The sequence below is a fragment of the Bradyrhizobium sp. AT1 genome, assembly GCF_001590795.1.
Taxonomy (GTDB): Bacteria; Pseudomonadota; Alphaproteobacteria; order Rhizobiales; family Xanthobacteraceae; genus Bradyrhizobium.
The window spans coordinates 6,199,598-6,256,609 of the sequence record NZ_JXDL01000001.1 but is presented as its reverse complement, the minus strand read 5'-3'; the positions used below and the strand labels follow the sequence as shown (position 1 = coordinate 6,256,609).

Annotated in this window: 54 protein-coding genes (1 of these 54 running past the window's edge); 22 read left to right on the top strand and 32 right to left on the bottom strand. The window is 64.1% G+C overall.

Annotation, left to right across the window (positions count from 1 at the left end; genetic code table 11):
- On the bottom strand, positions 1–223 hold the beginning of the coding sequence (locus SE92_RS28985; protein ID WP_063201209.1) for an ABC transporter permease. It extends 692 nt beyond the left edge of the window; the window shows 223 of its 915 coding nt (coding positions 1–223); it begins with the start codon at positions 221–223; its stop codon lies beyond the left edge, outside the window.
- A complete protein-coding gene (locus tag SE92_RS28980; protein WP_063201207.1) occupies positions 220–1,392 on the bottom strand; it encodes an ABC transporter ATP-binding protein in 1,173 nt (390 codons plus the stop codon). The genes SE92_RS28985 and SE92_RS28980 overlap by 4 nt, the downstream gene beginning before the upstream one ends.
- 47 nt (positions 1,393–1,439) lie before the next feature.
- On the opposite strand from SE92_RS28980, the gene SE92_RS28975 reads away from it, so the two are divergent.
- Positions 1,440–1,745 carry a hypothetical protein gene (locus tag SE92_RS28975; protein ID WP_349510043.1) on the top strand — a complete coding sequence of 102 codons (306 nt, stop codon included), beginning with the start codon at positions 1,440–1,442 and terminating at the stop codon, positions 1,743–1,745.
- Positions 1,742–2,044: a type II toxin-antitoxin system RelE/ParE family toxin gene (locus tag SE92_RS28970; protein ID WP_063201205.1), complete on the top strand. Its 303-nt coding sequence runs from the start codon at positions 1,742–1,744 to the stop codon at positions 2,042–2,044. The genes SE92_RS28975 and SE92_RS28970 overlap by 4 nt, the downstream gene beginning before the upstream one ends.
- On the opposite strand, the gene SE92_RS28965 is transcribed toward SE92_RS28970, so the two are convergent.
- On the bottom strand, positions 2,041–3,501 hold the full coding sequence (locus tag SE92_RS28965) for a glycerol-3-phosphate dehydrogenase (protein ID WP_063201201.1): 1,461 nt from the start codon (positions 3,499–3,501) through the stop codon (positions 2,041–2,043). The genes SE92_RS28970 and SE92_RS28965 overlap by 4 nt on opposite strands.
- A gap of 138 nt (positions 3,502–3,639) precedes the next feature.
- A complete protein-coding gene (locus SE92_RS28960; RefSeq protein WP_063201200.1) occupies positions 3,640–6,324 on the bottom strand; it encodes a sensor domain-containing protein in 2,685 nt (894 codons plus the stop codon).
- Between the two features lie 202 nt (positions 6,325–6,526).
- Between SE92_RS28960 and SE92_RS28955 the strand changes: the two genes are divergently transcribed.
- Positions 6,527–7,630, top strand: a complete 1,104-nt coding sequence (locus SE92_RS28955; RefSeq protein ID WP_063201197.1) for an NAD(P)/FAD-dependent oxidoreductase — start codon at positions 6,527–6,529, stop codon at positions 7,628–7,630.
- A 109-nt stretch (positions 7,631–7,739) separates the two neighbouring features.
- On the opposite strand, the gene SE92_RS28950 is transcribed toward SE92_RS28955, so the two are convergent.
- The gene (locus SE92_RS28950) at positions 7,740–7,919 is read right to left on the bottom strand and encodes a YdcH family protein (protein WP_026201910.1); all 180 of its coding nucleotides are present in this window, start codon (positions 7,917–7,919) and stop codon (positions 7,740–7,742) included.
- 330 nt (positions 7,920–8,249) lie between these two features.
- On the opposite strand from SE92_RS28950, the gene SE92_RS28945 reads away from it, so the two are divergent.
- The 3 genes from SE92_RS28945 (at position 8,250) to SE92_RS28935 (ending at position 9,061) form a co-directional block, all read left to right on the top strand.
- Positions 8,250–8,456 carry a YdcH family protein gene (locus tag SE92_RS28945; protein WP_008546179.1) on the top strand — a complete coding sequence of 69 codons (207 nt, stop codon included), beginning with the start codon at positions 8,250–8,252 and terminating at the stop codon, positions 8,454–8,456.
- Between the two features lie 111 nt (positions 8,457–8,567).
- A complete protein-coding gene (locus tag SE92_RS28940) occupies positions 8,568–8,786 on the top strand; it encodes a hypothetical protein (RefSeq protein WP_063201194.1) in 219 nt (72 codons plus the stop codon).
- Between the two features lie 23 nt (positions 8,787–8,809).
- Entirely contained in the window at positions 8,810–9,061 is a 252-nt protein-coding gene (locus SE92_RS28935; protein WP_063201191.1) for a hypothetical protein, read from the top strand.
- On the opposite strand, the gene SE92_RS28930 is transcribed toward SE92_RS28935, so the two are convergent.
- Entirely contained in the window at positions 9,058–9,783 is a 726-nt protein-coding gene (locus SE92_RS28930; protein WP_084251903.1) for a GGDEF domain-containing protein, read from the bottom strand. The two genes, SE92_RS28935 and SE92_RS28930, sit on opposite strands and share 4 nt — an antisense overlap.
- 141 nt (positions 9,784–9,924) lie before the next feature.
- Here SE92_RS28930 and purE point away from each other — a divergent pair, with 141 nt between their 5' ends.
- Together purE and SE92_RS28920 are read left to right on the top strand one after the other, a co-directional pair.
- A complete protein-coding gene (purE, locus tag SE92_RS28925) occupies positions 9,925–10,413 on the top strand; it encodes a 5-(carboxyamino)imidazole ribonucleotide mutase (protein WP_063201186.1) in 489 nt (162 codons plus the stop codon).
- Positions 10,410–11,516 carry a 5-(carboxyamino)imidazole ribonucleotide synthase gene (locus SE92_RS28920; protein WP_063201183.1) on the top strand — a complete coding sequence of 369 codons (1,107 nt, stop codon included), beginning with the start codon at positions 10,410–10,412 and terminating at the stop codon, positions 11,514–11,516. Before purE ends, SE92_RS28920 begins: the two co-directional genes overlap by 4 nt.
- A gap of 95 nt (positions 11,517–11,611) precedes the next feature.
- Here SE92_RS28920 and aqpZ read toward each other — a convergent pair whose 3' ends face one another.
- Complete coding sequence (gene aqpZ / locus SE92_RS28915) at positions 11,612–12,334, bottom strand: aquaporin Z (RefSeq protein ID WP_063201180.1); 723 nt, start codon at positions 12,332–12,334, stop codon at positions 11,612–11,614.
- Between the two features lie 260 nt (positions 12,335–12,594).
- Here aqpZ and rpsU point away from each other — a divergent pair, with 260 nt between their 5' ends.
- Positions 12,595–12,891 carry a 30S ribosomal protein S21 gene (gene rpsU / locus SE92_RS28910; protein ID WP_014492442.1) on the top strand — a complete coding sequence of 99 codons (297 nt, stop codon included), beginning with the start codon at positions 12,595–12,597 and terminating at the stop codon, positions 12,889–12,891.
- A 229-nt stretch (positions 12,892–13,120) separates the two neighbouring features.
- Entirely contained in the window at positions 13,121–13,771 is a 651-nt protein-coding gene (locus SE92_RS28905; RefSeq protein ID WP_063201177.1) for a tetratricopeptide repeat protein, read from the top strand.
- A gap of 15 nt (positions 13,772–13,786) precedes the next feature.
- Here the strand turns inward: SE92_RS28905 and SE92_RS28900 are convergent, their stop codons facing one another.
- The 13 genes from SE92_RS28900 to SE92_RS28845 all read right to left on the bottom strand — a co-directional run bounded on the left by SE92_RS28900 (position 13,787) and on the right by SE92_RS28845 (position 24,643).
- Positions 13,787–14,731 carry a hypothetical protein gene (locus tag SE92_RS28900; protein ID WP_063201174.1) on the bottom strand — a complete coding sequence of 315 codons (945 nt, stop codon included), beginning with the start codon at positions 14,729–14,731 and terminating at the stop codon, positions 13,787–13,789.
- 92 nt (positions 14,732–14,823) lie between these two features.
- Positions 14,824–15,108, bottom strand: a complete 285-nt coding sequence (locus tag SE92_RS28895; RefSeq protein WP_063201171.1) for a cupin domain-containing protein — start codon at positions 15,106–15,108, stop codon at positions 14,824–14,826.
- 21 nt (positions 15,109–15,129) lie between these two features.
- Complete coding sequence (locus tag SE92_RS28890) at positions 15,130–16,227, bottom strand: calcium:cation antiporter (RefSeq protein ID WP_063201168.1); 1,098 nt, start codon at positions 16,225–16,227, stop codon at positions 15,130–15,132.
- 50 nt (positions 16,228–16,277) lie between these two features.
- Positions 16,278–17,612, bottom strand: a complete 1,335-nt coding sequence (locus SE92_RS28885; protein ID WP_063201165.1) for a sodium:proton antiporter — start codon at positions 17,610–17,612, stop codon at positions 16,278–16,280.
- Positions 17,613–17,709: 97 nt separating this feature from the next.
- The gene (locus SE92_RS28880) at positions 17,710–18,507 is read right to left on the bottom strand and encodes an alpha/beta hydrolase (RefSeq protein ID WP_063203820.1); all 798 of its coding nucleotides are present in this window, start codon (positions 18,505–18,507) and stop codon (positions 17,710–17,712) included.
- 27 nt (positions 18,508–18,534) lie between these two features.
- Positions 18,535–18,705 (bottom strand): hypothetical protein, encoded by a 171-nt coding sequence (locus SE92_RS36840; protein ID WP_198172813.1) that lies wholly within the window; start codon positions 18,703–18,705, stop codon positions 18,535–18,537.
- 18 nt (positions 18,706–18,723) lie between these two features.
- Entirely contained in the window at positions 18,724–20,121 is a 1,398-nt protein-coding gene (locus SE92_RS28875) for an NAD(P)(+) transhydrogenase (Re/Si-specific) subunit beta (RefSeq protein WP_063201163.1), read from the bottom strand.
- 42 nt (positions 20,122–20,163) lie between these two features.
- Positions 20,164–20,481: a proton-translocating transhydrogenase family protein gene (locus SE92_RS28870; RefSeq protein ID WP_018453812.1), complete on the bottom strand. Its 318-nt coding sequence runs from the start codon at positions 20,479–20,481 to the stop codon at positions 20,164–20,166.
- 12 nt (positions 20,482–20,493) lie between these two features.
- Positions 20,494–21,621, bottom strand: a complete 1,128-nt coding sequence (locus SE92_RS28865; RefSeq protein ID WP_063201160.1) for a Re/Si-specific NAD(P)(+) transhydrogenase subunit alpha — start codon at positions 21,619–21,621, stop codon at positions 20,494–20,496.
- Positions 21,622–21,760: 139 nt separating this feature from the next.
- The gene (locus SE92_RS28860; RefSeq protein WP_035998674.1) at positions 21,761–21,913 is read right to left on the bottom strand and encodes an aa3-type cytochrome c oxidase subunit IV; all 153 of its coding nucleotides are present in this window, start codon (positions 21,911–21,913) and stop codon (positions 21,761–21,763) included.
- A 97-nt stretch (positions 21,914–22,010) separates the two neighbouring features.
- A complete protein-coding gene (locus SE92_RS28855) occupies positions 22,011–22,406 on the bottom strand; it encodes a type II toxin-antitoxin system death-on-curing family toxin (RefSeq protein ID WP_084251901.1) in 396 nt (131 codons plus the stop codon).
- A 12-nt stretch (positions 22,407–22,418) separates the two neighbouring features.
- Positions 22,419–22,643 (bottom strand): AbrB/MazE/SpoVT family DNA-binding domain-containing protein, encoded by a 225-nt coding sequence (locus SE92_RS28850; protein ID WP_063203818.1) that lies wholly within the window; start codon positions 22,641–22,643, stop codon positions 22,419–22,421.
- A 65-nt stretch (positions 22,644–22,708) separates the two neighbouring features.
- Positions 22,709–24,643: a M3 family oligoendopeptidase gene (locus SE92_RS28845; protein WP_063201157.1), complete on the bottom strand. Its 1,935-nt coding sequence runs from the start codon at positions 24,641–24,643 to the stop codon at positions 22,709–22,711.
- Between the two features lie 127 nt (positions 24,644–24,770).
- On the opposite strand from SE92_RS28845, the gene SE92_RS28840 reads away from it, so the two are divergent.
- The 3 genes from SE92_RS28840 (at position 24,771) to mepK (ending at position 30,723) form a co-directional block, all read left to right on the top strand.
- Entirely contained in the window at positions 24,771–26,267 is a 1,497-nt protein-coding gene (locus SE92_RS28840) for a sigma-54-dependent transcriptional regulator (RefSeq protein WP_063201154.1), read from the top strand.
- Positions 26,268–26,614: 347 nt separating this feature from the next.
- Entirely contained in the window at positions 26,615–28,840 is a 2,226-nt protein-coding gene (locus SE92_RS28835) for a L,D-transpeptidase family protein (RefSeq protein WP_063201151.1), read from the top strand.
- 257 nt (positions 28,841–29,097) lie between these two features.
- A complete protein-coding gene (gene mepK, locus SE92_RS28830) occupies positions 29,098–30,723 on the top strand; it encodes a peptidoglycan L,D-endopeptidase MepK (RefSeq protein ID WP_063201148.1) in 1,626 nt (541 codons plus the stop codon).
- A 31-nt stretch (positions 30,724–30,754) separates the two neighbouring features.
- Here mepK and SE92_RS28825 read toward each other — a convergent pair whose 3' ends face one another.
- From SE92_RS28825 to SE92_RS28815, 3 genes are all read right to left on the bottom strand, one after another.
- On the bottom strand, positions 30,755–31,180 hold the full coding sequence (locus SE92_RS28825; protein WP_063201145.1) for a DUF1801 domain-containing protein: 426 nt from the start codon (positions 31,178–31,180) through the stop codon (positions 30,755–30,757).
- A gap of 98 nt (positions 31,181–31,278) precedes the next feature.
- Positions 31,279–31,551, bottom strand: a complete 273-nt coding sequence (locus tag SE92_RS28820; RefSeq protein ID WP_063201143.1) for a DUF2312 domain-containing protein — start codon at positions 31,549–31,551, stop codon at positions 31,279–31,281.
- A 190-nt stretch (positions 31,552–31,741) separates the two neighbouring features.
- Positions 31,742–32,053 carry a DUF1244 domain-containing protein gene (locus SE92_RS28815; RefSeq protein ID WP_063201140.1) on the bottom strand — a complete coding sequence of 104 codons (312 nt, stop codon included), beginning with the start codon at positions 32,051–32,053 and terminating at the stop codon, positions 31,742–31,744.
- A gap of 186 nt (positions 32,054–32,239) precedes the next feature.
- On the opposite strand from SE92_RS28815, the gene SE92_RS28810 reads away from it, so the two are divergent.
- Together SE92_RS28810 and pyk are read left to right on the top strand one after the other, a co-directional pair.
- Entirely contained in the window at positions 32,240–32,836 is a 597-nt protein-coding gene (locus SE92_RS28810; RefSeq protein WP_063201137.1) for a DUF1036 domain-containing protein, read from the top strand.
- Entirely contained in the window at positions 32,833–34,269 is a 1,437-nt protein-coding gene (gene pyk, locus SE92_RS28805; protein WP_063201134.1) for a pyruvate kinase, read from the top strand. Before SE92_RS28810 ends, pyk begins: the two co-directional genes overlap by 4 nt.
- A gap of 150 nt (positions 34,270–34,419) precedes the next feature.
- On the opposite strand, the gene SE92_RS28800 is transcribed toward pyk, so the two are convergent.
- From SE92_RS28800 to SE92_RS28790, 3 genes are all read right to left on the bottom strand, one after another.
- Positions 34,420–35,100: a TetR/AcrR family transcriptional regulator gene (locus tag SE92_RS28800; protein WP_063203817.1), complete on the bottom strand. Its 681-nt coding sequence runs from the start codon at positions 35,098–35,100 to the stop codon at positions 34,420–34,422.
- A gap of 221 nt (positions 35,101–35,321) precedes the next feature.
- Positions 35,322–36,383 (bottom strand): M23 family metallopeptidase, encoded by a 1,062-nt coding sequence (locus tag SE92_RS28795; protein ID WP_198172811.1) that lies wholly within the window; start codon positions 36,381–36,383, stop codon positions 35,322–35,324.
- A gap of 90 nt (positions 36,384–36,473) precedes the next feature.
- On the bottom strand, positions 36,474–36,770 hold the full coding sequence (locus tag SE92_RS28790) for a hypothetical protein (protein WP_157095722.1): 297 nt from the start codon (positions 36,768–36,770) through the stop codon (positions 36,474–36,476).
- Positions 36,771–37,494: 724 nt separating this feature from the next.
- Here SE92_RS28790 and SE92_RS28785 point away from each other — a divergent pair.
- From SE92_RS28785 to SE92_RS28775, 3 genes are all read left to right on the top strand, one after another.
- Positions 37,495–38,229 carry a hypothetical protein gene (locus SE92_RS28785; protein WP_063201129.1) on the top strand — a complete coding sequence of 245 codons (735 nt, stop codon included), beginning with the start codon at positions 37,495–37,497 and terminating at the stop codon, positions 38,227–38,229.
- Between the two features lie 136 nt (positions 38,230–38,365).
- The gene (locus SE92_RS36165; protein ID WP_198172809.1) at positions 38,366–44,917 is read left to right on the top strand and encodes a cadherin domain-containing protein; all 6,552 of its coding nucleotides are present in this window, start codon (positions 38,366–38,368) and stop codon (positions 44,915–44,917) included.
- 221 nt (positions 44,918–45,138) lie between these two features.
- Complete coding sequence (locus tag SE92_RS28775) at positions 45,139–46,143, top strand: phosphatase PAP2 family protein (protein ID WP_245324738.1); 1,005 nt, start codon at positions 45,139–45,141, stop codon at positions 46,141–46,143.
- An 85-nt stretch (positions 46,144–46,228) separates the two neighbouring features.
- On the opposite strand, the gene SE92_RS28770 is transcribed toward SE92_RS28775, so the two are convergent.
- Positions 46,229–46,393 carry a Flp family type IVb pilin gene (locus tag SE92_RS28770; protein WP_063201121.1) on the bottom strand — a complete coding sequence of 55 codons (165 nt, stop codon included), beginning with the start codon at positions 46,391–46,393 and terminating at the stop codon, positions 46,229–46,231.
- Between the two features lie 301 nt (positions 46,394–46,694).
- Here SE92_RS28770 and SE92_RS28765 point away from each other — a divergent pair, with 301 nt between their 5' ends.
- The 3 genes from SE92_RS28765 (at position 46,695) to SE92_RS28755 (ending at position 50,022) form a co-directional block, all read left to right on the top strand.
- On the top strand, positions 46,695–48,185 hold the full coding sequence (locus SE92_RS28765) for a hypothetical protein (protein ID WP_063201119.1): 1,491 nt from the start codon (positions 46,695–46,697) through the stop codon (positions 48,183–48,185).
- A gap of 149 nt (positions 48,186–48,334) precedes the next feature.
- Positions 48,335–49,330, top strand: coding sequence for a glycosyltransferase family 2 protein (locus SE92_RS28760; RefSeq protein WP_063201116.1), 996 nt, complete (start codon positions 48,335–48,337; stop codon positions 49,328–49,330).
- 8 nt (positions 49,331–49,338) lie between these two features.
- Positions 49,339–50,022, top strand: coding sequence for a class I SAM-dependent methyltransferase (locus SE92_RS28755; protein ID WP_063201113.1), 684 nt, complete (start codon positions 49,339–49,341; stop codon positions 50,020–50,022).
- A 1-nt stretch (position 50,023) separates the two neighbouring features.
- Here the strand turns inward: SE92_RS28755 and SE92_RS28750 are convergent, their stop codons facing one another.
- A complete protein-coding gene (locus SE92_RS28750; RefSeq protein WP_063201109.1) occupies positions 50,024–51,469 on the bottom strand; it encodes a hypothetical protein in 1,446 nt (481 codons plus the stop codon).
- A gap of 245 nt (positions 51,470–51,714) precedes the next feature.
- Between SE92_RS28750 and SE92_RS28745 the strand changes: the two genes are divergently transcribed.
- The gene (locus tag SE92_RS28745; RefSeq protein WP_063201107.1) at positions 51,715–52,548 is read left to right on the top strand and encodes an alpha/beta fold hydrolase; all 834 of its coding nucleotides are present in this window, start codon (positions 51,715–51,717) and stop codon (positions 52,546–52,548) included.
- A 194-nt stretch (positions 52,549–52,742) separates the two neighbouring features.
- Here the strand turns inward: SE92_RS28745 and SE92_RS28740 are convergent, their stop codons facing one another.
- The 4 genes from SE92_RS28740 to ybgF form a co-directional block, all read right to left on the bottom strand.
- On the bottom strand, positions 52,743–53,135 hold the full coding sequence (locus SE92_RS28740) for a DUF3052 domain-containing protein (protein WP_245324737.1): 393 nt from the start codon (positions 53,133–53,135) through the stop codon (positions 52,743–52,745).
- 39 nt (positions 53,136–53,174) lie between these two features.
- Positions 53,175–55,100: an ATP-dependent zinc metalloprotease FtsH gene (gene ftsH, locus SE92_RS28735; protein WP_063201102.1), complete on the bottom strand. Its 1,926-nt coding sequence runs from the start codon at positions 55,098–55,100 to the stop codon at positions 53,175–53,177.
- Positions 55,101–55,377: 277 nt separating this feature from the next.
- Entirely contained in the window at positions 55,378–56,436 is a 1,059-nt protein-coding gene (gene tilS / locus SE92_RS28730; protein WP_063201099.1) for a tRNA lysidine(34) synthetase TilS, read from the bottom strand.
- 76 nt (positions 56,437–56,512) lie between these two features.
- On the bottom strand, positions 56,513–57,012 hold a 500-nt coding region (gene ybgF / locus SE92_RS28725), incomplete at its 5' end, for a tol-pal system protein YbgF (protein WP_063921231.1).

Genomic DNA, 57,012 nt, shown 5'->3' with positions numbered 1-57,012 from the left:
GCCTGAAATTGTCGATCGACAAGGCGGCAAGGGCCGTCTTCAGCGCGTCCCATCCCGCCGTCAGGTCGAACACGGGTTCGTATGGCGGCTGCGCGATCGCCGTCTGCGACAGGCTGATCTTCAGCACGAAGGCGAACGGCACCAGGAAGAACAGCACCATCCAGACATAGGGCGCGATGGCGGAAAACCGCGCGGGACGCGCGAAGATGCGGCGGGCGCTCATGATGGCAGCACCACGCAATCGTCCGGAGAGAACCAGGCGACGACATGCTGGTTCAGGCTGTAGGCATCGACGTCGATACGCGCGCTGTTGACGACGGAGGCCTGCACCATCCCACCGGTGTCGAGCTTCACCTTGTAGGTGGTGGTGCCGCCGAGATAGCAGATGTCGGCGATCACGCCGTCGAGAACGTTGATCGCGGTTTCACGGCCGGCCTCGCTCACCGGGCCCCGGCGCGACAGCTTGATCTTCTCGGGCCGAACCGCGATCGAGAACTTTCCAGCACCGAGCGGCTCGCGCGGCTCAGCGACCACCAGCGGTCCCGCATCACGGGTGCCGACGACCAGACGATGCCCGTCGCGCAATTTTGACTCGCCGTCGAACAGATTGATGTCGCCGACGAATTCCGCGATCCAGCGCGACCGCGGCGCCTCGTAGAGCTCGCGCGGCGCAGCGACCTGGGCAAGCTTGCCTGATTTCATCACGCCGATCCGGCTCGCCATCGTCATCGCCTCTTCCTGGTCGTGGGTGACGATGATGAAGGTCGTGCCGAGCCTGCGCTGCAGCTCCATCAGCTCGGCCTGGGTGCTTTCGCGCAGTTTCTTGTCGAGCGCCGCAAGCGGCTCGTCGAGCAGCAGGAGCTGCGGCCGCCGCGCCAGGGCACGCGCGAGCGCAACGCGCTGGCGCTGGCCGCCGGAGAGCTGATCGGGCTTGCGCTTCTCCAGCCCTTCGAGCTTCACCAGCGCGACCATCTCGGCTACTCGCGTGGCGATGTCGGCACGCGCCATGCCGGCGCGCTTAAGGCCGAAGGCGATGTTGTCGCGCACCGACAGATGCGGAAACAGCGCGTAGTTCTGAAACATCATGTTGATGGGACGCTCGTGCGGCAGCGCCTGCGCGATGTCTCTGCCGCCGAGCAGAATGCGCCCTTCGTCCGGCGCCTCGAAACCGGCGAGCATGCGCAGCAGCGTGGTCTTGCCGCAGCCGCTCGGCCCGAGCAGCGCGAAGAACTCGCCGGCCTTGATGTCGAGCGACACGCCGTCCACGGCCCGAAACGTCCCGAAGGTCTTGGCGACGCCCTCTATGCGCAGCAGCGGCTGACCCGCGGCGGGAAGCACGTCTCCCGCGGCCGCGTCGGCCGCGCCATCCGTTCTGAGCCACTCGTCCGTCATGTTCCCTGCCACCCCGATTCCGGCGCACGCTAGCCGCCGATCGGGCTTTGCTCAACCATGTCGCGCTGGCTCGTTCCAAATTGGCCTTCATGCCGGACACCAAAAAGCGTATGCTGACAGGCATGACCAAGTTGCTGGACCAGGCCCTGGAGATCGCACGCAGTCTGCCGGCGGACGCGCAGGACGATATTGCCCGAATCGTCCTGCAACTCGCCGGCGCGGAAGCATCTGCTCCCGTCATCCTCTCGGAGGATGAGAGGTCGGCGATTGCCGCATCCAAGGAGGCGTCCAAGCGAGGCGAATTCGCAACCGAAGCTCAAGTCCGCGCGACCTGGGCCAAGCACGGCCTGTGAAACTCCGCTATACGCTCCCGGCCCTCGCCGACCTCGATTCTATCCTGACCTACGTTGCCGAAGCGTCGCCTCGGGGAGCGGCGCGCGTCCAGCAGCGCATTCAGCACGTGATTGATCTGTTGCTGACGCATCCCGAAATCGGCCTGCGAACCGATGATCCGGACATTCGTAGGCTGACCACGACGCCCTACCCATTTCTCGTCTTCTACGAGATTGGGAACGAGGAGATCATCATCCATGCCATCCGTCATGGAGCTCGCGATCCCGGCGGGATGCCCGGCTCGCACGGCTCGATCTAGTTCACGCCCGCCATGAACGCCGCCAGCGCGTCACGGTCGGCCGCCGGCATGGTCAAGCCGAGCTTGGAGCGGCGCCACAGGATGTCTTCCGGAAAGCGCGCCCATTCGCGGGTCATGAGATAGCGCACCTCGGCGCCGGTGAGCTCGGGACCGAAAGCTGGGCCGAGCTCCTCACGGGTCTTGGCCTCGCCCAGCACGGCCGGCAGGCGCGAGCCATAGGCGGCAACCAGGCGCTGGGCCTGCGCTTCGGAGAGAAAACGCCAGCGGTCGCGTGCAAGATCGACTTCGGTGTCGAAGCGATCCCAGGCGAAATCTCCACCCGGCAGCGCCGCGCCCGCGGTCCAGCGCGGCGACATCGGATAGAACGGCGTCAGCTTCGTCACCGCCCGCTCCGCGCGCAGACGCGAGGTGGTGACGTCGCCACCGAACATCGTGATCAGCGGCGCCTTGCGCCGGCGCGCATGGAACAAGGTCGTGCCGTCACCTCGCCGTGCGGCCGTCGGCGTCAAATTGACGCCGGAGACCGTGCGGACCACGTCCGTCGGAGCGACACGCTCGCGGAAATAGCGGCTGGCCGCCTCGCAGAGATAGCTGACGTCGGCCCCTCGCATCGCCACGATGGCGGGATCGCCGGTGAAGTCATGCGTGACCGTGCCGATCAGCGTGAATTCCCGCTCGAAAGGGGAGGCGAAGATCAGGCGTCCGTCATTGTTCTGGAAGACATAGACGTTGTCCGAATCGAACAGCCTGGGGACGATGATCTGGCTCATCTGCATCGCCGCCGCAGGGGACTGCGGCTGACGCAGCACCGTCTCCGCGACCATCGACGCCCACGCGCCAGTGGTGTTGGCCAGCGCCCTCGCCGTGATCGTGCGGCGATGGCCGCGATCGACCACCGCGAGCCGCCAGATGTCGGTTTGATCGGCAAGCACGCAGCGCGCACCGGTCCGGATCGCAGCGCCGCGTTCGGCGGCATCCAGTGCCGTGAGCACGACCAGACGGGAATCGTCGACGACGCAGTCCGAATATTCGAAGGCGGTGCCGAACGGGCGCTTCAGCGCGTTGCCGACCGGATGATGGGTGATATCGAGGGTCGCCGATGGTGGCAGGCCGCCCCGACTCGTGAGGGCGTCGTAGACATACAGACCGGCCCGCAACAGCCAGGGCGGACGCTCGTCGGAATGCGCGGGGATCACGAAGCGCATCGGCCGAACCAGATGCGGCGCGATCCGCAGCCAGACCCGGCGCTCGGCCAGCGCCCCGCGGACGCGCCGGAACCTGCGTCGCTCCAGCACCGACAAGTCGCCGTGGATCAGCCGCGGCGTCGCCGAGGACGCCGCACCACCGAGATCGCCCTGCTCCAAAAGGATGACCCGCAGACCGCGACCCGCCGCATCACGCGCGAGGCTGACACCGTTCAGGCCGCCACCGATGATCGCGAGGTCGTAATCCGCCATGAAGCCGTCGAGAAGGAGCGAAGCGCCCCTTCATCTCTAGAGCCATTTCCGTTCCGATGAAATCGGAACGGGGCTCTGGTTCATAGTCTTACGCGTTTTCCTGACGCGAAGTGGTGTCCGCTTCGCCCGAAAACGCTTCTAGCCGGTCTTGAGCGCAAGCTCGATGACCTCAGTGCGGCCGACGAGCCCGGCATATTTCCCGATCGGCAAGGGCTTGCCGAGCAGATAGCCCTGCACGCCGTCGCAGCCCTCCTTGGCCAGGAAGGCGAGTTGCTCGATCGTCTCGACGCCCTCGGCAATGATCGACATGTCGAGACCGTGGCCGAGATCGATGACGGCACGGACGATCGCGGCCGATTGCGGGTTGCGGCCGAGATTGATGATGAAGGCGCGGTCGATCTTGATCTTGTCGAACGGGAACGCCTGGAGATAGCTCAGCGAAGAGTAGCCGCTGCCGAAATCGTCCATGGAGATGCGCACGCCGAGCGCCTTGAGGCGGCGCAGCAGCGCAAGGCCCCGGTCGAAATCCTCGATCAGCACGCCCTCGGTAATTTCCAGCTCGAGCCGGCCGGGTGCAAGGCCGGTCTCGAGCAGGATCGAATGGACCAGGCCGACCACGTCGCCGTGCATGAACTGCGCCGGCGACAGATTGACCGCGACCTGGAGCTGCTTCGGCCAGGACGCCGCCTCGCGGCAGGCCTCGCGCAGGATCCACTCGCCCATCTCGACGATCAGGCCGCTCTCTTCGGCGATCGGGATGAATTCGGCCGGCGAGACCTGGCCGCGCACCGGATGCTGCCAGCGCGCCAGCGCCTCGAAGCCGATGATCTCGCTCTCGGCGACGCTGTGGCCCGCGGCCCCCTGCGGCTGGAAGGCGAGCGAGAGCTCGCCGTTCTTGATCGCCATCGACAAATCCTGATGCAGCACGCGGCGATCGCGGATCTGCTGGTCCATCTCGGGCTGGTACAGGCTGATCGTGCCGCGGGACTTCTGCTTGGCGCGGAACAGCGCCGCGCCGGCATTGGCGAGCAGCGAGGCGCCATCGCTGCCATTGTGCGGGAAGATCGCCATGCCGGTGGTGGCGCCGGCGCGGACCGCCCGGCCGTCGATCTGGAATTCCCTCGCGACCGCTTCGCCAAGCTGCTGCGCCAGCGCAAGGCCCGCGTCCGGCTGCTTGCCGTCGATGATGAGGCCGAATTCGTCGCCGGACAGCCGCGCCACCACGCCACCGCGGGCGGAGTCCTGAAGCCGCTGGGCCACCTCGATCAGGAGCTTGTCGCCGAGCGCATGGCCAAAGACGTCGTTGACCTCCTTGAGGCCGTCGAGATCGACGCAGAGGACGGCGAACTCCTCGCCGGTGCCTTCGCAGGCCTCGATCATCTGGGTCAGAGCCTGCAGGAAGGCGGCCCGGTTCGGCAAATCGGTGAGGCCGTCGTGATAGGCCATGTGCGCCATGCGCGACTCGGTCTGCCGGCGATCGGTGACGTCCTCGTGGGTCTTGATCAGATATTGCGGCTCGCCGGCCTCGCCGAGCACCGTGGCGCGGCGGGTCAGAAACAGCCGCAGCCCGTCCTTGGTGGAGATCGGATGCTCCTCGGTGATCATCCCGCGTTTCTTGATCGCGGCCTCGTCGCGCGCGATGATCAGCTTGGCTTCCTTGGGATTGAAGATGTCGGACGCGGTCAGGCCCGTGGCCTCCTCGCGGCGGCGGTTGAGAATCGTCTCCGCGCTGCGATTGGCGAGCAGGTAGCGGCCGTCCTTGACCTGCTCGACGATCAGCGCCACCGGAATGTTGTCGACCACCAGTTCGAGGAACTTCTTGGCGCTCTCCAGCTCCTTCGACAGCGAGCGGCGGTCGGTGATGTCCTCGAACACCAGCATCAGGAATTCGGGCTTGTTGTTCTCGTTGCGGACCACGATCCGGACCGAGGCGACCATGCGCCGCTCGCCGCCGCGATCGACCTCGAATTCGTTGCGGAATTGGCCGTCCGTTGAATCCAGCGCCGCCCGGTCGGTCGCCTCGATGGTATCGGCCGAGGCGGCCCCGAACAGCTCGCGCGCATTCTTGCCGACGACGTGATCGCGCGAGAAGCCCCAGAACCGCTCATAGGCGCTGTTGGCGAAGATATAGCGGCCGTCCTCGATGTTCTTGGCGGCGACGCAGGCCGGCACGTTGTCCAGCACCGTTTCGAGGAACTGCTTGGTCGAGGCGAGTTGCCGCGACAGCCGGCGCTGCTCGCTGACGTCGAGATGCGTCGCCACCGAGCCGCCGTTCGGCAGCACGAAATATTTCACCAGGATGGCCCGTCCGTCCGGCAGCTCGGTGATCAGGCCGTTGGTGCTCGCCGCCTTGTCGTAGAACTCGTCGTCGGAAACGCCGAGCACCCCGCGCTTGCGGCGCAGCTCGAGCAGCTCATAGCCGTCCATGTTGGCCCAGATATCCGACCGGGTCAGGCCGTAGATCTCGAGATAGCGGTCGTTGCAGAAGATGATGCGGCGCTGCGCATCCGTCATCACCACGCCCTGGTTGAGATTGTTCATGGCGGAGGAGACGAAGGCGTTGCGCCGCAACTGCAAACGCCTGGTCCGGCGCAGCGACGAATGGATCCACAGCGCGATCGCGGCGAGGAACGCGCAAACGACGATGCCCGCGATCAGGACCTCCCAGACCACGTTGGGATCCAGCTGGCCGAGATAGCTCGGCGCGGCAAGACTGTCCGACAGCGCGAAGGCGCGCGCGGGCGCAACCGTGCCGGCCAGGCACACAACGGCCTGCACAGCAATCGGAAGCGTGCTGCCCTCGTGCCAGTTCTTCTCAGCCATCAGCCACCCGCGATTTCAACGTCGGATTGTCTGGCTTCACGGGTTTGGATCGGGTAAACGCCTGTACGCGCAACAGAAAAATGTGACGTGAAATACGGCAATTGCCCTGACATGATAAATTCTTCCTTAACGGAAAACGGCCCTGTGCCTCTCGTCCCAAGGCTGATGCCACCGGGGCTTCCAGCGGACATCCTGCACAACCATGGATAGGGTCGATTGCGTCGTCATCGGAGCCGGCGTGGTCGGGCTCGCGGTGGCCCGAAAGCTGGCGCAGGCCGGGCGCGAGGTCATCGTGATCGAGCAGGCCGAGGCGATCGGCACCATCACCTCCTCGCGCAACAGTGAGGTGATCCATGCCGGCATCTACTACCGCGCCGGGAGCTGGATGGCGCGCATGTGCGTCGACGGCAAGCACGCGCTCTACCGCTACTGTGCCGAGCGCGGCATCCCGCACAGGAATTGCGGCAAGCTGATCGTCGCGACGAACCCGAAAGAGACCGAGAAGCTGCAGTCGATCAAGGCGCATGCCGAAGCCAATGGCGTGCTCGACATGCAGCTGCTCGCGGGCGAGGCGGCACGCGCGCTCGAGCCGGCGCTCGCCTGCGACGCCGCGCTGCTGTCGCCGTCAACGGGGATCATCGACAGCCACGCCTATATGCTCTCGCTGCGCGGCGAAGCCGAGGCATCAGGCACGGCCTTCGCGTTTCACACCCCGCTGATCCGCGCCAAGACGGGAGGCGGCCTCATCGAGATCGAAGCCGGCGGCGAGGCGCCGATGACGCTGCAATGCAGCCTCCTCGTCAACGCCGCGGGGCTCTCGGCGACGGAAGTGGCGCGCAACATCGACGGCATGCCGCTGGACCGGATTCCGCCGGCCTATCTCGCCAAGGGCAATTACTTCAGCTGCAATGCCAAGGCGCCGTTCTCGCGCCTGATCTATCCGGTGCCTGAGCCCGGAGGGTTAGGCGTGCATCTGACGCTGGACATGGCAGGCCAAGCGCGCTTCGGCCCCGACGTCGAGTGGATCGAGACGATCAATTACGAAGTCGACCCGTCACGCGCCGAGCGCTTCTATCCGGCGATCCGCAAATACTGGCCGACACTGCCTGACGGCGCGCTGATGCCGAGCTATTCGGGAATCCGGCCGAAGATCGTACCGCCCGCAGTGGCGACGCAGGACTTCCTGATGCAGGGCCCGCGCGATCACGGCGTCGCAGGCCTGGTCAATCTGTTCGGCATCGAATCGCCGGGACTGACATCGTCGCTCGCGATCGCCGATCACGTCGTCGAGCTCGCAAACATCTAAACCGCGCAAACATCTTTGCGTGGTCCGCACCCAACAGCAGGGATGAGCGCATAGACTCTCATCCCTGCGTGATAGGGTGCGATCAACTCTACGCTGTTACGGGGGGTTACTAGTGGAGCGTGTCGCCGTGCCTCAGACGCTCGATCTGGTCCTTGACCATCAACTTCCGGCGCTTCAACTCAACAATTTGCAGGTCGTCTGTTGAAAGGTGCACGAGAGCTTCGTGCAATTCGTTTTCGAGAAGTTTGTGCTTCCGCTCCAATTCAACGAGATGTGCCTGAATTGTCATTCGAAACCTCCTCGGTAGGGTTGAACCTCAGGATTCGATCCGGACAACGAAGTCTACATCACCGATTCGTTCTGTCGATGGGTATCCGTCGTCGCAGCTTCATTTTTGAAAATTCATATGTAACGAAGCGTGAGTAAAGGAACCGCGCGGGAAAAATCCATGATATCAATGCGCTTGCGCAGCGCCGCAGAGATCAGCGGAAATATCTCGCTGGAGATCGGCGAACGATGGTCGCAGATCGCTTGCGGTCATGCCGCGCAAGGACGATAATTTCCACAGGGCATCCACAGCCCAGAGTCTCACGCCTATCGGTTTTCGGCCACCGCAGACATGACCAATGAAGACGAGCGTGAGCTCGAAGCCGAGCTCACCCGGTTGCAGCAGGAACACCGAGATCTCGATGCGGCGATCGATGCACTGCATCAATCGCCCGCCCCCGACCTATTGCGGTTGCAGCGGTTGAAGAAGCGCAAGCTGTTGTTGCGCGACCGCATCGCCTTCATCGAAGATCAGATCACCCCCGACATCATCGCCTGATCCGAGCCGGCGTTTCGCCGCGCTCATGAATCCGCTTGACTCCAAAAGAACAAAATAGGAACATTCGAGCATCCCAGGAAACGCTCAAGACCATTGGCAAGGACAACGCAGATGTCGGCAACTGCCCTTCTCGACAACAGCCATTATGAACAGGCCTGCGATCAGGCGATCGCGATGTGCGACGGCAATCTGCGCAGCACCATCAAGGCGCTGATCATGGCCAACGAATATCTGGAAGCCGAGCTGGAGGAATTGCAGGCGGCGATTTCCGCCGGCTGCATTCCGGACATTTCGCGCAGCAGGGTGCGGAGCAAGAGCAGCGCCGCCTGAACCGTCAGCCATCGGAGCCGACCATGCCCGACGTCACCTATTACGTTGCATTGCCCTTCCTGACCGACGAGGACGGATCGCCGGTCGCAGGTGCAGCCGAGGAATGCCAGACATCGACTGCCGCCCTGCGTCGTGCGGAAATGCTCGCGCACGGCGCCGGCCACATCGGCGCTGTCGCGTTCAGCCGCAGCGGCGATCCCCTGACCGGCGAGTTCGGAGACGCGAAATTGCTGCGGAAATTTGGCAACGTACCGCCGGACCTCAGCGCGCTTTAGCTGCTGACCAGCCTGATCCGCGGCTCGTGCCGCCGGTGCGCCTTGCGTACATACATGGCGGCGTCCGCCTCCTCCAAGGCGCGGCCGGCGTCGGACTGCGCCCCCAGCAGCGCGACGCCTGCGGAGGCGCCCGCGGTCACGTGCTGGCCGCGAAAGACAAAGGACAATTCGTCGACCGCCTGCTCAAAGGCAGCCGCCTTCGCCTTGGCGTCGGTCTCGCTGAGATTCCAGAGCAACAGCGCGAACTCGTCGCCGCCGAGCCGGCCGACCACATCGGAGGCACGAACCTGCCGCGTCAGCGTGGCGGCAATCGCCTTGAGCACCTCGTCGCCGGCTCCGTGACCGAACGAATCGTTGATCGGCTTCAACCGATCGACGTCGAGCACGATGAGCGCCCCACTGGCGCGGTAGCGCTTCATATAGGCGATGGCGCGCGCGAGCTCGCGCTCGAAGCCGCGCCGGTTGGGAATCTCGAGCAGGAAATCCGTGTCAGCCGCGGCCTCCAGTTCCGCGACCCGGCGCTGCGCCTGCTTGAGCTTTGTTCGCAGGTCCCGAATCGTCGTCCTGAAGGTCTCCTTGGCTCCATCATCGCCCGGCGCGCCGCGCCCCGGCGGCTTCGCTGAACGCCGGGTCGGTCGCTTGGAGTGGGCCTTGGATCGGCCGGCACTGGTCTTCCGGCCCTTTTTGGCCTTCGCAGCGCTTGCCCTTTTTAGTTTCTTCATGGGCATCCTGCTCAATGAAGGCTTGCGGGGATTCACCAAGACAGGATAGTGGATTCCCTTCTCCTTGCCACCGCCTTGCGAGCCGCCGGCCGGAACCGTTAATCTGGCCTATCCTTCTGTTTTTCGAGCACAATTAACGTCATGACCGCGCCGATCGCCATCATCATGGGAAGCCAGTCGGACTGGGACACGATGCGGCATGCCGCCGACACGCTTGCCGCGCTCGGCGTGGCCGCCGACACCCGCATCGTTTCGGCCCACCGCACCCCCGACCGGCTGTTTGCTTTCGCCAAGGGGGCCAAGGCCGCGGGCTACAAGGTCATCATCGCCGGCGCTGGCGGCGCTGCCCATCTGCCCGGCATGGCGGCGGCGCTGACGGAACTGCCGGTGTTCGGCGTTCCCGTCGAATCCAAGACGCTCAAGGGCCTCGATTCCCTGTATTCGATCGTCCAGATGCCCGCCGGCATTCCTGTCGGCACCCTCGCCATCGGCAAGGCCGGCGCGATCAACGCCGCACTGCTGGCAGCGTCAGTGCTGGCATTGTCCGACCCGGCCTTGTCCGATCGCCTCGCCGCCTGGCGCACAGCGCAGACCGAGGCCGTGGCCGAGCGTCCGGAGGACAAGGCGTGAGCGATGCAAAGCAGGTGAAGCTGAAGCCCGGCGACACCATCGGAATTCTCGGCGGCGGACAATTGGGGCGGATGCTGGCGATGGCCGCGGCACGGCTCGGCTTGCGCTGCCAGATATTCTCGCCCGATCCGGACTCGCCGGCCTTCGACGTCGTCTTGAATGCGACCTGCGCCGAATATGCCGATGTCGAAGCGCTCGAGCTGTTCGCGGGCGACGTCGACGTCATCACCTACGAATTCGAGAACGTACCCTCGGCCGCCGCAATGGTGCTGGACGCACGCCGCCCGGTGCTGCCCAACCGCAAGATCCTCGAGACCACCCAGGATCGTCTCGCCGAGAAGGATTTCGTCACCCGGCTCGGCATCGGCACCGCGGCCTATGCCGATGTCACCTCGGTCGCATCACTGCGCGAGGCCATCGTCAGGATCGGACTGCCGGCCGTGCTCAAGACCCGCCGCTTCGGCTATGACGGCAAGGGCCAGGCCATCATCCGCGAGGGCGACGACATCGCGAAAGTGTGGACGAGCCTCGCCACCAAATCCGCGATCCTGGAAGCCTTCGTGCCATATGAGCGCGAGATTTCCGTGGTCGCCGCGCGCTCGGCCACTGGCGAGGTCGAGTGTTTCGACGTCACCGAGAACGAGCACCGCGACCACATCCTGAAGATATCGCGCGCCCCCGCGCCGATCCCGGATTCGCTCGCCGAAGAGGCGCGCAGCATCGCCGGCAAGATCGCGAGCGCGCTCGACTATGTCGGCGTGCTCGCCGTCGAGATGTTCGTGCTGGCCAACGGCACCGGACCGAAGGTGCTGGTCAACGAGATCGCCCCGCGCGTGCACAATTCCGGGCACTGGACGCTCGACGGCGCCTCCGTCTCGCAGTTCGAGCAGCATATCCGCGCCATCGCCGGCTGGCCGCTCGGCAAGCCTGTGCGTCACGGTGAAATCGTCACCATGACCAATTTGATCGGCGACGAGATCAACGACTACGAAAAATGGCTGACCGTCCCCGGCGCCACGGTGCACATCTACGGCAAGGGCACGCCGCGCCCGGGCCGCAAGATGGGCCACGTCACCGAAGTCCGGCCGACGAAGGGCAAGTAGCGGGACCGCAGCGATTGCTGCGACCCCGCTGCGCGATGTTCTTTTGACGCGTTTTCCTGACGCGAAGCGGTATCTGCGTCGCTCGAAAACGCTGTCTACGCCGTCTTCGCGCCCGCGACGACGCCGGCCGGCTCCTCGCTGAGCCAGCGATAGATCACCCCGCCCAGCGCGCCCCCGATCAGCGGTGCGACCCAGAACAGCCACAGCTGTGCCGTCGCCCAGCCACCGACGAACAGCGCCGGGCCGGTGCTGCGCGCCGGGTTCACCGACGTGTTGGTGACGGGGATGCTGACCAGATGGATCATCACCAGCGCGAGCCCGATCGCGAGCGGTGCGAAGCCCGCGGGCGCACGGCCATGCGTGGCACCCATGATGATGAACAGGAACATCATGGTCATCACCACCTCGGTGAGGAAGCACACGATCATGCTGTACTGGCCCGGCGAATGCGCATCATAGCCGTTGGATGCGAAGCCTTTGCTGACGTCGAAGCCGGGAGCCCCGCTCGCGATGACATAGAGCAGCCCCGCGGCCACGATCGCGCCAGCTACCTGCGCGATCACATAGGGCAGGATCTGGCCGGCGGGAAAACGGCCGCCGGCAGCAAGCCCGACCGTGACCGCCGGGTTGAGATGGCAACCCGAGATATGGCCGATGGCATAGGCCATGGTGACGACGCTCAAGCCGAATGCGAGGGAAACGCCGACCAGGCCGATTCCGACCTGCGGAAAGCCGGCGGCGATCACCGCGCTCCCGCAACCTGCGAATGTGAGCCAAAATGTGCCGATGGCTTCGGCGGCGTATTTCTTGATGTCCATGTGTCGTCCCCTACTTTCAAAGTTTCCGGAACAAAGCTCCGGAAACGGCCCCACCCTTGGCGTCAAATCTCCCAAATCAGGGCCGCAGGGAGATATTTTGCCTCATTTAATGGCTGAACTTGGCCCGAATCCCCGCTTGACCGGTGGACATCCCCGGTTTTGTCTGATACATCCGCGCCCTCAAGGTTAAGGGCTTGCGCGTTTCGCCATCCCCTTCGTCTTACCAGAATTCAAATCCGATCCACCAAAGAGGATGCCGCGTGCAGGTTCTCGTTCGCGATAACAATGTCGATCAAGCCCTCAAGGCGCTGAAGAAGAAGATGCAGCGCGAGGGTATTTTCCGCGAGATGAAGCTCCGCGGTCACTACGAAAAGCCCTCCGAGAAGAAGGCCCGCGAAAAGGCCGAGGCCGTGCGCCGCGCGCGCAAGCTGGCCCGCAAGAAGCTGCAGCGCGAAGGCCTGCTGCCGATGAAGCCGAAGCCGGTGTTCGGCGCCGGTCCAGGCGGCGATCGTGGCGGTCGTAGCGGCCCGGGCGCAGGTCCGCGCGGACCGCGCTGATCGACCGACAGCATTTAGCAAGACTTCAGTTTCCGATGACGCGGGCCCCTGGCCCGCGTTATTGTTTATGAGCGGTGCCTTTCCGGGACGGGCACTACCGATGCGGCGTCAAAGCGCGATGAGACTAGGACAAATTATCATCGCGCTTTGTTTTGTTGTTTGAGCATGATCTCTTCGGAAAACCGCTTCACACTTTGCCGGATCATGCTCTAGCGCGAGCGAACCGTAGATGGCCTCCCCTTTCCCCGAGCGCGGCTTGGCCCGGCGACGCCAGATCTGGCAGCGGCCGTTGACGCTGGCTTTGACGGGGATTGCGCTGTGCGGCTGCTCCTTCGACCTGGGATCGCTGATGCCGGAGAAGGACAAGCCTCAGGAAGCACCCAAGGCGGCCGCACCCGCTGAGAGCGCAGTGAGCGCCGGCAACGTCACCGAAGCTCAGGCCCACACCGCAAAAGCCCAATCCCTGGCGAAGTCCGGCGAGACCGCGGCAGCGCTCGACGAGTTCAATCGCGCGGTCGGGCTCGATCCCTATAATGCGCAGGCGCTCTATGGCCGCGCTCTGATCTATCAGGGCAATAACCAGCACGATTTCGCCATCGCCGATTTCAGCGCTGCGAGCGGCCTCAACCCGCAGAAGGTCGAGCCGCTGCTCGGCCGCGCCATCAGCTATCTCGCGCTCGGCAAGGTCAAGGAGGCCACAGCCGATCTGGATGAGGCCTCCGAGGCCGATCCGCACAACGCGCAGGTCTGGACCACGCGGGGACAGGCTTATGAACGGCTGGGCGACAAGGCCAAGGCGGCGGCGTCCTACACCAGGGCTGTCTCGCTTCGCCCACGCGACGACGCCGCGCGCAGCGGCCTCGCCCGCGTCGGCGGCTGACGGCAGCGAACGCTCTTAATCCGGGGTGGAGTTCTTCGGCAGGACCGAGTGGAACATCGACTTCATGCCCGACAGCATCTCGTCGGCGACATTGGTCTTCTTCGGCCGCGGCAAGGAGGCGCCGGCGTCGGCACGCAGATCGAGCGGCGGCGCGATCACCGGCACGGGAATGTCAGCCGGCGGCGTCATCCGATTCGGATCGTCGTTGCCGACCGAGGCCGTGTAGGGCGGATTGGCCGACGAGGAGCCAGCGTTGCCATAGGCCTCGGATGAGGGCGTCGACACCGTGATCGGCGGCGGCAGCGGACGGACCGTAGCCGGCTCCATACTGATGACGCGCGGGGCCTCCGGCGCGCGTGCGGCCTCCCGCATGGCGGGCTCTGCCGGCTTCTCGGCTGCCTTGGTCTCGGCCGGCCGCAACTCGGCAGGCTTGGTTTCGGAAGATTTCGCCTCAGCCGATTTGCCCTCAGGCGATTTTCGCAGGCGCTCGATCGCGGCACGCACGAGGTCGTTGGCGTCGGCGGCAGGAGCCGCCGCAGCCGACGCCGAATTGGCCTCGACCACCGGAGCAGCGGGAGCGGTGGCGGCCGGGGTTGAGGTCGGCGTAGACTTGGCAGCCGCCTTCTCACGCGCCGACGGCTTGCCCCGCGGACTGGCCTCGGCCGGGGTGACATCCGCGGCCTTGTGCTCGACGGACGGCTGGTCGGCAGGCTTTTCAGCCGCCGGCTTATCCGTCACATGCTTCTCGAGAATGCCTTTGGCCTTGACGCCGGGCGCCGGGAGATTGGCCACATCGGCCGGCTTGCCGTCCTTGCCGGCTTCGGCGGGAGCCACGACGGCCGAAGGGGCATCAGCCGCCGGCTTGGCGTTGATGTAGTGGTTAACGATGTACGCCCCGATGATCGTCGCGAGCACCGAGGGGAAAATATCCGTCGAGATTTTAGCGAGGTATTTCAGCATTCCGGCCACTCCCCGCGCGATCTGATGCGGGAACTTTGGGGCATTGTAAGGGATCAACTGCGACGGATCGATGGCAAGTGTTAAGGCCGGACTTACGGCTTCAGCTCGATCTCAAGGAACACGATCTCGGTTGAGGTTTCGTTAAGTACGTCATGTTGGACGCCGGCCTTGCGGAAATAGGATTTCCCGGCCGCAAGCTGCGCCTTGGAACGCTCGCCGGTGGGCGCCACGATGGTCATCTCCCCCGCGACGAAGGGAACAATGACGTAGTCCATGCCGTGGGTGTGATGCCCGGTGGCGGCGCCGGGCGGAAGGCGCCATTCCGTCACCCGAACCTCCTCATTATCGACTTGAACCTCGGACTTGGCAGCAAGCATCGGAACTCCCCCTATCGCACCTCAGGGCACGAAGACCATGAACACGTAGACCGCAAATACCACCATATGGACCAGTCCGAACAGGACATTGGTCCTGCCCGTGCCGAAGGTCAGCATGCTCAGGAAGAAGGTCAGGAGCAGGAGCACGCTGCCCTGAGCGTTGAGGCCGAGCTCGAGCTCCTTGTCGAGCGCGTAGGTGGCGACGCCGACGGCCGGGATGGTCAGCCCGATGGTCGCCAGCGACGAGCCCAGCGCGAGGTTGATGCTCTTTTGGAGATCGTTCTTGCGGGCCGCCGCGACGGCCGCGAGACCTTCCGGCATCAGGATCAGGAGCGCGACCAGGAGCCCGGCAAAGGCCGGCGGCGCGCCGATCTTGGCGGCGACGGCGTCGACCACCAGCGAGAACTTCTTGGCGAGCAGCACGACCGCCAGCAGGGCAACCAGCAGCAGCATGGCGCTGAGCGCCAGCATCCTGCCCGACAGATATGCCTCGCCGCTCTCCCCCTCCGCCCGCTCGTGAACGAAGTAATCCTTGTGCAGGACGGTCTGGGTGTAGAGGAACACGGAGTACAGGGCGAGCGTGACCACGTCGACGAAACCGAGCTGAGCCGTCGAATAGACCGGCCCCGGCGTGCTGGTCGTGTAGTTCGGCATGATCAGGGTGATGGTCGCGAGCGCGAACAGGACGCTGAGATAGACGTTGGCGCCGGAGAGCTGAAAGCCCTGCTCGCGATAGCGCAGGCCGCCGATGAAGATGCAGAGCCCGACGAGGCCGTTGCAGACGATCATGACCACGGCGAACACGGTGTCACGCGCCAGTGCCGGCGCAGGCTTGTCGCCCAGCATGATCGTGGTGATCAGCGCCACCTCGATGATGGTCACCGAGAGCGTCAGCACCAGCGTGCCATAGGGTTCGCCGACCCGCTCCGCGATCACTTCGGCATGATGAACCGCGGCGAACACCGCGCCGAACAGGATGACCAGGAGGACGATGGCGAAGACGAGCCCACTCGGCGACAGCGTGAACACGTAATCCGTCGCGCTGACGGCTGCGAACAACAGCACGGCCAGCGCCGGGAAGATCCAGGATGACCGGGGCATCGGATTTTGGGCGCTCATCCACCGGATCCAATCATGTCAGCCGAGCAGTAGCAAATCGGCTGGCAGATTCAATGCCAGCGCAGGATCGGCGCCACCGGCAGCAGCGTCAGCAGCAGGAACAGCGGGATCAGCACGGCGCCGGCCCGCAGGAAATAGCCGAAGAAGCTCGGCATCTCGATGCCGTTCTCGCTGGCAATGCTGCTCACCATGAAGTTCGGCGCGTTGCCGATATAGGTGAGCGCGCCCATGTAGACCGCGCCCATGGAGATCGAGGCGAGCGTGCCCGACAGCTGATGCATCAGCACTTGCGGGTCGCCGCCGGCGAGCTCGAAGAACAGCAGATAGGTCGGCGCATTGTCGAGGAACGCGGACATCAGGCCGGTGAACCAGAAATAGGCGACCTCGCGCGGCGCACCATCCGGCCCCGTCACCGCCGACAACAGCCAGGCGAAGGCGCCGTCATGGCCGGCATTGAGCATGGCAATGACCGGGATGATGGCGACGAAGATGCCCGCGAACAGCTTTGCGACCTCGCGGATCGGCTCCCAGGTGAAGCCGTTGGCCTGCCTGTGCTCGTCGGGCGTCAGCCACACCGACAGCGCCGCGATGGCCAGCAGCGCCAGATTGCGCGCGATATCCTCCAGTTCGAACTTCGTTCCGAGAACGTCGAAGGCAATGCCGGGCTTCCACATCGCCGAGGCCAGCAAGGTCGCGACGATGGCGGCTATCAGCACGAGATTGACGAGGCCGCGGATGCGGACGGGCTTGCCGGGGCCGGCGTCGTCGAGCAAAGGCTCGCTGCGGAAGCGCCAGACGTCGACGGCGACGAAGATGGCAAGCAGCAATCCGGCCACGACCGCGGTCTGCAGCCAGATGGTCCGGGTGGTCCAGAAGAAGTCGACGCCGTGCAGGAAACCGACGAACAATGGGGGATCGCCGAGCGGGCTCAACGCGCCGCCGACATTGGCAACCAGGATGATGAAGAAGACGATGACATGAGCGTTGTGGCGCCGCGGCCGGTTGGCCCGGATCAGCGGACGAATCAGGATCATCGCGGCACCCGTGGTGCCGACGATGCTCGCACCCAGTGTGCCGAGCGCGAGGATGCCGGCATTGATCGCCGGCGTGGCCTTGATGTCGCCGGTGATGAGGATGCCGCCCGCCACGACATAGAGCGAGAACAGCAGCACGATGAAGCCGAGATATTCAGCGAGCAGAGCATGCACGAGCGCCGCCAGCGTCGCCGCGCCTCCGGCAAAAATCACCAGCGAGACCAGCGCCGCCAGCGACCAGGCGGCGGCGATCTTGCCGTAATGGTGGTGCCAGATCTTCGGAAACAACAGCGGCCCGAGCGCGATCGACAGCAACAGACCGGCAAAGGGCAGCGCATAGGGCCAGCGCATCGCCGCACCGTGGAGCCCGGTGGCTGCCCATGCCTGCTGCGGCAACAAGATGAAGACGGCAAGGAGGAAGACGCCCCGGAGCCGCGTGACAGGTCGTTTAATATCCAATGAAGCGCCTTGCCGTTTCGACCGCACCGAAACTATCGAGATTGTCATGTCCGCCGCCCGCAAAACCAACGAACTGCTTCGGTTCATGCGCGAGCGCGAACAGACGCTCTCCGAACAGGATCGAAATGGCAAGATCATTGGTGCCATGCATCACGAGCAGCGGCACCGTGACGCGCGCGATCCGTTCGTCGGAGCGAAACTGGTCGCGCATGAGCAGGCGCACCGGCACGTAGCGGAAGGCCAATGCTGCAATATCGACCGTCGAGGTGTACGGCGCCTCCAGGATCAATTTGCCGATGGCGTGGTCGGAGGCAAGCGCGACCGCCACGCCCGTCCCGAGCGAAAATCCCCAGGCGACGATTCGGTCCGCCCCATAGCGCGCGCTGGTGAAAGCGTAGGCTGCGGCGGCGTCGCGCAACAGGCCCTGCTCGCTCGGCGCGCCGCTCGAGCCGGCATAGCCGCGATAGGACAGTGCGACGAGGCCGGCGCCATCGGCCGTCATGGCCTTGAAGCGGCTGACACGACCGGCAAGGAAATCGCCATTACCCGGAAAATACAGGATCACGGGACGACCGGGTTTCGCCGGCACGTGCCAGACAATGACCTTCTCGCCATCCGAGGTGGTCAGGACATGCTCCTCCGCCTCGGGACAATCCGCCGCATCGGGCGAGGTTCGCTCAATCGTCGGTATGGGAAACAGCATCTCGCGCTGCCGGACATACAGCAGGACGAGCCCGGCCAGATAGACGGCCACGAGCAGGATGACGGTCCATTTGGCGATAGCGATCATTGCACGGCCGGCCCCGGTTTCCACTCAGGGCTTGCGACGGCTCCGCAGCAATTTCATGACCTCGGGCCGGAGGCTCGCCGGGACGTCGCGGCAGCCGCACGCCGCCTTATGGGCGGCGTGCCATTTGATGCGCAGCTCGCGCGTCGCCTTCGGCGGCATGCGATGGGCGTGGTGCCATTCCTTGTTGATGGCCACGGTCTTTTTTTTCGCGCGCTACATCGCCTTGACGATGTTCTCGGTGACTTTCTTGGCGTCGCCGAGCAGCATCATGGTGTTGTCGCGATAAAACAGCGGATTGTCGATACCGGCATAACCTGATGCCAGCGAGCGCTTGATGAACATCACGGTGCCGGCCTTCCAGACCTGAAGCACGGGCATGCCGTAGATCGGCGAGGTCTTGTCCTCTTCGGCCGCCGGATTGGTGACGTCGTTGGCGCCGATCACGAAGGCGATGTCGGCCTGCGCGAATTCGGAGTTGATATCCTCGAGCTCGAACACCTCGTCATAGGGCACGTTGGCTTCGGCCAGCAGCACGTTCATGTGGCCGGGCATGCGCCCCGCCACCGGGTGAATGGCGTATTTCACCTCGACGCCTTCCTTCTTCAGGATGTCGCCCATTTCGCGCAGCGCGTGCTGAGCCTGTGCCACCGCCATGCCGTAGCCGGGCACGATGATGACCTTCTGCGCATTCTTCATGATGAAGGCCGCGTCATCCGCCGAGCCGAGCTTGGCCGGCTTCTGCTCGCCGGTGCCGCCGCCGGCCGCGGCAGTTTCGCCGCCGAAGCCGCCGAGGATGACCGAGATGAAGGACCGGTTCATCGCATGGCACATGATGTAGGACAGGATCGCGCCGGATGAGCCGACCAGAGCACCGGTGATGATCAGCGCGGAATTGCCGAGCGTGAAGCCGATGCCGGCCGCGGCCCAGCCGGAGTAGGAGTTCAGCATCGAGATCACGACCGGCATGTCGGCGCCGCCGATCGGGATGATCATGAGCACGCCGAGCGCCAGCGCGAGGATGGTGATCATCCAGAAGTCGAACGCGCTGCCGGACAGGACGAGACCGACGATGAAGAACACCAGCGCTAGCGCCAGCGCTATGTTGATGATGTGGCGGAACGGCAGGATGATCGGCGCGCCGCTCATGCGCGCGGACAGCTTCAGGAACGCGATCACGGAGCCGGTGAAGGTCAGAGCGCCGATGGCGACGCCGAGCGACATCTCGACCAGGCTCTGCGGATGGATGTTGCCGGGCGTGCCGATGTCGAAGGCTTCTGGCGCATAGAAGGCGCCAGCGGCGACCAGCACCGCGGCCATGCCGACCAGCGAGTGGAAGGCGGCGACCAGTTCAGGCATCGAGGTCATCGGCACGCGGCGCGCGATGACCGCGCCGACCGAGCCGCCAATCGCGATGCCGAGAAGGACCAGCACCCAGGCGAGACCATCGGCCGGCGGATGGCTTGCCAGCGTGGTGGCGACCGCGATCGCCATGCCGATCATGCCGAAGAAATTACCCTGGCGCGACGTCGCCGGGCTGGACAACCCGCGCAGCGACAGGATGAACAGCACACCCGCCACAAGATAAAGAACTGCTGCCAGATTGGCGTTCATCTCAGGTCCCCTTTGTCTTCGTCACCCCGAGGTGCACGCCGGTCACTTTACCTTCTTCTTGTACATCGCCAGCATGCGCTGGGTGACAAGGAAGCCGCCGAAGATGTTCACGCAGGCGAAGATCAGCGCGATGAAGCCGAAGCCACGCGCCCACCCTGAACCGCTCGAGATCATACCGACGCCGACCGCGAGCAGCGCGCCGACCACGATCACCGAGGAGATCGCGTTGGTCACGCTCATCAGCGGGGTATGCAGTGCCGGGGTCACCGACCACACCACGAAATAGCCGACGAAGACGGCGAGGACGAAGATCGACAGCCGGAAGACGAAGGGGTCGACGACCTGTGCAACATGCTCCATGGCGATCTCTCCTTACGCCTTCGGCTGGAAATTCGGGTGGATCACGGCGCCGTCTTTGGTGAGCGCAGTGGCCTTGACCAACTCGTCGTCCCAGTTCACGGCGAGCTTCTTCTCTTTCTTGTCGACCATGGTCTCGATGAAGGAGAACAAATTGCGCGCGTAGAGGCTGGAGGCCGAGGCCGCGACGCGCCCGGCGACGTTGGTGTAGCCGACAATCTTGATGCCATCGAGGTCGACGACCTCGCCCGGCTTCGCACCCTCGACATTGCCGCCGCGCTCGACGGCGAGATCGACCAGCACCGAGCCCGGCTTCATCGACTTGACCATCTCGGCACTGACCAGCTTCGGCGCGGGCCGGCCCGGAATCAGCGCGGTCGTGATCACGATGTCCTGCTTCTTGATATGCTCGGCGGTGAGCGCGGCCTGCTTGGCCTGATATTCCCTGGACATTTCCTTGGCGTAGCCGCCGGCGGTCTGGGCGTTCTTGAACTCCTCGTCCTCGACGGCGAGGAACTTGGCGCCGAGCGATTCGACCTGCTCCTTCGTGGCGGGACGCACGTCGGTCGCGGTCACGACGGCGCCGAGACGGCGCGCGGTCGCGATCGCCTGCAGGCCGGCAACGCCCACGCCCATCACGAACACCTTTGCGGCGGGCACGGTGCCGGCCGCCGTCATCATCATCGGGAAGGCGCGGCCGAAGGCCTCGGCGCCCTCGATCACGGCGCGATAGCCGGCAAGGTTCGCCTGCGAGGACAGCACGTCCATCACCTGCGCGCGCGTGATGCGCGGCATCAATTCCATCGCGAAAGCGGAGACGCCGGCATCGGCGATCGTCTTCAGCGCCGCCTCGTTGCCGTAGGGATCCATGATGGCGATCACGAGCGCGCCGCGCTTGTACTGCGACAGCTCCGACGCCTCGGGGCGCTTCACCTTGATGATGATGTCGGCATCTTTCAGCGCGTCAGCACTGACGGTGGCGCCTGCGGCGGTGAATTCGGAATCCGGCAGACCAGACTTGATGCCGGCGCCCGGCTCGACCGCGATCTCGGCGCCCAGCGCCTTGAATTTCTTCACCGTATCAGGCGAAGCAGCGACACGCGGCTCCGACGGATCGATTTCCTTGGCAACGGCGATCTTCATAGGCCCTCCGGCGACGCGGACAAAACGCGCACGCGAACTTAGCGTTACTCCCGCAACGTTTCGATACCGGTTTTGGAACCGGCTTGTATGCAAATTTTATGAGCAGCCGCCGGCGCTGGCGGATGCAGCCGTCGATGGATCAGGTCAGGAAGACCGCCATCAGGATGACGATGAGCGCGACCGAGACCGTGCCGTACTTCACCAGTTTGATGAAGCCCTCATAGGTCTGCTCGTGGGCAACGTAGTCGTTGCCGTCGGCGGTGGTGTACGCCACTTCGCTATGGTCAGCCATGGAATGTCCCCAGTCGAAAGTCGAATTCTTGGGCTGGGATACCCGAAACCTTCGAGCAGGGCAACGGCAGGCAAGCGCGGTTTTCCCGCAAATCGGCTCATTTGGAATCCCAATTATCCCGGATCCAGTGCGTCAGGCTCGCCTCGCTGACTTCGCCGGCGGCGAGCGAGAGGATGATGGTTGTCGCTTCCGCAGGATCGGGACTGAAGGCCACGCCGTTCTTGTGGAGGAAGACCATCATCGCCATGAAGGCGATGCGCTTGTTTCCATCGACGAATGCATGGTTTTTCGCGAGGCCAAATGCATAGGCGGCGGCGAGTTCATCGATCGGCGCCTGTTCGTACCGCCATTTGTTGATCGGCCGCTCCAGCGCCGAGCGCAACATCCCCTCGTCGCGCAATCCCGGCGCACCGCCGAAGCGGCGGAGTTGTCGACCGTGAATTGCGACGGCCTGCTCGAAGGTGATCCAGAGCGGCTCCTGCAGATCGCTCATGTGCTTACTAAGCTATTTTGCGAGCGTAGCGAGCGTGTCGCGATACTTGTCCATCAGTTCGTCGGCGATTTCCATCGTCCGCTCGAAATCCGGGTCATAGGGCAGCAACTGAAAACCACCGCCGGGTAATTCCACGATGTGCAATTGCTGTCCGCGCTTGAGATCGAGCCGCTGCATCAGTTCGCGCGGCAGCAGCAGACCATCGGAATTGCCGATTTTCTTGATCTCGATCTTCATGGGGTCCGGCTCCAGCGTGTTATACATCTGTATAACACCACCAAAGGTGCAGTTCAACGGATGTTTTACACGTGCCTCAGGTAGGCGCCCCCTCGGCCCATCGCCTCCAACTCGTCGATCATCCCGGCGATGACCGAAAGCCCGCCGTCCCAGAACTTGGGGTCCTTGGCATCGAGCCCGAATGGCCGCAGCAGCTCGGAATAATGCTTGGTGCCGCCGGCGGCGAGCATGTCGAGATAGCGCTCGGCAAAGCCTTCGGCCGCGTTCTCGTAGACCGCATAGAGCGAGTTCACGAGGCAATCGCCGAAGGCATAGGCGTAGACGTAGAACGGCGAGTGGATGAAGTGCGGGATGTACATCCAGTAGTTCTCGTAGCCTGCCTTGATCTCGATCGCCGGTCCGAGGCTCTCGCCCTGCACCGACAGCCAGATCTCACCGAGCCGCGTCGCGGTGAGCTCGCCGTTCTTGCGCTCGGTGTGGACCGCGCGCTCGAACGAATAGAACGCGATCTGCCGCACCACGGTGTTGATCATGTCCTCGACCTTGCCGGCCAGCAGCGCCTGGCGCTGCTTTGCGCTCTTGGTCTGCGCCAATAGCCGGCGGAAGGTCAGCATCTCCCCGAACACGCTCGCGGTCTCGGCCAGCGTCAGCGGCGTCGGCGCCATCAGCGCGCCGTTCTTGGCCGCCAGCACCTGGTGCACGCCATGGCCGAGTTCGTGGGCGAGCGTCATCACGTCGCGCGGCTTGCCCTGGTAGTTCATCAGCACATAGGGGTGCGCGGAGGGCGTCGTCGGATGCGAGAACGCGCCCGGCGCCTTGCCGGGCCGCACCGGCGCATCGATCCAGCGGTCGGTGAAGAACCGTTCGGCGATGTCGGCCATCTCAGGCGAGAAGCCGCGATAGGCGGTCAGCACCATGTTGCGTGCATCGGGCCAGCCGATGACGTCAGTCGCTGCAAACGGCAGCGGCGCATTGCGGTCCCAATAGGCCAGCCGCTTCTTGCCGAACCACTTCGCCTTCAACGCGTAATAGCGATGCGACAGCTTTGGGTAGGCGGCGCGCACGGAAGCCACCAGCGCATCCACCACCTCGCGCTCGACGCGGTTGTTCAGATGCCGGGAATCCGCGACGTCCTTGAAGCCGCGCCAACGGTCGGAGATGTCCTTGTCCTTGGCGAGCGTGTTGGTGATCAGCGCAAAGGTGCGCTCATTGGCCTTGAACGTCTTCGCCAGCGCTTCGGCTGCGCTCTTGCGCTTGGCGCCGTCGCGGTCCTGCAGCAGATTGAGCGTCGGTTCGATCGCGAGCTCCTTGGACCCGACCTTGAAGCGCAGGCTGGAGATGGTCTGGTCGAACAGCCGGTTGAAGGCAGAATAGCCGGTCTGCGCCTTTTCCAGGAAGAGCTGCTCGAGCTTGTCGTCGAGCTGATACGGCTTCTCCTTGCGCAGGTCTTCGATCCACGGCCGGTAGTATGCGAGCTCGGGCGCTTGCATCGCGCGGTTCAAAATATCGTCATCGACGCGGTTGAGCTCGAGCGCGAAGAACAACAGATGCGTGGACGCCCCCGTCAACCGCTCGGAGACATCGCCGTAAAACTTTGAAATCTTGGGGTCCACGCTGTCGCCGGCATGGACGAGACCGGCATAAGAGCCGAGGCGGCCGGCGAGATCGTCGATCGCCTCATAGCGTCGCACCGCCTCCGCGAGCCATTTTCCGCCATCTTCGTTTGCTGTCCCTGTCGCCAGCTTGCCCTTGTAGTCCGTCTCGAACGCGACACAGTCGGCATCCATCTTTTCGAGATCGCGCGCCACTTCCGGCGCATCGATCCCGGAATAGAGATCGGCCAGGTTCCACTCCGGAAGCCTGCCGGTCTTGCTCGCAGGCTTTGCGGAGGGTTTTGCCTTGGCGGATTTCTTGGCGACGGATTTGCTGGCGGCTGGCTTGCGGAGAGCAGACTTTTGGAGGGCAGACTTTTGCAGGGCAGATCTGGAGCGCGAATTCATTGTGTGGGAAACCTGTGTTCAACAATCGCGACGGCGGGCTGGGGCATCAAGGTTTAAGAGTGCGTTAATCGGCTTCGGCCAGAGTGCCCCGATTCGAGACAGATAGTAGTAGCGTGCGGGGAACACCATGGCTGCCAGTATTTTGATCGCCGACGACGATGCCGTAGCTCGCCGGCTGGTCGAGAACATGGTGCAGAAATGCGGCTATGAGACGGTCGTCGTGGATTCCGGCGACGCGGCGATCGCCGCCCTCACCGCGCCTGACGCACCGGCCATCGACGCCGTCATCCTCGATCTCGTGATGCCCGGCCTCGACGGTATGGGTGTGCTGGCGAAAATCCGCGAAGCCGGCCTCAGCGTCCCCGTGATCGTGCAGACCGCCCACGGCGGCATCGACAACGTGATCTCGGCGATGCGCGCCGGCGCGGCCGATTTCGTGGTCAAGCCTGTCGGAGTGGAACGGCTTCAGGTCTCGCTTCGCAATGCCCTCAACGCCTCCGCGCTGAAGGGCGAATTGCAGCGCATCCGGCACAGCCGCGAGGGCCGGCTGACCTTCTCCGACATCATCACCCGTTCCGAAGCGATGGCGGGCGTGATGCGCGCCGCGCAGAAGGCGGCGAACTCTTCCATTCCAGTGCTGATCGAGGGCGAGTCCGGCGTCGGCAAGGAGATGTTCGCGCGCGCCATCCATGGCAGCGGCGAGCGCAAGGCAAAGCCCTTCGTCGCCGTCAATTGCGGCGCGATCCCCGACAACCTCGTCGAGTCCATTCTGTTCGGTCACGAAAAGGGTGCTTTCACCGGCGCCACCGAACGGCACATGGGCAAGTTCGTCGAAGCCCATGGCGGCACGCTGTTTCTGGACGAGGTCAGCGAGCTGCCGTTGACCGCGCAGGTCAAGCTGTTGCGCGCGCTGCAGGAAGGCGCCGTCGAGGCGGTCGGCGGCCGCAAGCCCGTCAAGGTCGACGTCCGCATCGTCTCGGCAACCAATCGCCGGCTGCTGGAGCGGGTGAAACAGGGACACTTCCGGGAAGACCTGTTCTATCGCCTCCACGTACTGCCGCTGACGATCCCCTCGCTCCGGGCCCGGCGCGAGGACATCCCGCACCTGCTCCGGCATTTCCTGGCGCGCTTTGCCGCCGAGGAGAACCGCCAGATCACCGGCATCAGCGGCGAAGCCATGGCGCATCTCGCCCAGCTCGACTGGCCCGGCAACATCCGCCAGCTCGAGAACGCGGTCTACCGTGCCGTGGTGATGAGCGACGGCGACCAGCTCGGCCTCAATGATTTCCCCCTGCTCGCCTCGCAGCCGCATCACGCCACCGAGATTCCGACCGCGCCGCTGATGCTCGAGCCGGCGGCGACCCCCTCGATGGTATCGGGTAATGATATACCGATCGCGCCGCTCCCCGCCGCGGGAACTCTTCCCATGCTGACCCCGACCGGCGATGTGCGGCCTCTCGAGGACATGGAGAACGAGATCATCCGCTTCGCGATCTCGCACTATCGCGGCCAGATGTCCGAGGTGGCCCGCCGCCTCAAAATCGGCCGGTCCACCCTCTACCGCAAACTCGACGAGGCCGGGGTTCCCGGACATGGCGGGAAAAGCGGCGAGGAGACGCACTGAGCCTCATGCGAACGGAGGTTCGCGAGGCGCTGCGAGTTCGGCTGTAAGCCGTTCGCATGACGACAGAATTCGACTGTGGCTTGAACCGTGACTTGGAAGTGACAGACACAGGGAAAAGCGCGCGGGGCAAGCGCACAATCCGTTGCCAAGAGGCCGCCTTGAAGTCAGTTTGGCGTGAGTTGTCCCGGTTGGCGCTGGCTGCAAATCCGGGGCCTGTATATCGTCTGCGTAGGAATCGTTGCGTGCAGGCGTGCAACTTTCGAGAGGCCGGCGCGATTTAGCCGAAGCTCAATTGGCGATAACGAAGCTGTTCCATAAGGGACAGTTCACCCGAGGGGTGCGACACAATGCGTGACTGTTTGAACCACCGTGCAGGCTTCGACCGTGTCTTGATGACGGTTGCGGCAACTTTCCTCACGGTGTCGGCCAGTTCGGCCCTGGCTCAGGATCAGGCGCGCAGCAGCGCTGCCGAGCTCGCGATCGAAGCCGCGATCCCGCGTCCCGAGCCGGCCAACGTCCCGCCCCCGACCGCCTCCGACATCAAGCTCGATACCACCGCCACCGTGCAGGATCCCGCCAAGGAAATTGCGAAGGATCCGGTGAAGGCAGAGGCTGCGCCCGCGCCAGCCGCCGAGAAGGTCGAGACCAAGCCGGCCGACGTCGCGACCACGCCGGCGCCCGAGGCGCCGAAGAGCGAGACCGCAAAGACCGAGCCCGCCAAATCTGAACCTGCCAAATCTGAACCTGCAAAGGCCGATACCGCGACTGCCACGCCGGCTGCGCCCGCAGCGCCGGCCGCTGCAGCGGCGCCGGTCACCGAGCCGGTGAAGGCCGCAAGCAACGTTCCCGCCGCCGACCAGCCGGTCGCCGACAAGCTCAAGGACGTCATCGGCGCCAAGACCTCGCGCTATTTCGACCGCAAGAACGAGCGCGCGGCGATCGAGAAGTTTTATGGCGCACGCGATTTCGCGCCGGTCTGGACCCAAGGCGGCAGCCTGACCGCGGCGGCCAAGGGCGTCATCGCGCGGCTGAAGGACGCGGCCTCCGACGGCCTCAACCCCGCCGACTATCCGGTGCCGGATTTCGCCAGCGCCACCACGCCCGATGCGCTGGCCGATGCGGAGCTGAAGCTCACCTCCAGCATGTTCGACTATGCCCGCCAGGCCCAGAGCGGCCGCATGCATTGGTCGCAGGTCTCTGGCGACATCCTCTATCCCGAGCATCCGGTCGATCCGAACGAGGTGCTTGCCAAGGTCACGACCGCAACTGACGCCTCCGCAGCGCTCGACAGCTACAATCCGCCGCACAAGCTCTACAAGGAGCTGAAGGCGAAGCTCGCGGAGCTTCGCGGTCAGGGCAACGGCCCGGTGATCGAAATCGCCGAGGGTCCGGCGCTGAAATATACCCCGGCCACCAAGAAACAGGCCGAAATCGTCGTGGAAGATCCGCGCGTGCCGCAACTGCGCGCCAAGCTCGGCCTCGCCGAGAACCCCAGCGACACCCGCTATGACGCCGCCGTCGCCGACGCCGTGCGCAAGTTCCAGAACAGCGCCGAGATGAAGGCGACCGGCATCCTCGACGACAAGACGGTCAAGGCGCTCAACACCCCGAAGCGGGACAAGCAGATCGACGTCGTGCTGGTCAACATGGAGCGCTGGCGCTGGCTGCCGCGCGACCTCGGCGCGTCGTCGCTGGGCGATGCCTATGTGATCCTCAACATTCCCGACTACACGCTGAAGGTGATGCAGCGCGGCCAGCAGGTCTGGACCACCCGCGTCGTCACCGGCAAGCCGGGCACGCATGCGACTCCGCTGCTGACCGAGACGATGAAGTACATCACGGTCAACCCGACCTGGAACGTGCCGCCGTCGATCGTCTACAACGAGTACCTGCCGGCCCTGCAGCAGGACCCGACCGTGCTCCAGCGCATGGGCCTCAAGCTCGAACAGAATCGCGACGGCTCGGTGCACATCTCGCAGCCGCCCGGTGAAGCCAACGCACTCGGCCGCATCCGCTTCAACTTCCCGAACAAGTTCCTGGTCTATCAGCACGACACGCCGGACAAGAACCTGTTCGCCAGGGAAGACCGCGCCTTCAGCCATGGCTGCATGCGCGTGCAAAATCCGGATCAATATGCCTCGGTGCTGCTCAACATCGCCATGCCGAACGAGAAGTACACGCCTGAGCGCGTGCGCAGCATGTACGGCAAGAGCGAGATCGACCTGAAATTCCCGACGCCGATCCCGGTCAACATCACCTATCAGACCGCCTTCGTGGACGACGCCGGCAAGCTGCAATTCCGCAAGGACGTCTATGGCCGCGACGCGACCATGATCAACATCCTGAAGAACAAGAGCGGCAAGGATCTCGAGGCCGTCGTCGCGCACTCGCAGCCGAGCTATTCGCGCCCGGCGACGACCCTGCCCTCAGGTGTGGCAGTGGCCAACAATGGCGGCGGCTTCGGCTCGTCCGGTCCGAACTTCTTCGAGCGGCTGTTCGGAGGCGGAGCCCCGACCCCGCCGCCGGCCCCGGTCGGCCGCCGGCCCCAGCAGCAGCGGGTGTTCACCCGCTAAGCCCGAATCGACGAATTCTGCAACGAAATCAGCGGCCCCCTCCCATGGACGGGGCCGCTTAACGTTAACCATTGTCCACCTCGGACCAGGCCGCGGGCGTTTTTTTGCCACAGTCAACCGGTTAGGTCGCATCCTGACTTGGTTTGGGGGCGGGAAGGTCAACCTCGAATTAACCTTCTCGCTTTAATAAAGCGTTCATCCTCTTTCGCGCGCTAACGGGGTTGGCGGGAGAGTCCATTTGAACGCTCGTCGACTGGGTGGGCTCATACGTGCTGACTGGTCTTGCACACCAATTCGCTGTGCTGTCGTTGTCCCATGCGGGAGTGAAGGCCGGATCGCGGATCGGCCTCGCTGCCGTGTTGCTGCTTGCTGCCGCGGGTTCGGTCCATAACGCCGCCGCGCTGAGTGAAACCAAGACTCTCTCCTTCCACCACACCCATTCCGGCGAAGACCTGACCGTCACCTTCAAGCGCGAGGGCCGCTACGACGAAGCGGCGCTGAAGCAGCTCAATCACTTCCTGCGCGACTGGCGCACCCAGGACGAGACGGTCATGGACCGTCACCTCTTCGACATCCTCTGGGACGTCTACCGCGACGTCGACGCCAAGCAGCCGATCCAGATCATCTCCTCCTACCGCTCCCCCGCCACCAACGCCATGCTCCGCCGCCGCTCCTCCGGGGTGGCGCGCGCCAGCCAGCACATGCTGGGACATGCGATGGACTTCTACATTCCGGGCGTGCCGCTGGAGCAGATCCGTTTCGCCGGCCTGCGCCTGCAGCGCGGCGGCGTCGGCTTCTATCCGACCTCCGGATCGCCCTTCGTGCATCTGGATACCGGCAGTGTCCGGCACTGGCCGCGTATGACGCATGACCAGCTCGCCCGCGTCTTCCCGGACGGCAAGACGGTGCATCTGCCGACCGACGGCGTGCCGCTGAAGGGTTACGAGCTTGCCAAGGCCGAGATCGAGCGGCGCGGCAGCGGCGACGATTCCGGCAGCAAGCCGAATTTCTTTGCCGCCCTGTTCAAGAGCAAGTCGGCCGCTCCGGCCAGCAGCAGCGACGAGGATGACGAGGGCGCGCCCGCCCCGGCCGCCAAGCCGGCGGCCCCGACCTTGGTCGCCGCAGCCAAGCCGGCCGATCCGGTGCCGACGCCGCGCGCCAAGCCGCAAATGGCCGCCACGATCCAGCTCGCCTCGGCCGATGCGCAGCTCGTTGCCCCGCCCAAGCCGAAGCCCGCGCCGGTGGCTGACAAGCAGGCGACCGGCAAATCCGTTGACGGCAAGCCGGAAACCCCGGCCGACATCATCAATGCCCGCGGCTTCTGGGATGATGTCTCGGCTGCCCCGCAGCAGGCGACGCCGGCGCAAATCGCCGCGCTGAAGGCCCGCCAGGCCCTTGCCGCCGCCACCGATTCGCAACCCACCGCGAGCGTGTCCAATTCGGCCCTTCAGGCGCTGGCTTTCGCGCCGGCCGCCTCTCCGGTCGATCGCGCCAATGTCGTCGCGGCCTCGGCACCGATCCCGCGATCCGCCCGCCCGGCCTCGCGCAACCTTGCCCAGGCGACCGAGATCAACACGGTGGTCGGCAAGAGCACCGACGGCATGGTGGCGACCGCGACCCGCCTTTCCGCCGCCAAGGGCGAGAGCATCTGGCTCAAGATCGTGATGCTTTCGCCGAGCGCCAGCCGCGCGATGTCGGTGACCTTGATGGGCGAGCTCGATACCGCGGCGCTGCGCGCTTATTTCGTCAAGCCGCGGGCCGTGATCGCGATGGGTTTTGCGGACGATCCCATGCATGGCCTGTCCTGCGACAGCTTCTCGGGCAGCGCGACCGCGAAGCTCCAGACGACGTCGTTCGTCATGCGCACGGCGGCGCTGCGCTGATAGCGTCTGCAAACGGCACGTAGCCCCTCCGCTACCGCGCCTTCCTGCCCTGCCGATCCAGATGATAAGTCAGCGCCAGCGACAGGCAGATCGATAGCTCCTGCTTCGGCAGCCGGCCCGTCACCGGCACCAGCAATGCCCGCGTCTGCCGGTACTCGAACTGATCGGGAAAGCGCTCGCGAAAATTATCGACCAACGTCGTCCTGCAGTTGAACAGGATGGCGGCGTGGTCGGAATCCTTGAGACGTCCGAGCCGGATCGTGGAGCCGCTGTCGGTCTCCTCCGTCAGATAGGCCGGCTCGCCCCATTTCAAGGTTTCGGTGAGCTTGCCGACATCGTCATCGGCCGCAGCGGCCGCGAAGATCAGGTCGCGCACCTCCAGCAGCCGCTTGCCGATCGGCGCCGGAAGAGCGCCGAAGGCGCGACTGACCTCACGCGGCGGCGATGGCACAACCATTTGCGTCTCCGTTCCCAAACGAATACGCGCAATTTGTAGCCTAGATGAAGCGAAAGCGTAATCCGGGCTACGTCAGCAGGGCTTGAGGCGCCAACGCCTCAGATCATCCCCAGCGCCTGCATATAGGTTTCGAGAATGGTCTCGGCCTCGGCGCGCTCGTTCGGGTCCTGCTTGCGCATGCGCACGATGGTGCGGAGCGCCTTGACGTCGTAGCCGTTGCCCTTGCTTTCGGCATAGACGTCCCGGATGTCGTCGGAGATCGCCTTCTTCTCTTCCTCCAGCCGCTCGATGCGCTCGATGATGGATTTGAGCTGGTCCTTGGCAAATTTCGTCGCGGGCTCGTCGTCGCGGACGGCGGCGGTGGTGGCCATCTTGGTACTCCAAATGGAACTGGCAAAACGAGGTGACGCCGGCATCCTCACCGCGCGTGCTGGGGAGAACCCTTAGGGTTGGCGTCCCCCGCGTTCAAGCAAGCATCGCGCTCGTCCACAGCGCGCCCACACCTTCCTGCGGCGGGGCGAAGAAAGCTGTTGTGTGGTGCGACTCAAAGGCCGCGCGAATTCAATGCCCGTGGCCGTGAGGATGGACCTTCTTCATCGTCTCGATCTGCTCGGGCGTGGCCGCGCCCTGGTATTTCGCCTTCCAGGCCTCGTAGGGCATGCCGTAGACGGCCTCCCGGCTCTCATCCTTGCTCATGGCCGCGCCTTGCGCGTCGGCGGCTTCCTTGAGCCAGTTGGACAGGCAGTTGCGGCAGAAGCCCGCCAGATTCATCAGGTCGATGTTCTGGACATCCGTCCGCGTCTTCAGATGCTCCACCAGGCGCCGGAAAGCGGCCGCCTCGAGCTCGGTTCTGGTTTTGTCGTCGATTGCCATGGCTGTTTCCCTTGGATCCCGTGGACCTGACCCGATGGAGGTCACCCTTACGGGATCAGGTGGGCTCTGTCACAGATTTTGCCATATCCCGGCGCAAACCGGCCGAAACCGCTGCCACCGACCTTTTCGGGGCGGTTCCCCGGCCCTACGCCAAATCGTCAATGATCTGGTATAGCTACCGCGACAATGATTGCCGAATCTCCCCGCACGCCACTTCGCCTGCTCGCCCGGTTGGTCCCGGTGCTGGTGATCGCCTTGCTGTGCCTTTGCGCCAGTCCGGCCTCCGCCGATTTCCGCCTGTGCAACAACACCTCGAGCCGTGTTGGCATTGCGCTCGGCTACAAGGACGCCGAAGGCTGGACCACGGAAGGCTGGTGGAACATCTCGTCGCGCTCCTGCGAGACCCTGCTGCGGGGAACGCTGGTCGCCCGATACTATTACATCTACGCGATCGACTATGACCGCGGCGGCGAGTGGTCGGGGCAGGCCTTCATGTGCTCGCGCGACAAGGAGTTCACCATCCGCGGCACCGAGGATTGTCTCGCGCGCGGCTATGACCGGACCGGCTATTTCGAGGTCGACACCGGCGAGCAGCGGGCGTGGACGGTGCAATTGACTGACGCCAACGAGCAGCCGGCGCAGCAACGCGTACCCGGCCTGCCCGGTCCAGTTGGCCCGGGCGGGGTTCCGGGTTTGCCCAACGGCCCGCCCGGTGGTACGCCCCCGGCCGCGCCTGGTCTCCCGCCAGCCGCCGCCCCGCCCCCATCTGGAAATAAGCCATGAGGCGTCTTCGCCGTATCAAGATTCTCGCGACCCTGGGACCGGCTTCTTCAGATCTCGCAATGATCCGCCGCCTGTTCGAGGCCGGCGCCGACCTGTTTCGCATCAACATGAGCCACACCCCGCACGACAAGATGCGGGAGCTGGTGGCGACGATCCGCAACGTCGAGTCCAGCTACGGCCGACCGATCGGCATCCTGGTCGACCTCCAGGGCCCGAAGCTCAGGCTAGGTGCTTTCGCCGAAGGCTCGGTGCAGCTCCAGAACGGCCAGACCTTCACGCTCGATTCCGACAAGACGCCGGGCGATGCCACGCGCGTCCATCTTCCGCATCCCGAGATCCTGGCGGCGCTGCGGCCCGGCCACGCGCTGCTGCTCGACGACGGCAAGGTCCGGCTGATCGCGGAGGAAACCTCCAAAGAGCACGCGGTGACGCGCGTCGTGGTCGGCGGCAAGATGAGCGACCGCAAGGGCGTCAGCCTGCCCGACACCGATTTGCCGGTCTCCGCCATGACGTCGAAGGATCGCGCCGACCTCGAGGCCGCGCTCGTCACCGGCGTCGACTGGATCGCGCTGTCCTTCGTGCAGCGCGCCGACGACGTGCTCGAAGCCAAGAAGATGATCCGCGGCCGCGCCGCCGTGATGGCCAAGATCGAGAAGCCGCAGGCGATCGACCGCCTCGCCGACATCATCGAGGCCTCCGACGCGCTGATGGTGGCGCGCGGCGATCTCGGCGTCGAGCTGCCGCTCGAGCGCGTGCCGAGCCTGCAGAAGCAGATGACGCGGATGGCGCGCCGCGCCGGCAAGCCGGTGGTGGTCGCGACCCAGATGCTGGAATCGATGATCCAGTCGCCGGTGCCGACCCGCGCCGAAGTCTCCGACGTCGCAACCGCGGTCTACGAGGGCGCCGACGCCATCATGCTGTCTGCGGAATCGGCGGCCGGCAAATTCCCGGTCGAGGCGGTCTCGACCATGAACCGCATCGGCGAGGAGGTCGAGCGCGACCCGATTTATCGTTCCGTGCTCACCGCGCAGCGCCCCGCGCCGGAAGCCACTGCGGGCGACGCCATTGCCGACGCCGCGCGGCAGATCGCCGAGACGCTCGATCTTCCGGCCTTGATCTGCTGGACTTCATCGGGCTCAACCGCCGTGCGGGTGGCGCGCGAGCGGCCGAAGCCGCCGATCGTGGCGATCACGCCGAACATCAACGCCGGCCGCCGGCTCGCGGTGGTCTGGGGCGTGCATTGCGTGGTGGCGGAGGATGCGCGCGACCAGGACGACATGGTCAGTCGTGCCGGCCAGATCGCTTTCCGCGACGGCTTCGTCCGCGCCGGCCAGCGCGTCATCATCGTCGCCGGCGTGCCGCTCGGCATCCCCGGCACCACCAACATGGTGCGCATCGCCTCGGTCGGCCCCGAGGGCGACGCGAACATGTAGATCGGCCAGGGCCCGCCAGGCAAAAAGTCGCAAAACAACCCCATGCAAAGTAGCCGGAGCCTTCGGCGAGCTTGCTGCGGTTTTGCGAAAAGGCTCGCTCAATCAACGACCTGAGCGGGGTCAGGCCACCGCCTCGGTCGCGTTGTGTTTTTACGCCCCAACCAGCGCCTTCGTGGTCGGCAGCAGCGTCTGCTGCACCACCAGACCGCGGGCGCGGGCGTCCATGACGCCGACCGCGCGCAGTGCCAGCAGCGTCACGGTCTGCACCGCATCGCGCATCCTGACGGGATCGTCGAGATTGTCGGGCGCGAGCGGCCCGACCAGGGCCTCGTGCAGCGCGCCGAGCAACGCGGTGGCGGCGAGCGCGGTATCCTGCGCCGGCAGGTGACCGGCGCGCACCGCAGCGTCGATCCGACCCGCGATCTCGCCCGCGATCTCGCGCCGGCTGGCAAGCCTGGAGGCGCTGACATCGACATCGACCGGCTCGGCCAGGATGCCCCAGGCCAGCCTGCGCTGCGACAGGGTATGGACCGCCACCGTCGTCACGGCCGCGGCCAGCGCCGAGGACGGCCCCGGCGCGGCATCGGCGGCCCGGCGGATCGCCGCGAGCTCGTCGCGGGAGACCTCGGCAATGAGTTCGGAGATCAGATCGGCCTTGGAGGGGAAGTAGCGGTAGACCGTGCCGGCCGCGACATTGGCCCGGACCGCGACCGGCGCAATCTGCACCGCCGCCATCCCGCCTTCCGCCGCAGTCTCCCGCGCCGCCGCCAGAATTGCGCTGCGCCGCGCCGCAAGGCGCTTCACCACTTGATGCGTCCGCCGATAAACCATGGCGCGCTTCCTGTCCCACACGCCGGCCGCACGCCCTGCAACCGAACGCTTCGTCACTTCAAAAGATGCAAATCGCCCCTCAAGGACTGAACAACTATTCAGAGTGAATGACAAGACAGGAAATGCATGACGCGTCGCAGCGACCGGACTGGAGCGTCAACCCTGCTTGTGAAAGGCCTCGTCCTGGAACTGCCCAAGGGAACGAGCGGGAGACGAGATGGCTATCGCGCGACGTCCATTTGGAAGGACCGCCGCGCGATCTCGGCACCTTGTCGGCGCAAAACGAAAGTTGCCCGATAGGTGCCGGCCGGCCAAGCGGAGCCTGCGCGCTTTCGTCCAGCCGAGATGAAATACTGGGCCTGGTCCCGTGGCAGTTTCGGTGCGCGATACTCCGCGACGACCTGCCCCTCAGGTGACCTCAACTCGAGCGCTTGCTCGTCGTCCGCCTGAAGTCCGATTGCGCGAACATACGCAACGATGGCGGCCGATTGAGAGCCAGGCAAGGATCGCTTGACCTCACCTGTCTCGATCTCGTCCATGGTCACCGCGTGATCGGCAAAGCCGGCATTGATGATCTCGGTGGACGGAGCGTTCGAAACGGAGTTTTGCGCCTTTTGCCACAGCGAACGGCCGGAATTGCATTCGCCCTTCGCGGCGCCCTCGGCGAATGGATCTACAATTTTCCCGTCATGCCTCACCGTGAAATGCAGATGTGGGAACTCGGTGTTTCCCGACAGACCCACCAGCCCAAGCGCCTGCCCGGAGCTGACATTGTCGCCGGGCTTCACCTTGAGACTACCCTTGGCCATGTGGCAGTATTGCGTGCTCCAGCCATTTCCGTGTTCGACGACGGCGCCGTTGCCGCATTCCCTGCCGGTGATTGCCGCTTTGCCGACGACCTTGACCGAGACGTCATCCATGCCATCGCGCATGTGGGCAACGCGCCCCGACGCGGCGGCAACGACCTCGACCCCTTTTCGCTGAACGTCCAGATCGGGCAGCCGGATGTCGGTGCCGTCGTGACCGTCATAGGTTCGGTGGCCACATCGATAGTCCAAGGTCTTGTCCGAGGGATCATGGTCGACGTAGTTCTGGATGAAGCAGGTCGTTCCCAACTCGCAGGCAACCGGCCAAGCGAACGGTTGTAGCTCGGCGCTGCGAGCCGCCGACGCACACGTGATGGCCGCGCAGACCACTGATACAGACACAAGCGCTCTCATCCGATCCGTCCGTTCCGACAAACGGGCGCGCGAAAAAGTGCAGTCCGGCAGCGAGAATTCCATTCCTGATGTCCCAAGAACCTTGGCCAACATCGGTACACCGAGAAAACATTGGTACCGGTGAGGATCACCCACGAAGGCGACGATAGATCCCTATCTGCCGGATTTTTCCCGATTAAGCCAAGCCCGCATCTCTCGTGCGATGAAAACGAATCCCAAGCAGCCCGTCAGGATGAACAGCAGATGAAGCCCAAACAAGCCGACGAAGTTGAATGGATGGTCTTCAAACGTGATCAGTTGATGATTGCTGGGCCCGCCCCTGCTACGAAAATTCGCCCAGAGCGTTCCGGCAGAGTACCACTGGCTCAGCCTGTAGACGCCATGCACCCCCATGATAATCGCTATTGCGGCACCGACGAACGGCATGGGTAGGCGCAATCTGACCTTCACGGGTCTCACTTGGTGTTTGGCTCCTGGGCCTCGAGGAGCAGTCATCGCAGAAAATCGTTGGAAAGGAGGCCGCTTCGTCCGAGCCCAAACGTTCGTGTGGGCGCCGCTGAACATCGATATCATTGCGCGAAGTTTGCGCGCCCGCCAAGCCGTCAAATTCATCGTGTTCAGAATCGTTCAGCACTCGGCATCTCATCGTCTCCGCCAATTCTGCCCGGGGGTTCGCGAAGGAACCGGCTTCAAAAATGGTGGCAAATTGCCGCAAGCAAAACGAGCGCGATCTCATTCGCTGTCTCATTGCGGTCATTGGCAAACGAATCGATCGCGATTGAACAGCGATCGAATGAGCATCTTCAAATGCTTGGAGTTGCGGGTTCCAAATTTGATTTGAATCTTCGCTGCTTCGCGCGTCAGCGCGCCACGTCCTCGGAAAAGCACGAGGTTGTGTGTCGCTTCTTTACATCTCGAAGTTCTTATGTAGTGTCCGCAACCGGACGTTGACGTCGGCCCGCGCGCAGTGCGCAGGCGGTATCGATGTTCGGGGGCCGTGGTTGTGACTGGCGTTTGGAATACGTTCAGAGACTGTTTGCGCGGCGCACGTTCATTGCGCGCTCACCAAGGCCACGCAGCCAATTTATCGCCAGGTAATGTCGAGAGTTTAAACTGCAGTTTCGCTGCCGCCAGGCTGCGGACTTCACTCTCATGCGCGAACGGAGCGAACAGTATGAAGCGGCTCATGAGCTTCCCTCTCGCTCTCATTCTCCTTCTCATGGTGTTGCCGGATCGCGCAGCAGCCGCTGAGTCATTTTCGGTGCGATGTGAAGGTGGCGATCCGGTCCGACCCTACTTCGCGACGTTCGACATCGACGCCAAAGCGATCGTCTTTGAAACGCCACCGACGAATGTCGAAGCATATTCCGGGATAAATCTACGCGCTGGAGAGATCATTTCCACGGAGAATGGAAGAATCGAGTTCATCGTGCCCGTCCTTCCGGGAAGACTCGACCTGATTTTCGATCGCAATCAAAAGACGATGACCTGGCCTGGAATGGATGCCCCGACCTTTCGGCCGACCTTGATTCACCAATGCACCGTCACCCCGCCGAGAAGCATTTTGAGCTTCCGGGCTCGCGATCCAATTCAGCATCCGATCTCGGTCCGCTGTGAGGATGCCGGAGACATGTACTTCACGATGGATGCGGCATCGAAACAAGCGGTCTTCGAACGCGGCAAGGAGGGGCGACTGTACCAAGGTGCCGTGACCGATGTCCAACAGGATGAGGTCACGCTGTCGATGAATTTTGACGTTCCTCGTCGGATCGTATGGAACAAAAGCCGTCAGACCATCACAATCGAAGGCATTGAGGGCGATGCGGCGCGACCACGAGGCGTCATGCAGTGCCAGGAAGTCGCCGCCCGAACGATGATCGTCTACCACGCGAGACTATGGCGACGGTGAGCGCCAGCCACGGATAGACCGGCGGCAATGATCTCATCCGCTGCATTCAATCGAAGAGACAACGACAGTTCACCGGCCACCTGCCGGGGTCTACTGAACTGAATGTCGCTACCACAAAATTACTTGGGAGATGGAGATGGAATACTACACCGTGAAGCCGGCGGAGCCTTCGGCGATCTATGAAGCCCTTCGGGATTTCCTAGACGGTGCTCTCGATCCTCTCCTGCAGACCAATCAGAGTTCACTACCTATCAAGTTTCTATACAAGTATTTTGGTCCGGGCAGCGTCGCCAGCGAACTTAACAAGGTAATTACCAGAGAAGACGGCTTTTTCTATTTTGACGGAGTTAAGATCATCGCCGACTCCGCTCTCAAGGCCGAGATCGCCGCAGAACTGGCAAATGCAGCCAAGGCAGCCGTGCTTGGACTCTTTGGTGTTACCGCACTCCCTATCGGGGTTGAGATTGTAGTGGCAGGTGTCGCTGCCGCGGGCGCGACGTGGGTCTACCAATCGTTTGTCCAACCCGTCTTGGGGCACTTTCACGAAGTATTAGGCGAGGCGTCGACGAGACTCGAAATCGCGGACAGCACCGGCAGGGCCATGACCGGCGTGGTTTACCGCAATGGGCTTGCAGCAGAAGGGAAGTCGACCGTCGACGCGGTGTTAAGCCTTCTCAATTTTTCGGCAGGCAAGTTCGACGTCAACTCTCATGTCGCCATTTATACCCCGCAAAACAGCGACAAGGAGAGCATCGGATATGACATTCTTGCCGGCAATCACCTCGCCCGAATCGCTGGCGCGCTGGGGGTAACGACGACCGAAATCGCTAACCGCTCCGGACTCGATGCCAATAGCGTTACAGCAAAGAATTCCGACCTTCTCGCGCCTTACCTGTCGGGGGCGGACTTCAGCATCATGCAGACTGGTGCGAAACTAAGCTTGCACATGTACGACAAGAATATCGGTGACGACCTGACGTTGCTGAAAAAGGAGATCTCCATCGGCGGAGACTTGAGCGGTCTCGACTTACAAGCGGCGCAACTTGCGGTGTTTGGCACCGATGGCGGCGACAACATCGACGTCACCGTCTCGACCGGAAAGGTTTACGTCTATGGCGGGATGGGATCGGACACCATTCGCGGCGGTGCAGGAGGCGATGTTCTGTGGGGTGACAGCCCGGTTGGTCCGAGCAATGGAGAAGTCGATTTCATCCACGGCGCGGGTGGCAACGATGAGATATTCGGCGGTGGCGGTGGCGATCAGCTCTTCGGAGATGATGGCGCGGATTACATCGAGGGCGGAGCCGGTGACGACACGATCGATGGCGGAACCGAGATGGACGAGATCTGGGGTGGCGTGGGCAGTGACACCATCCACGGCGGCGAAGGAAATGACGTCGTCAGGGCAGGATCAAGCGTTCCCCGCGAGGATGATACTGGCGCGACCAACAAGCTCTATGGCGATGGAGGACGCGACGAAATCTATGGCGCCGAAGGTAACGATCAACTCTATGGCGGCGCCGACGAGGACAAGCTGTCGGGCGGTGCCGGCAACGACATTCTTATGGGGCAAAGGGGAGATGCGGAGTATAGAGGCGGGGACGGAGCCGACATCTTCGTCATTGATCGAGGCGCCAAGCGCATCGTTATCAAGGACGCTAGTGCCGAGGATCGACTAGTCATCCGTGCGAGCGACGTCGCAAGCCTCAAAGACTCCGAGGATCAGTATTCCTACAAACCGACATATAGTGATTGGGCCATCGTGATCGGAACGGGAGTATATGGCCCGCCTGGCTCGCTGTATGCGAGTTTGCAGGGGCACTGGTACATCGAAGTGCCCGACCGCCCAGAGGAAAAATTCGCCGTCGATTACGAGGCGAAACTGAAGAACGGCAATCTCGAGCTGACGTTCCGGGACGTTGGTTACAAGGGTGCTCCCGAGATCGTCGTCGTCATCGAGAACTTCAAGGCCGGGATGCTTGGTCTCGATAGTGTTCCGCATTCGACGTGGGCTGATCACTGGTATGACAGTGTGTCTATTCCCATTCCGGTCACGACCCAGATTGGCACCGAATCGGACGGGGGCCAGCAGCGACAGCTTGACGCCTCAACTTCGGCGGTCGGAGACGATCACCTCCTCGGTTCGAATACCGATGACGACCTGCTTGGCCTAAGCGGGAACGACGTACTCGAGGGTAAAGCAGGCGTAGACGTACTAGATGGCGGGAGCGGTGATGACGTTCTGACCGGCGGTGCCGGTGATGACGAATTGGCCGGAGGTGGTGGGTCCGACACCTATTACTATTCCTCAGCCGATGGCAGCGACATCATTGGTGAGATCGCATCCGAGACCGACGTCAACACTCTGGTGCTGACGGACCTTAATCTCGCGGACGTGACGTTTTCGTTCGAAGCGGGGAGTTCTTACGATCTGATCGTCACCATCGGGACGACTGGAAAGACGATTCGGGTTTTTGGGCAGTTCGATCTCGGCCAAGCGCCGCTTGGCCTCTCTCAGATCGAGTTCGCGGATGGCAGCGTTCTGGATCGGGCCGCGATCGAGCTGGCGGCTGGATTTCAGGCGCCGATCGGAGACATCATCGGGACTGAAGCTGCGGAAACGCTGACGGGAGACTCTTTCGGAAATTGGATCAAAGGCAACGGTGGCGATGATATCGTCGACGGAGCCGGTGGCAACGACGAAATTAACGGGGGTGCCGGGTCTGACGTGCTGAATGGCGGAGCCGGCAACGACATTTTCGTCGCGGAAGCATCCGACGGCAATGACATCATCAATGGTGGCGACGGGGCAGGCGATGAACTAGTGTTCTGGAGCATCAGCTCGGCGATCACCGTAGATTTGCAGAATGGAACTGCGACAGGTGCCGACATTGGATCTGATACCCTCGCAGGCATCGAGAACGTTTCCGCCGCTTTCAACGGCGGGAATGACATCCTGATCGGTAGTGGGGCAGACAACGTTCTCGACGCTGGCGGTGGTAACGACACGATCACTGGCGGCGCTGGCGACGACACCTTGTCGGGTGGATACGGCAGCGACACGTATCATTTCTCGATCGGAGATGGCGATGACTTCCTGTTTGATAACGCCAATCTTCCGAATGAGCAGGATTTGCTGGTATTCGGACCCGGCCTCGATCTGGACGATGTGAATTTCCAATGGCAGGGCCAGAACGACGCCAAGGTGACCATCGCCAATGGAGGCGGAAGCATCGTTATCGCCGGTCAGCTTCAGCAGGGCGAAGGTATCGAACTATTCCAGTTCTCGAACGGCACCTCGATTTCAGCAGAGGCGGTCGCTGCGATCGTCGTTGCGAGCCAGTCCAGCTCCGGCGATGATCTCATCAACGGGACCGGTTTCAACGACACCGTCACTGGCGGCACCGGAAATGACCACATCCGGTTCGTCGGCAGCGGGGATGTCATCGTCTATGCCGAAGGAGACGGTAACGACATCATCGAGGCAGATTCCCCGGTCGGGTTGCAGCTGACGGATCTGAGCGTAACCGACCTGCGATTTTCTTTTGCAGGCACTGATCTGCTCATCACGGTCGTTCCGACCGGCGACACGATCCGCGTGAAGGACCACTATGCCGACACCGGGCAATCGACCGGGCTCGGCCAGGTCACGTTTGCGGACGGGACGGTTTGGGATCGAGCAAACATTCAAGCTGCCAGTGGCTATGCCCCCACTGACGCGGCCCTGACTGGCAACTCCATTGCCGAAAACGCGGTCATTGGCACACTGGTCGGAACGGTAGTAGGAGTCGATCCGGATCCAGATGCGACATTGACGTATAGCCTGACGGGCGACGCGGGCGGGCGATTTGCAATCAACGCAACTACGGGCGCAATCACCGTCGCGAATGGAACGCTACTCGACTATGAGACAAACACCTCGCACAGCGTGACTGTGCGAGTTACCGATCAGGACGGGGTCAGCTTCGACAAGTCGTTCATGCTGGACCTGACCAATGTCAACGAATCACCGATCGAGGCTACGCTGATCGGTGGCTCGGTGGCCGAAAATGCCGCCAATGGAACTGCGGTCGGCACAGTCGCCGGTATCGACGCCGACGCCGGCGCGACGCTGACCTATGGTTTGATCGATGATGCCGGCGGGCGCTTTGCGATAAGCGCCGCGACGGGTCAGATCACGGTCCTGAACGGCGCGCTGCTGAACTACGAGGCCGCGGCATCGCACAGTGTCACGGTCCGGGTGACCGACCAGGGCGGGCTGACTTTCGACAAATCGTTCACGCTCGGTCTCACTGACGTCAACGAGGCACCGACCGACGCGACCCTGGCCGGCGGCTCGGTGGCCGAAAATGCGGCGAGCGGCACCATCGTCGGAACCGTGGCCGGCGTCGATCCCGATGCCGGGGCCGTCCTGAGCTATTCGCTGACGGACAACGCCGGCGGGCGCTTCGCGATCGACGCAGCAACCGGCCAGATCACCGTGGCCGATGGTTCGCTGCTCGACTACGAGGCAACGACGTCCCACGCCATTACTGTTCATGTCGTGGATCAGGGCGGGCTGGCCTTCGACAAGGTGTTCACGATTGCCGTGACCGACGTCAACGAGGCGGGTAACCAGGCTCCGAGCGATGCGACCTTGAGCGGCGGCACTATTGCCGAGAACTCCGGCAACGGCGCGGTGGTCGGAACGGTCGCCGGCGTCGATCCGGACAGCGGCGCCGTCCTGACCTATTCCCTGACGGACAACGCAGGAGGACGCTTCGCCATCAATGCGACCTCCGGCCAGATCACGGTCGCCGATGGTGCGCTGCTCGACTACGAGACCGCAACGTCGCACAACGTGACGGTCCGGGTCACGGACCAGGGCGGCCTGACTTACGACGAGGTGTTCGTACTCGCTGTCACCGACGTCGCGGGCGCGACCCTGAACGGCACCTCGGCGGCCGACACCCTGACCGGCACGGAAGAAAACGACGTCCTCAACGGACTTGACGGCAATGATGTTCTGAACGGCCTCGGCGGCAACGACACGCTCGACGGAGGTACGGGCAACGACACCATGACCGGCGGCGCCGGGAACGACGTCTACATCGTCGACGCGGCCGGCGACGTCGTGAACGAGACGGCCAACGAGGGGATCGACGAGATTCGCACCTCGCTGTCGAGCTATACGCTCGGCGCGAACGTCGAAAATGTGACGGCCACGACGTCTACGGCGCTGACGGCAAGCGGCAACGCCCTCGACAACGTCATCAAGGGCAACAGCGGCAACGACGTCCTGTTCGGCGGTGACGGCAACGATACGTTGCTGGGCGGAGCCGGCGACGACGTTCTGCAGGGCGGCGCCGGCAACGACATCTTCGACGGCCAAGGCGGCCAGAACTGGATCACGACAGGCACCGGCCAGGACACGCTGATCCTCAACGGCGCCAGCGGATATTTGCAGGTCGACGACTTCAGCGACGGTAACGACAAGATCAACATGCGCGGCACCGGTGTCACGGCGCAGAATGCCGCGCAGAACGTCACCCTGACCGAATATGCGGAAGGCGGGGTCCTCGTCGAATTCGGGACCTCGCAGATCTGGTTCGAGAACATCATGCCGGGCCAGATCACATTCGACGACTTCGTCTTCGACACGTCCGGCGGCGGAGACAATCACGCTCCGACCAACGCGACCTTGAGCGGAGGTTCGATTGCGGAGAATTCGACCAATGGGACCGTCGTCGGAACGGTGACGGGCGTAGATCCCGACGCCGGAGCCGTGCTGAGCTATTCGCTCACGGACAATGCCGGCGGCCGCTTCGCAATCAATGCCGCGACCGGCCAGATCACGGTCGCGAACGGAGCGTTGCTCGATTACGAGACGGCCACCTCGCACGATGTCGTGGTTCGTATCGTCGATCAGGGCGGGCTGAGCTTCGACAAGGTCTTCACGCTGGCGGTCACGGACGCCGCCGGCGTCACGCAGAACGGGACATCGGCGGCCGACACGCTGATCGGCACGAACGAGGGCGACACGCTCAACGGGCTCGGCGGCAACGATACCCTGAACGGTCTCGGCGGCAACGACGTTCTGGACGGAGGGGCCGGCAACGACACCATGAACGGCGGCACCGGAAACGACATCTATATCGTCGATTCCAGCAATGACGTCGTCAACGAGAGCGCCAATGAAGGCATCGACGAGGTGCAGACCTCGCTCTCGTCCTATACGCTCGGTGACAATTTCGAGAATCTCACGGGGACGAACGGCGGCGGCTTCACCGCGGCCGGCAACGCGCTCGACAACATCATCACCGGGAGCAGCGGCAACGACGTGCTGTTCGGCGAGGATGGTAACGATGTCCTGCGCGGCGGCGCCGGTGATGACGTCATGCAAGGTGGCGCGGGCAACGACACCTTCCAGGGACAGGGCGGCGTCAAGTGGATCACAACCGGCGCCGGCGCCGACGTCCTGGTGTTCAACGCCGGCAGCGGCGCGTTCCAGGTCGACGATTTCACCGACGGCAGCGACAAGATCGACATGCGCGGCACCGGCGTCACCGCAGAGAACGCGGCGCAGAACGTCACTCTGACGGAATATGCGGAGGGCGGCGTGCTCGTCCAGTTCGGATCATCCGAGATCTGGCTGGCGAATGTCATGCCCGGTCAGATCACGTTCGCGGACGACTTCATCCTGAGTTGACCCGGCCGGGGACGTGACGCGTTCGGAGGATCTGGCGAACTGGCCAGATCCTCCGACAAATCATGGCGCGCTTCCGGTCCGGCATGGCCTGCGGCCGGGCGCGTCGTCACTCAATTCGCTGCCGCGCCGCAAGCCTCTAAAAGTCCCATGCAGAGGTTGTAAATTCGATAACTACACTTGTTATCGCAACCTTAAAGCGGGTCCGTAACTGTACGGAGGCAATGCAATACCATGGGTCCACCATGCTCGACACGGATGCCCGGACCGCCTGGCAGCTTTTCCACCTCAACTGGCTTCCGATCTTCGGGATGGCGACCCTGCTGGCGATCGGCCTTCCCGCCACCGGACTGAGCCTCGAGCCGGTCGCCTACGGCGCGACCGTGGCGATCGCCGCGGTGCTGCTCGCGGTCACCTATGGCCACCGGCGCGTCAAAGGCGAGCTCGCGGATCCGAAGCTGGTGTTTTCCCTCGGCACCATCGGACAGGTCATTCTCACCTGCGCCATCGTCGGACCACTGAGTTACGTCGCGGGCAAGCTGAACTGGCCGCTCCAGGACGGGGCGCTGCTGGCGATCGACCGGGCGCTCGGCCTCGATCCGGAACCGATCGCGCGTTACGTCAACGATCATCCCTGGCTCGCAACCTGCCTCGCGCGCGCCTACGGATTGATCAAGTTTCCGCTGCTCGGCATTCCCGTCGTGCTGGCACTGACGGCGCGTTATGTGCGGCTGCAATTGTTCATGCTCGCGATGAGCCTTGCGCTCGCGGTCACCATCACGATTTCGGCGGTCGTGCCCGCGATCGGCACCTATTACGCACTGCATTTGCCGGCCGCGCATTTCCCCGAGATCAACACCGCGGTCTATGCCGGACAGCTGCGCGACATCCTCGCGCTTCGGGACGGCAGCCTGGACCAGCTTCGGCTGTTCTCTCTCTCCGGCATCGTCTCGTTTCCGAGCTTTCACGCCGCATCGGCCGTGCTCTACATGTGGGCGCTGTGGCCGGTCCGCGGCCTCGGCGGCCTCGCGGCCGCGCTCAACCTGCTGATGATCGCGGCGACGCCGGTGATCGGCGCGCATTACATCATCGACGTCGCGGCCGGTATCGTGCTCGCCGCAGCCTCGATCTGGGCCGCGACATTCTACCTCGACCGCAGCCGCGCGCCGCGCAAATCCGCCGCGCCGGCTTCGTCGACCGGACTGGCAAGCATCGCCCAAGAAAGTTGACTTGAGAGGTCGAGCTGGGAGCTCGCCCAAAAGAAAAGAGCCCCGTCAATGACGGGGCTCTCGAAAATTCCTGGTTCGTCCGGCCTTACTTGAGGCTGGTCGAGATCGAGGTGAACTTGGTGTTCAGCGTGGTGCCGAGGTTGTTGACGACGGTGATGATCGCCAGCGCGATGCCGGCGGCGATCAGGCCGTATTCAATGGCGGTGGCGCCGGATTCATCCTTCATGAAACGCGAAACGAGGTTCTTCATAGAGTGCTCCAAATGAGTACACGAGGCTACAACTGATCCGGTCTTTTCGGCTTCCCAGCGCCGCCCGACCATGAAACCGAACGTAGAGGCAAAGAATTGCGCCGCAGTTAATTCGACTGCGTAAACATCGGGCGGTTTGCGTGTATTCGCCGATGGTAAACCGAAATCTAAAACAATCCGTTAAATGGTCCGGACATCACACCGGCATCGCGCTGCCGGTTTACCCGAAGTTATGACCGCCCGTGGTCCAATGCCGCCCGCTCGGACCGACGCGACAAGAACAACAGGACGACGAGGCGGCATGTCCCTTTCCTTTGCCAACAGCATCGTAGTGCAGGGCCGCGCGAGGGCCCTGGTGCCGCTATGCGTCGGAGCCGGAGCCTACCTGTTCTACCTCTTTCTCGGCGACACGCTGCTTCAGGATTCCGACTCGTTCTGGCAGATCAAGATCGGGCAATGGATCCTCGATCACGGCGCCATGCCCACCACCGACATCTATTCCTTCACGCGAACCGGCGCGCCGTGGATCTCGACGTCGTGGCTGTCGCAGGTGCTGTTCGCCTTCTCCCACGCGCAATGGGGCTGGGCAGGTCCCGTCATTCTCACCGCCCTCGCGGTCGCGCTCACGCTCGCAATCTTCGTCCACCTGCTCGACGTGCAGATCGAGGCACCGCGCGCCGTGCTGTTCGCGATGCTGGCGCTGCTGCTGTCGATCCATCACGTGCTGGCGCGGCCGCATATCCTGGCGCTGCCCGTCCTGGTCGCGTGGTGCGGCCTGCTGATGCAAGCCGCCGACCGCAGGAGCGCGCCGTCCTGGACCTGGCTGCCGGTGATGGCGCTCTGGGCCAATTTGCACGGCGGCTTCGTGCTGGGCCTGGCGCTGATCGGCCCGATCTCGCTCGAGGCGGTCGAGCATGCCGAGAAGGGACGACGACTTCGGCTGTTCATGCGCTGGGTGCTGTTCGGAATCGGCGCGCTGATCGCGAGCTGCTGCACGCCCTATGGCTGGCGGACGCTGCAGGGCGCGACCAACATCCTCGGCCTTGGCGAGCTGCTGTCGCTGATCTTCGAATGGATGCCGGCGAACTTCGCCACGTTCACTTCCTTCGAAGGCGCCCTGCTCGGCCTGATCGCATTCGGCTATTATCGCGGCCTCGTGCTATCCGCGCCCCGGATCTTCCTGATCCTGTTCCTGACCTGGAGCGCGCTGACCCATGTCAGAAGCATCGAGGCTTTTGCGTTCCTTGTGCCGCTGGTGCTGGCAAAGCCGCTGGGCGAGATGTTTCCGCGCCGCGCACCGGACGCCATCGGCGCCGACCGCTGGCCGGCCCGCTATGTCACCGCGCTGGGCGCGCTGATGATCGTGGCGGCAAGCTGGACCTCGACGTCGCTCTACATGGGACACCACCGCTTCACCTTCACGATGACGCAGACCCCGGTTGCGGCGGTCGACCTGCTCGAGAAGCTCGGGGTGAAGCGCATCTTCAATGCCTACCAGTTCGGCGGCTATCTGATCTCGCGCGACATTCCGGTCTTCGTCGACGGCCGCGCCGAGCTCTATGGCGAGAAGTTCGTCATGGATTTCTTCAAGGCGACGGAGGGCAAGAAGCCCGAGCTGCTGCCGCGCCTGCTCGACGAGTACAGGATCGACGCGACGCTGCTGGTCGCCGACGCGCCGGGCCCACAGATCCTCGACCAGCTCAAGGGCTGGAAGCGGATCTATGCGGACGATATCGCCGTGATCCATGTGCGCGACCCCGCGAACAGCGCGACCGAGGCGCCCTCGAAGTGAGGACCCGCGCTACAGACGACCCTCGGCTGCACGAGCGTGGTTAATTGCAGATCACCAAGCAGCGCCTTAGATCCTTAACAGTTGCAGCAAGGCGACCTTAACCGCCGTCTCATAGACTTCCGCCCTGCAACCCCGTCGGAATCCTTCGCATGGCGGCCAATTCCAGCCCGATCCGCTACAGCCTCGTCATCCCCGTGTTCAACGAGGAAGCCGTGCTGCCGGTCCTGTTGCGCCGGCTCGACCTGGTCATGTCCCAGCTCGACGGGCCTGCGGAGGCGATCTTCGTCGACGACGGCAGCAGCGATTCCAGCTCGATCGTGCTGCGGGCGCTCGCCGCGCGCGATCCGCGCTTTCGCTACATCGGCCTGTCGCGAAATTTCGGCCATCAGATCGCCATCACCGCCGGCATGGACGCGACGCAGGGTGACGCGATCATCGTCATGGATGCCGATCTGCAAGACCCGCCCGAAGTGATCGAGCAGTTGATCGCGAAGTGGAAGGAAGGCAACGACATCGTTCACGCCCGCCGCCTGTCGCGCGAGGGCGAAAGCCGCTTCAAGCGCGCGACGGCGCATCTGTTCTATCGGCTTCTCGGCAGGATGTCCTCCGTCGGCATCCCCGCCGATGTCGGCGACTTCCGCCTGATCGATCGCAAGGTGCTGGAAGCACTTCGGCAGATGCCGGAGCAGGATCGCTTCGTACGCGGCATGATCGCATGGCTCGGCTTCCGGCAGGCCGAGGTCGCCTTCCACCGCCTCGAGCGCGCCGCGGGCGAAACCAAATATCCGCTGTTCAAGATGGTGCGGCTCGCGATGAATGCCGCGCTCGGCTTTTCCGATCTGCCCCTGCGGCTCGCGATCTGGTGCGGATTGACGGTCTCGGGACTGGCCCTGCTCTACGGCGGCTGGGTGATCCTGTTGTGGCTGGGCAAAGACAGCCATCTCGTGACCGGCTGGTCGTCGACCATCGTCGTCGTGTCCCTGCTGTGCGGGATCAACATGCTGATGACCGGTATCGTCGGGCTCTATGTCGGCCGCATTCATGCCGAGGTGAAGCGCCGCCCGCTCTATGTGGTGCAGACGCGCGCCGGCTTCGATCGCAACGAGGCGGCGGCAGCCCCTGCGATCCACGCCGTCAACGAGTAACCCGGCGCATGGGCGAGCTCTTCGACGGCTATCACGACAACTACCGCGACGTCGTCCAATCCTCGATCGACTTTTCCGGCTTGCCGCACGATTTCTTCATGCGCGCGAAGGCCGATCTGCTGCGCGATCTGATCGCGCAGCGGCTGGACGCGGAGAGGCCCGACATGCTTGACGTCGGCTGCGGCGTCGGCAGCCTTCATCCCCTGCTGCACGGCATGGTCGGTCGCTTGAGCGGTATCGACGTCTCTTCGGCCAGCCTGGCGCAGGCCCGCACGGCCAATGGCGGGGTCGACTACCGCGAGTTCGACGGCCGCACGTTTCCCTTCGACAACGCCAGCTTCGATCTGGTCACGGCCATCTGCGTGATGCACCATATCGTGCCGGCCGATTGGGCGCACTTCATCGCCGAGATGCGGCGGGTGGTGCGCCCGGCGGGACTCGTCTGCGTGATCGAGCACAATCCGTACAATCCGCTGACGCGCCTTGCCGTCTCACGCTGCGAATTCGACCGGGACGCCGTCTTGCTCGGTGCCGGCACGACCCGAAAGCTGATGGCCGCCGGCGGCTTGCGCGAGATCGGAGCCCGCCATTTCCTGCTGCTCCCCTGGAACACCAGACCGGCGCGTCGCCTCGAACATGCCCTCAGCGGCGTGTCGCTCGGAGGTCAATACGCAGCCTTCGGGACCGGCTGATCTATCTTGGCGGCGTATCACGCCGCTTGTGCACGACCGCCACATCGTCGCTGTAGACGCGTTGCCACTGCGGCAGCCGATCCAGCATCGCGACCGCCGGCGTCCGCGGCGCGAGCAGCGTCGCGCCGATGTCGTATTCGTCGAGCAGCTTGAGAAAATCTGCGAGATCGACCAGCGCCAAGGCACGATTGTAGCGGTCGATGAACGGTCCGCCGTACAGTTCGCCGCGACCATCGACAAAGGTGGGAATGCCGGCAAAGATCAGATAGCCGCCGAAGGAGTAATCGTTGAGGATGCGCCCCGTCTTGGCGAGGTTGGTTTGAGCGATCGCAGCCTGGGGGGTGATATTGGAAGCCGGCCTGATGTCGCGCGCCAGCGCCGCGCCGCTCATTGCGATCAAGACACCGAACGCCGCCAGATTCAGGCCGCGTGACCAGCCCTCCGCATCGTCCGCTGTCCGCTTGCCGAACGTTTGACCCAAGGGGGCCGCCAGATAGAGCGGCGCCAGCATGGCCAGAAGATCCGCATTGCGGACCTGCGCCAGTGCGAAATGGAGCAAGCCGATCACCACCAGCGTCCGCACGACCGGCAGCGTCACGCCGCGCGAGAGCGCAAAGATGCCGGCCAGCAGCAGCAGTTCGAAGCCGCCGACATGGCTGAAATCCTGCGGCCGCCATTCCGCGATCCAGGCGAGCGCGGAGCCGAGGCCGAGCGTCGTCAGCGGCATCAGCAGCGGCTCCGGCCCATGCGGCGTCAGGCAGGACGCAGCGAGGGCAAGCGCCGTGAATGGCAGCCACCGCAGGACAACGCGCGGCCATTCGCTTCGCCCCTCACGCAGCAGCGCCTCGAGCACCGCCGGGCCGATCAACCCGAGCGCCAGCACCACGCTGCCATGCAGATTGGCCCACAGGACCAGCAGCGGCAGCGCCCAATATGGCGGAGGCCCGCCGCGATCCATGCAGCGCACCAGGGCGGCCGCCCAGGTCACCATCACCGGCAGCACGAGGGCGTGTGGCCGCGCCAGCATATGCGGCGCCAACAGGACGACGGCCGCGATCACCATGAGCAATGTCAGGCTCGGCGAGAGCTCGCGCAGCAGGAAGAAGGTGAACAAGCCAAAGGCCAGCGCTATCGCGGCGGCTGCGACAATGACGACTCCGGGCCAGCCGGAAGGTGCGTAGGCTCCGGCGTAGACGAGCTCCGAGAGCCATTCGAACGTGATCCAGGGCGCGCCGAGCTTTGAAAACGAAAAGGGATCGCTCTCCGGCAGGGCGCCATGCGCGATGATCCAGCGTCCGACCTCGAGATGAGAATAGCTATCGGGATCACCCAGCAGCCGCGGCCCAGCGATCAGCAGCAGGCCATACACGCCGAGGCCCACTGCCCAGGGGAGCGCTGCTCGTGCCGGAAACGGTTGAACCGCGCTGTGGACGACCTGGTCAGTCATGGCGGGCCAAAATAGGACGCAAGCGTTAAGTTCTTCTTTAGTGATTCCCGCGTTTGCGCCGAGGCGCGCCGACGGCTCCGGACGGATTGGCCGCGCAACCCATCTCGGATGGATTGTCGCCGGCGTGATCGCAGGCTGCCTTCACTTCTCGGTGCGGACCGTCTTGGGAACCGACACGCCCGTTCAGCCATGCGGTATCATCCGATGGTCAAACAGGAAGGTGTCATGCTCTTCGCAATCTCTTCATCGCACTTCTCGTCACGGTCTCGGTTGCGACGGCGCGCGCAGCGCCGCAATGGCTGAGCCTGCCGCCGACGCCAACCTTGCCCAAGGCGGCCCAGAGCGGCTATGCACCCGTCAACGGCGTCAAAGTCTGGTACGCCGTGTTCGGCCACGGCCAGCCCGTCCTGTTGCTGCATGGCGGCCTGGCCAACGCAAACTACTGGGGCCACCAGGTCCGCGCGCTGCAACGGCATTATCAGGTCATCGTCATGGAGAGCCGCGGCCATGGCCGCAGCAGCCGCAATCAGGAGCCGTATGGCTACGATCTGATGGCCTCCGACGTGATCGCCCTGCTCGATCATCTGGGGATCAAGAAGACCGCGATCGTCGGCTGGAGCGACGGCGCGATCATTGGCCTCGACATCGCGATGAAGCACCCGGAACGCGTGAGCAGGCTGTTCGCGTTTGCGGCCAACTCGGATCCGTCAGGCGTTGCGGATATCGCGTCGAACGACGTCTTCAATGCCTATATCGCCAGGGCCGGCGAAGAGTACAAGCGGCTCTCGCCGACCCCGACGGAGTACAAGGGCTTCGTCGACGAGATTACCAAGATGTGGGAGAGCCAGCCGAAATGGACGGCCTCGGACCTCGTGGCGATCAAGGTCCCGATCTGGATCGTCGATGGCGACCGCGACGAGGCGATCAAGCGCGACAACACCGCGTTCATGGCGGCGAGCATTCCGGGCGCCGGCCTGTTGATCCAGCCGCAGGTCAGTCACTTCTCGTTCCTGCAGGACCCCGAGCAGTTCAACGACGATGTGCTGCATTTCCTGGGGCGGAAGGACGCGGCGAAGTGAGATATCGTAAGGTGAGCAAAGCGACTTGTCGGCCGTAGCTCGAAGAGCGAAGGCGGATGCGTGCCCACGACTTCGGTCTCAGTTGCTGAGAGATCGTGGGCACGGCGCTACGCGCCTTTGCCCACGCTACGAGACCGGTGCTGAGTCACTGCGAGCCCAAACTGCATCCACATCGTCATTGCGAAGCGCGGCAGCTATTTCGCGACCTTGGCCCGGTCCTTCACGGGGATCACGAGCTTCAGGCCCGACCAGACATCGTCGACGGCGCAGACCTTGATATCGACGAGACCGTTTGCGAGCGCGGTGTCGCGCACTAGCGTTTCCGTCACATCGGTCACCACGCCGGACGCCTTCTTCGGCCATGACGCCCAGATCATCCCGCTGGGCGCGATCACCTTGCGATAGCCGCGCAACTTGGCCGCAAAGCCCTTCGCCTCGATTACGAAGACATGCACCATGTCGAGCGGCGCCTTGGCGGTCTTTGCCATGACCACGTCGTCAGGCAACTCGCCGACGACGTCGCGATAGGCCGTCGAGAGGCCATCCACGAAAATACAAAAGCCCGGCTTGATGCCGAGCTTTTGCACTAACGGTTTGCCGGAGTAGCCGGCCATGGCACGCAGGAGTTACGCCTGGGGCTGCGGCTCCAGGCCGGGATCTGCATCGGGCCGCGGGCGCGGCGACTTGCCGGCCGGGGGCACCGCTGAGGCGCGTGGCGTTGTCGGCTCGAGCACGGACTCGCGGTTCGGCTTCTTGCCCTTGAGCAGATCGACGATCTCGTCGCCCGAGAGCGTCTCGAACTCGAGCAGACCCTTGGCGAGAGCTTCGAGATCGGCGCGCTTCTCGGTGAGAATGCGCGTCGCTTCGTTGTAGCCCTCTTCCACGAAACGCCGGATCTCGGAGTCGATCTTCTGGACCGTCGCCTCGGAAGCGTTCTGCGTGCGCGAGACCGACATGCCCAGGAACACCTCGTCCTGGTTTTCGCCGTAGGAGACGGTGCCGAGCTTTTCGGACAGACCCCAGCGCGTCACCATCATCCGGGCCAGACGTGTCGCCTGCTCGATGTCGGAGGACGCACCCGAGGTCACCTTCTCGCGGCCGAAGATCAGCTCTTCGGCGACACGGCCGCCCATCATGATCGCGAGGCGCGAGGTCATCTGCTCCAGAGACATCGACAGCTTGTCGCGCTCGGGCAGCTGCATGACCATGCCGAGCGCACGGCCGCGCGGAATGATGGTCGCCTTGTGGATCGGATCGGTCGCGACGACGTTGAGGCCGACGATGGCGTGGCCGCCCTCGTGGTAGGCCGTCAGCAGCTTCTCTTCCTCGGTCATGACGAGCGACTTGCGCTCGGCGCCCATCATCACCTTGTCTTTTGCTTCCTCGAACTCGGCCTGCGTCACCATCCGCTTGTTGCGACGGGCGGCCGTGAGCGCGGCTTCGTTGACGAGGTTCATCAGGTCGGCGCCGGAGAAGCCCGGGGTGCCGCGCGCGATGGTCTTGAGGTTGATATCCGGCGCCAGCGGCACCTTGCGGACGTGAACCTTGAGGATCTGCTCGCGGCCGACGACGTCGGGGTTCGGCACCACGACCTGACGGTCGAAGCGACCCGGACGCAGCAGCGCCGGATCGAGCACGTCGGGGCGGTTGGTCGCGGCGATCAGGATCACGCCCTCGTTCGCCTCGAAGCCGTCCATCTCGACCAGCAGCTGGTTCAGCGTCTGCTCGCGCTCGTCATTGCCGCCGCCGAGACCGGCGCCACGATGACGACCGACCGCGTCGATTTCGTCGATGAAGATGATGCAGGGCGCGTTCTTCTTGGCCTGCTCGAACATGTCACGCACACGAGAGGCGCCGACGCCGACGAACATTTCGACGAAGTCCGAACCGGAGATCGTGAAGAACGGCACGTTGGCTTCGCCCGCGACCGCGCGCGCGATCAGCGTCTTACCGGTGCCGGGGGGGCCGACCAGCAGCACACCGCGCGGAATGCGACCGCCGAGGCGCTGGAATTTGCCGGGGTCGCGCAGGAATTCGACGATCTCCTGCAGGTCCTGCTTGGCCTCGTCGACGCCCGCGACGTCCTCGAAGGTGACGCGGCCATGTGCTTCCGTCAGCATCTTGGCGCGCGACTTGCCGAAGCCCATCGCCTTGCCGGCGCCGCCCTGCATCTGGCGCGACAGGAAGATCCACACGCCGATCAGCGCGATGAACGGCAGCCAGGAGACCAGCAGCGAGACGAACCACGGCACGTTGTCGCCCGGCGGCTTCGCGGTGATCTGCACCTTGCTGTCATACAGGCGCTTCACCAGCGTCGGGTCGTTCGGCGCATAGGTCTGGAAGCTGGAGCCGTTGGTGAAAGTGCCGTGGATATCCGGGCCCTGGATCACGACGTCGCGCACATTGCCGCGGTCGACCTCGCTCAAGAGCTGCGAGAAGGCGATATCCTGCGAGGAGGCTCGTTGACCTGGATTCTGGAAGAGCGTGAACAACGCCAACAGCAGCAAGACAATGATGACCCAGAGGGCGAAATTGCGCAGATTGGCGTTCATCGATCTTCCTTCGTGGTCGCGCGGATCGCGGCCTCATCCTTGGGCAAGCTAGAGAAAATCCCCAAGGAATCCTCTCGGTTAGACGCATACAATCTAGGTGCCGCCCCGGTCGCTGCCAAGGGAACGAGATGGGACTATTTAGCCCATCTTAGATCGATTCCCGCTGAAATAATGGCGCCCGATGCGGGGTTTTTCCTGCCTGGTTAAGGTGTCCTGACGGCACGGGGCCGAAATGGCCGGTGTCATGATCCGACCCATGCGGCCTTCGGGGCGCCCTTCAGGCACCCCTGCGCCGCCGGGCCGGCGCCGGTGCGATGTGGATACGCCCGCCGGCAAGGCTGATCAAGGCTCCCGCAAGGGTCTGTCGCAATGCCGCCCGGCCGTTTGCGGCCGCGCGAGGGGGCGCGGCGATGGCCTGATCGAGCACGGCCAGGAGGGCTTCGACCTTGCCGAGTTCCGCCGGCCCTTCATGTCCGAGCGCGTTGACGGCCCGCAGCAGGAGCCGCAGCCGGACCTCTTCCGGCAGGGCGGCAAAGCTCGATGCCTCGAAGCTTCGAACGCCTGCCTGCGGCGCAACGTCGCGATCCCGCAAACGGAGGAAGCGCTCGGCGCCGTCGGCGAGCACCTCGACCGCCGCATTGGCCCGCGCCAGCCTTGTCGCGAGCCGCACGAGCGCCCGGGCATCGCCGCCTTCGGCCGCGAGAAGCGGCAGCAGCGCGCGCAGGCGCGGCCGGGTGAATGCGGTGTCGCGGTTGGTGGGATCGTCGGCAAAGTCGACACCGGCCCGCTTCAAGGTCGCGATCAGCTGCGCCTTGGGGACGTCGAGCAGCGGACGCGCCAGCAGGATGCCCTCGCGCTCGCTGAGGGAAGCCATTGCCGACAGGCCGGCAAGTCCGCTGCCGCGGAGCAGCCGCATCAATACCGTCTCGGCCTGATCGTCGCGGGTATGGGCGGTCAGCACATGGCTCGCGCCGACGGCGCGCGCGGCCTGCGCGAGCAGGCGGTAGCGTTCCTCGCGCGCTGCCGCCGGCAGGCCCGTCTTCGGCTTTGCGCCACGCCAGCGCAGGGTCCGGTGCGGCAGGCCAAGCTCGGTGGCGAGCCGCTTGACCTCGCGCGCCTCGCGCACCGCCTCGCGCCGCAGGCCGTGATCGATCGTGACGACGGTGAGAGCCGGGCCGCGCGAGAGGCTGCGCCGCCACCGCGCCGCAAGCCACATCAGCGCGACCGAGTCGGGTCCGCCGGAGACGGCGAGCACCAGCGAAGGCGCAGCTTTCAGGCCGGCAAAGAGCCGCCTCGCCTCGCGCGCCGAGATCGGAGAATTGTCGTCGTCTGACATGACGCTGCCCAGCAATCGCCCGCGAATGGCGGGCGCAATCTATCGCAACACCATCCGCGTTGTCAGGACCCAGGCGTCAGCACTTCACCCGCTTCTGCTCGCGGTCGACGGCGGCTTTGACGCCGGCGGAGGCACGCGGATATTTACGGCCGACCTCGCCGAAGGCGGCGCAGGCGGCCTCCTTCTCCTTCAAGGCGGCGAGCGACTGGCCGAGCCGCAGCAGCGCATCCGGCGCCTTGGCCGATTTCTCGTATTTGGTGGTGACGGTGAGGAAGGCTTCGGCGGAGTCGCGATATTGCTGACGCTGGAAATAGCTCTCGCCGAGCCAGTATTGCGCGTCGCCGAGCAGCGGATCACTCGGGTATTTCGCAGCGAAGTTCTTCATGGTCTGCTCGGCGAGCGCATAGTCCTTGCGCTGCATGTAGCCGATGCCGAGGTCGAACTCGTCGCGGGGCGTGGCCGAAGGCGGCAGCGTCGTCAGGGCCGGAGCGCCAGCAGGTGCCGGATAGCCGGATTGGGCCGGCGGATAACCGGGCTGCGCGGCCGAGGGCGCGGCCTGCGGCTGATAGCGCGGGG

Coding starts and splice junctions, on each gene's coding strand:
- SE92_RS28795 (WP_198172811.1), bottom strand. CDS start 36,383: ATGGAATTCTCGCTGCCGGACTGCACTTTTTCGCGCGCCCGTTTGTCG.
- SE92_RS28860 (WP_035998674.1), bottom strand. CDS start 21,913: ATGGCTGACCATAGCGAAGTGGCGTACACCACCGCCGACGGCAACGAC.
- pyk (WP_063201134.1), top strand. CDS start 32,833: ATGAGGCGTCTTCGCCGTATCAAGATTCTCGCGACCCTGGGACCGGCT.
- SE92_RS28820 (WP_063201143.1), bottom strand. CDS start 31,551: ATGGCCACCACCGCCGCCGTCCGCGACGACGAGCCCGCGACGAAATTT.
- SE92_RS28955 (WP_063201197.1), top strand. CDS start 6,527: ATGGATAGGGTCGATTGCGTCGTCATCGGAGCCGGCGTGGTCGGGCTC.
- ftsH (WP_063201102.1), bottom strand. CDS start 55,100: ATGAACGCCAATCTGCGCAATTTCGCCCTCTGGGTCATCATTGTCTTG.
- SE92_RS28930 (WP_084251903.1), bottom strand. CDS start 9,783: ATGAAGAAACTAAAAAGGGCAAGCGCTGCGAAGGCCAAAAAGGGCCGG.
- aqpZ (WP_063201180.1), bottom strand. CDS start 12,334: ATGGACATCAAGAAATACGCCGCCGAAGCCATCGGCACATTTTGGCTC.
- SE92_RS28835 (WP_063201151.1), top strand. CDS start 26,615: ATGCGTGACTGTTTGAACCACCGTGCAGGCTTCGACCGTGTCTTGATG.
- SE92_RS36165 (WP_198172809.1), top strand. CDS start 38,366: ATGGAATACTACACCGTGAAGCCGGCGGAGCCTTCGGCGATCTATGAA.
- SE92_RS28810 (WP_063201137.1), top strand. CDS start 32,240: ATGATTGCCGAATCTCCCCGCACGCCACTTCGCCTGCTCGCCCGGTTG.
- SE92_RS28770 (WP_063201121.1), bottom strand. CDS start 46,393: ATGAAGAACCTCGTTTCGCGTTTCATGAAGGATGAATCCGGCGCCACC.
- SE92_RS28965 (WP_063201201.1), bottom strand. CDS start 3,501: ATGGCGGATTACGACCTCGCGATCATCGGTGGCGGCCTGAACGGTGTC.
- SE92_RS28885 (WP_063201165.1), bottom strand. CDS start 17,612: ATGCGCTGGCCCTATGCGCTGCCCTTTGCCGGTCTGTTGCTGTCGATC.
- SE92_RS28870 (WP_018453812.1), bottom strand. CDS start 20,481: ATGGAGCATGTTGCACAGGTCGTCGACCCCTTCGTCTTCCGGCTGTCG.
- SE92_RS28750 (WP_063201109.1), bottom strand. CDS start 51,469: ATGACTGACCAGGTCGTCCACAGCGCGGTTCAACCGTTTCCGGCACGA.
- SE92_RS28895 (WP_063201171.1), bottom strand. CDS start 15,108: ATGCTTGCTGCCAAGTCCGAGGTTCAAGTCGATAATGAGGAGGTTCGG.
- SE92_RS28815 (WP_063201140.1), bottom strand. CDS start 32,053: ATGGCAATCGACGACAAAACCAGAACCGAGCTCGAGGCGGCCGCTTTC.
- SE92_RS28775 (WP_245324738.1), top strand. CDS start 45,139: ATGCAATACCATGGGTCCACCATGCTCGACACGGATGCCCGGACCGCC.
- SE92_RS28900 (WP_063201174.1), bottom strand. CDS start 14,731: ATGCTGAAATACCTCGCTAAAATCTCGACGGATATTTTCCCCTCGGTG.
- SE92_RS28960 (WP_063201200.1), bottom strand. CDS start 6,324: ATGGCTGAGAAGAACTGGCACGAGGGCAGCACGCTTCCGATTGCTGTG.
- SE92_RS28905 (WP_063201177.1), top strand. CDS start 13,121: ATGGCCTCCCCTTTCCCCGAGCGCGGCTTGGCCCGGCGACGCCAGATC.
- SE92_RS28865 (WP_063201160.1), bottom strand. CDS start 21,621: ATGAAGATCGCCGTTGCCAAGGAAATCGATCCGTCGGAGCCGCGTGTC.
- SE92_RS28850 (WP_063203818.1), bottom strand. CDS start 22,643: ATGAAGATCGAGATCAAGAAAATCGGCAATTCCGATGGTCTGCTGCTG.
- SE92_RS28890 (WP_063201168.1), bottom strand. CDS start 16,227: ATGAGCGCCCAAAATCCGATGCCCCGGTCATCCTGGATCTTCCCGGCG.
- SE92_RS28940 (WP_063201194.1), top strand. CDS start 8,568: ATGTCGGCAACTGCCCTTCTCGACAACAGCCATTATGAACAGGCCTGC.
- SE92_RS28825 (WP_063201145.1), bottom strand. CDS start 31,180: ATGGTTGTGCCATCGCCGCCGCGTGAGGTCAGTCGCGCCTTCGGCGCT.
- SE92_RS28845 (WP_063201157.1), bottom strand. CDS start 24,643: ATGAATTCGCGCTCCAGATCTGCCCTGCAAAAGTCTGCCCTCCAAAAG.
- tilS (WP_063201099.1), bottom strand. CDS start 56,436: ATGTCAGACGACGACAATTCTCCGATCTCGGCGCGCGAGGCGAGGCGG.
- SE92_RS28800 (WP_063203817.1), bottom strand. CDS start 35,100: ATGGTTTATCGGCGGACGCATCAAGTGGTGAAGCGCCTTGCGGCGCGG.
- purE (WP_063201186.1), top strand. CDS start 9,925: ATGACCGCGCCGATCGCCATCATCATGGGAAGCCAGTCGGACTGGGAC.
- SE92_RS28785 (WP_063201129.1), top strand. CDS start 37,495: ATGAAGCGGCTCATGAGCTTCCCTCTCGCTCTCATTCTCCTTCTCATG.
- SE92_RS28840 (WP_063201154.1), top strand. CDS start 24,771: ATGGCTGCCAGTATTTTGATCGCCGACGACGATGCCGTAGCTCGCCGG.
- SE92_RS28760 (WP_063201116.1), top strand. CDS start 48,335: ATGGCGGCCAATTCCAGCCCGATCCGCTACAGCCTCGTCATCCCCGTG.
- SE92_RS28855 (WP_084251901.1), bottom strand. CDS start 22,406: ATGAGCGATCTGCAGGAGCCGCTCTGGATCACCTTCGAGCAGGCCGTC.
- SE92_RS28950 (WP_026201910.1), bottom strand. CDS start 7,919: ATGACAATTCAGGCACATCTCGTTGAATTGGAGCGGAAGCACAAACTT.
- SE92_RS28765 (WP_063201119.1), top strand. CDS start 46,695: ATGTCCCTTTCCTTTGCCAACAGCATCGTAGTGCAGGGCCGCGCGAGG.
- SE92_RS28875 (WP_063201163.1), bottom strand. CDS start 20,121: ATGAACGCCAATCTGGCAGCAGTTCTTTATCTTGTGGCGGGTGTGCTG.
- SE92_RS28935 (WP_063201191.1), top strand. CDS start 8,810: ATGCCCGACGTCACCTATTACGTTGCATTGCCCTTCCTGACCGACGAG.
- SE92_RS28755 (WP_063201113.1), top strand. CDS start 49,339: ATGGGCGAGCTCTTCGACGGCTATCACGACAACTACCGCGACGTCGTC.
- SE92_RS28945 (WP_008546179.1), top strand. CDS start 8,250: ATGACCAATGAAGACGAGCGTGAGCTCGAAGCCGAGCTCACCCGGTTG.
- SE92_RS28980 (WP_063201207.1), bottom strand. CDS start 1,392: ATGACGGACGAGTGGCTCAGAACGGATGGCGCGGCCGACGCGGCCGCG.